Source organism: Neotamlana nanhaiensis (assembly GCF_000943555.1).
GTDB lineage: Bacteria > Bacteroidota > Bacteroidia > Flavobacteriales > Flavobacteriaceae > Neotamlana > Neotamlana nanhaiensis.
Genome location: NZ_JTDV01000002.1, coordinates 288,358 through 346,028, shown reverse-complemented (window position 1 = coordinate 346,028; position 57,671 = coordinate 288,358). Strand labels below are relative to the sequence as shown.

Sequence of the window (57,671 nt, the reverse complement as noted above, 5' to 3'; positions counted from 1 at the left end):
CAAAAATAAAAACATCAAACCAAACCGAAATTAAAATAGATTTACCAAAGCCTATACAACAAGGTTATGTGCTGGCATCACGTATGTTAAAAGATAAACATATAATTACTATAAAAACCAACAACAAAACGTTAAAAGAAACCGGTAATGCTCCTGTAACCTTAGTTTGTAATACACGTGGTATAGCGTATTTTGAGGGTTCTCAGCCATTAAATAGTAACAATACATCTTTTGAATTACCTACCGAGAATTTCCCCGAAGGTATTAGCCAGTTAACGCTTTACGATGCATCGCAAAAACCGCAAAGTGAACGTTTGGTATATATTGAAAAACCGCATGATTTAAATGTGTCTTTAAGCACAAACAAAACATCGTACCAACCCAACGAAGAAGTTGTAATACAAATGACTTCAAAAGATAGCCAAAACCAAACTGTTCCTGCGAGTTTTTCGCTTAGTGTTTCGGACCAAAACGGACGACAAGCAATTAATGATTATACAAGCAATATTTGTTCATATTTTTTAATGGAATCTGATATAAAAGGGCGTGTAAATAATCCTGGATTTTATTTTGATGCTAATAATAGCAAGCGTTTGGTGTTTTTAGATTTGTTATTATTAACTCAAGGATGGCGTGATTTTTTATGGAAACATGCAGCAAAAACACATGATAATTTAATTTTTAAAGCAGAAAAAGGACTTGAAATTTCCGGACATGTAAAACAGCTTTTTGGTAGTAAAAACAAACCCGATAGTAATGTAACCCTGTCGCTTTTAAATGATGATGGAATACAATTGTTTCATACGTTAACCGATTCGTTAGGCGCTTTTAATTTTAACGATTTGGTGTTTACTGGCAAAACTACCATGATGTTAAATACAAGTAACCAAAAAGGTAAAGGCCGAGGCATGTTTATTTTAGATTCGGTTCCAGAATTACCTGTAATGTTTGATTATAAGTTGGACGTTGAAGATACAACAAATCAAAATTCATTAAAAGAAGCCATTTATAAAAAATATATGATGTATGGTGTACCGCCAGAAAATGTTTTGGCGGCCGTAGAAATTACAGCCTCAAAAAAAGATGATGTACCACAAAGCATGTATGGTTTTGCCGATAATACTTTTGTTGTAGATGATAAAACTCTGGTTTACAGCGATATTTTTCAGTTTATTCAATTTAATGTGCCTGGGGTTTCTGTGATGAATAATCAATTAGGTTTTAGTCGATACGGCGGTCAACCCGCGCAAATATTGGTAGATGGTGTACAATGGGATCAAGAAAGTGTGCGTAATATGCAAGCCGTTGACGTTGCCAAAATAGAAGCTTTTAAAGGGCCAAATACCGCTATTTTTGGTGGGCAAGGTGGTAATGGTGTTATTGTAATTTATACTAAACGTGGCGAGGTTAACATACCAACAAAACCGTCATTACATTCTATTACTCAAATAATTGATGGCTATTACAATGCCCGTACTTTTTTTTCGCCTACACCCGATAAATTAAATGTTAGTACCGAAAACGATATTAGAAACACCCTATACTGGAATCCGTATGTATTTCCAGATGAAAACAAACCTACAACCCTAAAGTTTTATAACAGTAAAGTTGAAACCACAGTAAAAGTGGAATTACAAGGGTTAACGGGCTCTGGTATTCCTGTGGTTAAAACGGTTTATTATACGGTTGAGCAGTAGAATTTTATTTTAAAATTCGTCTTATTATCATCAATAGGTATGTTTACCCAAAATACTGTATTTTTGCCACAAAAATTGTATCGTGGTAAAAATAGGTAATATAGAACTTCCAGACTTTCCGCTGCTATTAGCTCCTATGGAAGATGTAAGCGATCCGCCATTTCGTAAATTGTGTAAAGAACAAGGCGCCGATGTGGTTTACACCGAGTTTGTTTCTAGCGAAGGGCTTATTCGTAATGCTGCTAAAAGTGTTATGAAGCTCGATATTTACGAAAAAGAGCGTCCTGTTGGTATTCAAATATTTGGTGCTAATTTAGATAGCATGTTGCAAACCATCGATATTGTATCAGAATCGAAACCAGATATTATCGATATAAATTTTGGTTGTCCGGTAAAAAAAGTAGTAAGTAAAGGCGCTGGCGCGGGTATTTTAAAAGATGTTTGCCTGATGGAAAAACTCACTGCCGAAATGGTTAAGCGCAGCAGTATTCCTATTACCGTAAAAACTCGATTGGGTTGGGATCACGACTCTATAAAAATTGTTGAAGTTGCCGAACGCTTGCAAGATGTAGGCTGTAAAGCCATTGCTATTCATGGGCGTACACGTGCGCAAATGTATAAAGGTAATGCCGATTGGAAACCAATTGCACAAGTAAAAAACAACCCACGCATGCATATTCCAGTATTTGGAAACGGCGATGTAAATACGCCAGAACGAGCCGTGGAAATGCGCGATGAATATGGGTTAGATGGTTGTATGATTGGTCGTGCTAGTATTGGTAATCCATGGTTTTTTAAACAAGTGAAACACTTTTTTACAACAGGTGAGCATTTGGCACCAATAAGTATGCAAGAACGTGTGGATGCTGCTCGCCGACATTTACAAATGAGTATCGATTGGAAAGGCGAAATTCTAGGTGTTCTGGAAACCAGACGACATTACACGAATTATTTTAAAGGCATTCCGCATTTTAAAGAATATCGTACCAAAATGGTAACTAGCGACGATGCAAAGGATGTTTTTGCAGCTTTTGATGAGGTAGAAGAAAAATTTGCCAATTATCAATTTACCGAATAATTAACGAGAAGCTTCTTTTATGATTATTAAAATTGAATAAAGCGTGTTTTGTCATCTTTAGGATAGACGAAAGGTTTTTGTATAGCAATTTTATATATTTCTAACAGGAATAAAAACGATGAAAACAACCGTTAAAATAACATACTGCACCCAATGTAAATGGTTATTACGCGCTACTTGGATGGCTCAAGAATTACTTTCAACGTTTAATGATGAGATTGATGAATTAATACTTGTACCAGGAACTGGTGGAATTTTTGAAGTTTATGCCAACGACGAAAAAATTTGGTCTAGAAAAGAGATGAAAGGTTTTCCTGAAATTACAACTTTAAAAATAAAAGTACGCGACGTCATTGCTCCAACTCGAGATTTAGGACATATTGATAGGAAAAAGTAGGTTTTTGGTGTCGTTGAGGGAAATATTTCTCGGTGAGTCGCTAAGGCGCAAAGAGGATTTTATAAGTAAAGAGTTTGTTAAATAGGTCACTGCGAGGTACGAAGCAGTCTTATAAAATTATCGTTTAAGGTTTGTGTGCTCGCAAAGTCGTTGAGGTACAAAGTTGTTATCAGATGATAGTGTTTAATACGAGTTCGATTTAATCTCACTTTTATTTATTTGAAAATAAGTAAACTAGTATCTTTTGTCAGGTTGAGCGTAGTCGAAACCAAATTGATATAGGATTATTAGGAGACCTTTCGGCTGCGCTCAAGGTGACAAATATCTGTTACATTGATTTTTTGACTATTCTTTTATATATTTAAAATCGAACTCACTTTAGTTTAGGTAGCTATTTTGTTAAGTCCGTTTCGGTTTTTAGTTATTTGTCAACCGTTGGAAAACTAAATATTCCTAACCATAGACTCCGTAATTCGGGTAGAAGCAATTTTACTAGCCACAATACCTAAAACCCAAATGGTAACCAAAACAATTACAACGTTTTCAAACTTTATAGTTACAGGATAAGGTAAGGTTGGTGTAATCATTACCAAATTAAATTGTTGCTGTATCAAGGTAATAATTAAGGCTAAAATAAGCCCGATAATGCCCCCAATAACACTCATTAAACTACCTTGAAGAAAAAATATTCGCTTTATATCTTTTACTGTTGCACCAATATTAAATAAGGTTTTTAAGCTATTTTTTTTGTCAAGAATCATCATTATTAATGAACCAATAATGTTAAAAAAGGCAATTATTAATACCAAAGTAAAAATTAAATACACGGCTAAATTTTCGGTATTAAGCATTTTGTAGAGCGCATCGTTTAATTGTGCGCGGTTTTTTATAGTAATCCGGTCGCCCAGAATGGCTTTTATTTTGTTTTTAACTTCAGCTTCGTTGGCATTTTCACTTAAAACAAATTCTATTGAAGACAGTTGATTGTCTTGGTAATTTAATAAATGCTTCACCAAATCTATTGGAGCAAAAATGTATTCATCATTTAAACTTTCATTTATAAAAAATACGCCAACATTTATGGTTCTTACAGAGTTAAATGCATTTTTAGTTGAGGTTATTTGCCCTGTTCCAGGTTTGGGTACATAAATGTTTATTGGTTTTGTAAAATCTAAAACGCCAAGCGAAAGGCTATTTGAAATACCCCAGCCTACAACTATTTGATTGGATTTTTGGTCAAACCAATCGCCGTAATCTAAAATAGAATCAACGCTGGCAATGTATTTGTAATTTGCATCAACACCTTTTATGGTTGCTAAGGCGTTTTTGTCGTCGGTACGAATGGCTACACGGTCTTCAATGACTTTAGAAAAATGCGTTATTTCCTTTATGTTTTCAAGCTGAGTAAGTTCGCTATTGGTAATTAAAAACGATTTTCCGCTAGCACTTTCGGCTTTTAAGTCGGGATCTAAAATACTAGAAAATTTAAGTGTAAAATCTTTTAAACCTGCAAAACCCGATAATACTATAAACAACGATGCTGCCCCTAAAATAACGCCAATTAGGGCAATATAAGTGATAAAATTTATAGCATTGTTGCTACTTTTAGAGTGTAAATAGCGTTTGGCTATGTAAAGCGAAAAATTCATGCTTTAAAGATAAGAAAGCTAAAACACAGATGGGTTTAGCGACTTACTTTTTTTTGCGTTTATCTAAAATTGAAGGATCTTTAATAGGGTTGTCTTCGCCTTTTAACGACTTGTTTATATTGTCGATATACTCCAAAGAGTCATCAATAAAAAACTCTAAATTAGGCATACGACGTAACTGATTTTTTGTGCGTTGCGCCAACTCATGTCTAATAAGTGGCGTGTTAGAGCGAATACCTTCTAAAAGTGGTTTTGTTTTATCGTTAGGGAAGATGCTTAAATACACTTTGGCAATACTTAAATCGACCGTAACACGTACTTTACTTACCGAAATTATAACCCCACGCATACCGCCATCGGTGGCTGCTCGTTGTAAAACATCTACCAAATCGTGTTGTAAAACCGATGCTATTTTTTTTTGTCTTTGACTTTCTTCCAAAATGTTATATGCTATTAAAGTGCAAAAATAAGATTATTTTTATTACCATAATTTGTATCTTCAGCAAATAACGCCTTTAAAATGAATAAAATTGAACATATTGGTATAGCTGTAAAAAGTTTAAAGGATTCTTGTGTTTTATTTGAAAAGCTTCTTGGTGCACCTCATTACAAAATTGAAGAAGTAGCTTTAGAGGCCGTAAACACTGCTTTTTTTAAAGCTGGCGATAATAAAGTAGAATTACTTGAAGCGACAAACCCTAATAGTGCCATTGCAAAGTTTATTGAAAAAAAGGGCGAAGGCGTACATCATATTGCTTTTGCTGTGAGTAATATTGAAACAGAAATTGAGCGTCTTAAAAATGAAGGCTTTACAGTTTTAAACGAACAGCCTAAACGAGGCGCCGATAACAAATTAGTGGCTTTTTTGCATCCAAAAACAACAAACGGTGTTTTAATTGAATTATGCCAAGATATAAAGGATTAATTTTTCTTGTAGAGTTATAAAATAAGTAGTAATATTGCACTCTCTTTTTAAAAAGAGTATTAGCTTTTGCTAATGGGTCCTATAACTCAGTTGGTTAGAGTATCTGACTCATAATCAGAAAGTCCCTGGTTCGAGCCCAGGTGGGACCACTTAATAGAAATCGCTTCATATATTTTGGAGCGGTTTTTTTATTTCTACATTTTAATAATATTAACGCAGTTATTCTAGTTTGTATTAAAGATTATGTTGTCCTGAAATGGTTTCGGTAAAATTTATAATACATGCTGTAATCTATTATTTTTCAGCTAAAAGCAGCATGATTTTACCAGAAAGCGTATAACAATCTGTTCTCAATTACAGGAAAATGGGAATAGATTTAGAGGTTTTAAAAGAAAGTCAAGACCATATTAAAGTTGAAATTTCTTAAAACAGGTTAATAAAATGGTAAAATCTGCCTTTTATTATTACTTTTAACCATAACCTAAATCAAGATTTAAGAGGCTTATTATAAAATGTTTATGAGATTTTTGTTTTTTTTGACTAAAACCGTAAAATTATGTCAAATTAATTATAATTTAACGTAACATAAATCGTTTATATTTTAGTTTTAACCGAAAAAACATATATTTGTTCCTTAAATAAAAAGCATAAGTTCATTGTAAATATTTTGTTCAAAATTGAAGCGAAAAAATGAATAAAAATGTATTTCGTCGATATTTTTATACAGTTTAAAGATAAAAAAAGATCATTAGATGTATATTTACTTTGCTAGCTCGCTTTTTTTCATACTTTTGTGACCCCATGACAATACAAAATAAAAGAATATTTGCCTCAATCTTATTTGTATTAATAAGTTTGGTGTGTGTTGCACAAAATAATCCTCCGCCACCAGGGCCACCACCACCGTATGGCTTACCTATTGATGGTGGTGTAATTGCGGGTGCAGTGGTTGCCTTATGTTATGGTGTAAAAAAATTGGTATTGGGTAAAAAATAATTAGCGTTTTACTGCTTTAGTTCTACAAGTCGCGCTACATATTTTCCTAAAACATCAAATTCTAAATTTACAATGGTGTCTTTTGTAAAGGTGTTAAAGTTGGTATGCTGGTAAGTATATGGTATAATGGCTACGCTAAAACTATCTTTTTTCGAATTAACAACCGTTAAACTTGTTCCGTTTACTGTAATCGAGCCTTTTTCAATAGTTATGTTATTTAATGCAGGGTTGTAGCTAAATGTAAAAATCCAACTTCCGTTTTCTTCGGTAACACTTTCACAAACTGCGGTTTGGTCTACATGGCCTTGTACAATATGGCCGTCAAGTCTGTCACCAAGTTTCATAGCGCGTTCTAAATTTACTTTATCGTTTACTTTTAAAGAACTTAAATTAGTTTTTACTAAGGTTTCTTTTATGGCTGTAACCGTATAAATATCGTTGTTTATATTAACAACCGTTAAGCAAACACCGTTATGAGCGACACTCTGGTCTATTTTTAATTCGTTTGTAATTGAGCTTTTAATTGAAATATGAAGATTATCTTTTTCGGTTTGTAATGCCGAAACCGTACCAATAGTTTCAATAATACCTGTAAACATTTTATTGTGGGTTTATTTAATTAAATTTGCAACATCAAAATTACAAACAAAAGTTATCATTTTTAAATGAAGGAAGCTGAAAATATAATAGTAGGAATATCAATAGGCGATTTAAATGGCATTGGCGGAGAAATTATTTTAAAAACATTTGATGATGCTCGAATGATGGAGTTTTGCACACCAGTTGTATTTGCATCAGCTAAAACTATAACTTTTTTAAAAAAGCATTTTAATTCCGAAATTAAGTTTCATGCTATAAATAATATTGAACAAATAGCGCTTGGTAAGTTTAATGTATTTAATTGTTGGAACGAACATGTAAAAATTGAATTTGGTAAAGAAGATCAAAAAATTGGAGAATATGCATTAAGATCGTTGCAAAAGGCCACCGAAGCTTTAAAAAACAATACCATTGATGCTTTAGTAACGGCACCAATAAACAAACATAACATACAAAGTAAAGACTTTAATTTTCCAGGGCATACCGATTATTTAGCCAAAGAACTTGGTGGCAAAAGCCTAATGTTTATGATTACAAATACATTACGTGTAGGTTTGTTTACCGATCATGTTCCGGTAAAAGATATTGCCAACCACATTACGCCAAAACTTATTGAAGATAAAATAAATACCTTGTACACATCGCTTAAACAAGATTTTAGAATACAAAAACCTAAAATAGCGGTGTTAGGTATAAATCCACATACTGGCGATAACGGTGTTATAGGTTCTGAAGACGACGAGGTTTTACGCCCAACACTAAAGGCTATTCAAGAAAAAGGTAAACTCGTTTATGGTCCTTATGCTGCCGATAGCTTTTTTGGTTCCAATACCTATAAAAGTTTCGATGCGGTAATTGCATCGTATCACGATCAAGGTTTGGTGCCTTTTAAAACACTATCGTTTGGCCAAGGCGTTAATTTTACAGCAGGTTTAAGTAAAGTACGTACTTCGCCCGATCATGGAACGGCCTATGAGATAGCAGGAAAAGGAATGGCGAACGAAAATTCGTTTAAAGAAGCCGTATTTAGTGCTATATCTATTTATAAAAATCGATCGGATTACGAAGATTTAACAGCAAATCCGTTAAAAAAAGCATCTAAAAAGTAATTATTTTTATCTTTATAAAAGTAATTAACAATGTTAATGCGCTATAAATTAAACGAGTAAACAAAAAAATGTTTATAAATATCGCTACGTAAATAAAAATTTATATATTTGCAGGCTCAAAATAGATACGATTAAAATGAAGCCATTAAAAGAGTTTACAATTCCTTTTGTGGGATTAAAAATTGGGAAGCATCATTTTGATTATGAAGTTGAGAAAGCGTTCTTTGAATATTTTGAGTTTGAAGATTTTAATGATGCTAACATAACTGTAAATGTTGAGTTAGAAAAAAAATCAACCTTATTAGAGTTGCATTTTAAAATCTTGGGATGGGTAAACGTAAATTGTGATTTAACAAACGAACCTTACAACCAAACCATTGAAAATGAGTTTAATTTGGTAGTAAAGTTTGGCGATGAGTATAACGACGATTATATAGATATACTTATAATACCACATGGCACATTCGAAATTAACATACAACAGTATGTGTACGAACTTATTGTGTTAGCGGTACCAGCAAAACGCGTGCATCCAGGAGTTGAAGACGGAAGTCTAGATTCCGAAATACTTAAAAAATTAGAAGAACTAAGCCCTAGCGAGCAAAAAGAACATAAAGACCAAAACGAGGACATTGATCCTCGCTGGAATAAATTAAAAAATCTATTAACGGATAAATAACATATAAAATGGCACATCCTAAACGTAAAATCTCGAAAACTAGAAGAGATAAAAGAAGAACACATTACAAAGCTACTGCGCCACAAATAGCAACTTGTCCTACAACAGGCGAGCCACATTTATATCACAGAGCGCACTGGCATGAAGGTAAACTTTATTACAGAGGTCAAGTATTAATTGACAATTCTGAAGTAGAAAACGTAGCATAAATTTATTATGCAAGCATATAGAAAAACGCTCTTTTTGGGCGTTTTTTTTATGAAAACGTTTTTTATACATCGCAAAAACTAGTAATTTGCATTCTATTACACCAAATTTCTGTAATTTCACTAAAATTTGGGCGTTTTTGTACGATTTGTAATAATTTTTAGTCCTATTTAACTATAAAGTTATGAGTAAAATTTCTGCAGCAATTACAGCTGTAGGCGCTTATGTGCCAGATTATGTATTAACCAACCAAATTTTGGAAACTATGGTTGATACTAATGACGAATGGATTACCACTAGAACTGGTATTAAAGAACGAAGAATACTAAAAGATGAAGACAAAGGCACTTCATTTCTTGCCATAAAAGCCGCACAAGACCTTATTAATAAAAAGGGTATCGACCCTAAAGATATCGAACTGGTTATTGTGGCTACTGCTACACCCGATTTAAAAGCCGCTTCAACAGCATCATATACTGCCTCAGAAATAGGAGCAACAAATGCATTTTCGTTCGATATGGACGCGGCATGTTCTAGCTTTTTATACGGCATGTCGGTAGCTTCAAGTTATATCGAGTCGGGGCGTTATAAAAATGTATTACTTATTGGCGCCGATAAAATGTCTTCTATAATTAATTATAAAGACCGCGCCACTTGTATTATTTTTGGCGATGGCGCAGGTGCCGTTTTATTCGAACCAAACACCGAAGGTTTAGGCTACCAAAACGAATATTTACGTAGCGATGGTACGGGTAGAGACTTTTTACAAGCACCTGCAGGTGGTTCGCTAAACCCAATAACACACGAAGCAATAGATGAAGGTAAACAGTACGCTTTTCAAGAAGGTAGAACTGTTTTTAAAAATGCCGTGTTTAATATGGCCGATGCGACCGTAAAAATATTAGAACGAAACAATTTAACTAAAGATAATGTAAATTGGTTGGCAGCACACCAAGCCAATAAACGTATTATTGATGCTACTGCCGAACGCATTAATTTAGAACCAGAAAAGGTAATGATGAATATTCATAAATATGGAAATACAACATCGGCAACCTTACCTTTATTACTACACGACTACGAGTCGCAACTTAAAAAAGGAGATAATATTATTTTTGCTGCCTTTGGTGGCGGATTTAATTGGGGCTCAATATATTTAAAATGGGCTTATAACGCTTAATACTTAAACCAAAAAACCCACTAATTCAATAAAACTATGGATTTAAAAGAGATTCAAAACTTAATCAAGTTTGTTGCCAAGTCTGGTGCAAGCGAGGTTAAATTAGAAATGGACGATGTAAAAATCACCATTAAAACCGGATCAGAATCAGATACAACTATTGTACATCAAATGCAAGCGCCTCAAATAGCGCAGCCTGCTCCTGTAGCGGCGGCACCTGTGGTTGAAACTCCAGCAACACCAGCGGCTCCAGCAGAAACTAAAGCTGCAGACGACTCAAAATATATTACTATTAAATCGCCAATTATTGGTACATTCTACAGAAAACCAGCTCCAGATAAACCTTTATTTGTTGAAGTAGGGCAAACTATTGCCGAAGGAGATGTGCTTTGTATTATCGAAGCTATGAAACTTTTTAACGAAATCGAATCAGAAGTATCTGGTAAAGTTGTTAAAATTTTAGTTGACGATTCTTCTCCTGTAGAATTCGATCAACCATTATTTTTAGTAGATCCATCATAACCAATTTTAAAATTCCAAAAAACAAATCCCAATTTGTTGGTATTTGGAATTTGAGATTTTAAATATTATTACGTTATGTTTAAAAAAATATTAATAGCAAACCGAGGCGAAATAGCACTACGTGTTATTAGAACTTGTAAAGAAATGGGAATTAAAACCGTTGCGGTTTATTCTAAAGTCGATGAAGAAAGTTTACACGTAAAGTTTGCCGATGAAGCCGTATGTATCGGACCAGCACCAAGTAGCGAGTCTTACTTAAAAATGTCTAACATTATAGCTGCTGCCGAAATAACAAACGCCGATGCTATTCACCCAGGTTACGGGTTTTTATCAGAAAATGCGAAATTTTCTAAAATTTGTGACGAACACGGTATAAAATTTATTGGTGCATCTCCAGAGATGATTGATAAAATGGGCGATAAAGCCAACGCAAAAGCAACCATGAAAGCTGCAGGTGTACCATGTGTACCTGGTAGCGATGGTGTTATCACATCGTACGAAGAATGCGAAAAAATTGCCAAAGAAACCGGTTATCCAGTAATGCTTAAAGCTTCTGCTGGTGGCGGTGGTAAAGGTATGCGTGCCGTTTGGAAACAAGAAGATTTAAAACCTGCTTGGGATTCTGCGCGTCAAGAAAGTAAAGCTGCTTTTGGTAATGACGATATGTATATGGAGAAACTTATTGAAGAGCCTCGCCATATCGAAATACAAATTGTTGGCGATTCTAGCGGTAAAGCTTGTCATTTATCAGAAAGAGATTGTTCTGTTCAAAGAAGACACCAAAAGTTAACTGAAGAAACACCTTCGCCATTCATGACCGATAAGTTGCGCGACGATATGGGTAAAGCCGCTGTTCGTGCTGCCGAATATATTAATTACGAAGGAGCCGGAACGGTTGAGTTCTTGGTAGATAAGCACCGTAATTTCTATTTCATGGAAATGAATACCCGTATTCAAGTAGAGCATCCAATTACAGAGCAAGTTATCGATTTCGATTTAATTCGTGAACAAATACTTGTCGCTGCAGGTGTGCCAATTTCGGGTAAAAATTACTTGCCAAAATTACATTCTATTGAGTGTCGTATCAATGCCGAAGATCCGTTTAATGGTTTCAGACCATCACCAGGTGTTATTACAACTTTACACGCGCCAGGTGGCCATGGTGTACGTTTAGATACGCATGTTTACGCAGGTTACGCTATTCCGCCAAACTACGATTCTATGATTGCTAAGTTAATCACAACAGCGCAAACCAGAGAAGAGGCTATAAATAAAATGAAACGTGCCTTAGACGAGTTCGTTATAGAAGGCATTAAAACAACCATTCCATTCCACAGACAATTAATGGATCATCCAGATTATATCGCAGGTAACTACACCACGAAATTTATGGAAGACTTTGTTATGAAAAAACAGGTTGAAGAATAATAAACTAAGAAACTCCGGAAGTAATTTTCGGAGTTTTTTTATGGTGTTCCTTTTGCCTTTTCGTGGGCAAAAGTCAGGCTATCCGTTATATCTTTTTTCTCATACTTCAAAAAAAGGATGCCACTACTATCCTTAACACAAAGCCAACAACAGTATTAAAAATTAAGTACATTTACATCACTTAAAAAATACTTTTTTTTGAACTTTAGTTACTGGGAAATAAAATCGTGGTTAACCAACATAGATTTCACTATTATTGGAAGTGGTATTGTTGGCTTAAATTGTGCATTGCAATTAAAAAAAATGTATCCCCAAGCCCATATTTTAATTTTTGAAAAAGGAATATTACCACAAGGCGCAAGTACTAAAAATGCAGGATTTGCTTGCTTTGGTAGCTTAAGTGAAATTTTAGACGATTTAAATACGCATACCGAAGCAGAGGTATTTGACTTAGTTGAAAAGCGTATTGAAGGCTTGCAATTACTACGACAAACCTTAGGCGATACAACCATAAATTATCAAGCTTTTGGTGGTTACGAATTATTTACCGAAAATGACAATTTATTTGAAAACTGCCTATCTAAAAAACAGCACATCAACAACCTATTAAAACCACTTTTTAAAGCTGAAGTTTTTAGCGTAAAAGACAATAGTTTCAATTTTAAAAACATAAAAAATCAATATATTTTTAATGCGTTTGAAGGTCAAATAGACACCGGAAAAATGATGTCTGCTTTACTACAAAAAGCACAATCTAAAGGGATAAAAATTTTAAATAATATAACTGTTGAAAGTTTTACTGAAGACCAAAATTCGGTAAAAATAAAGACGAATCAATTCGAGTTTTCAACATCAAAATTAATGATTGCAACAAACGGTTTTTCGTCGCAATTAAACATTCCAAATGTAAAACCAGCACGAGCGCAAGTACTCATTACAAAACCGATAAAAGATTTACATATAAAAGGTACATTTCATTTAGATCAAGGCTATTATTATTTCAGAAATATTGATAATCGCATCCTTTTTGGTGGCGGGCGACATCTTGATTTTAAAACCGAAGAAACTACCGAATTTGCCCAAACCAAGCTCATTCAAAATAAATTAGAAGCACTTTTAAAAACCACGATTTTACCCGAAACAGATTTTGAAATCGAACAGCGTTGGTCTGGTATTATGGGCGTTGGTAAACAAAAAAAGGCTATTGTAAAACAACTATCTAACAATGTATTTTGTGGTGTTAGACTTGGCGGAATGGGTGTAGCAATTGGCAGCTTAATTGGTAAGGAATTAGCAGAAATAACTCTAAATTAAATAATGAAAAGACTGTTTCGTTTTCTATTAAAATGTTGTTTTTGGTTTGTCGTAATTACAGTGTTATGGGTAGCATTGTATCGCTACATGCCTGTATATTATACCCCTTTAATGGCTATTCGTTCTTTTGAAAACACCGAAAAAACGTCAACTTTTAAACATAAATGGGTAAACATGGAAGCAATTTCAATGCATTTACAAAAAGCTGTGATTTGTAGTGAAGACCAGAAGTTTGTAATCCATAATGGTTTTGATATCGAAGCTATTGAAAAGGCTTACCAAAACAATAAAAAATCAAAACGTATTAAAGGCGCAAGTACTATAAGTCAGCAAACCGCAAAAAACGTGTTTTTATGGCCTAATAGAAGTTGGTTACGTAAAGGTTTAGAAACTTATTTTACGTTTTTAATCGAAAAATTATGGTCTAAAGAGCGCATTTTAGAAGTGTACCTTAACAGCATCGAAATGGGTAATGGTATTTACGGCGCAGAAGCAGCAGCTCAACATTGGTTTGGTATATCGGCTAACCGATTAAACATAAATCAAGCAGCTGCAATTGCAGCAATTTTGCCTAATCCAAGACGCTATAAAGCACAACCAGCAACCAGTTATATTTCGGCAAGAAAACAATGGATTATCAAACAAATGGGTTTTTACGGACCATTAAAATTTCCTAAGAAAAACGATGAAAAACCGAAGCATTAAAACCCAATTATTACAGCTTTGTAACCAAAGTTTAGAGACGCGTTTACAAAGTGTTTTGGCGGTTATTGAAGATATAAAACAAAGTCTGCAAAGCGAAACTAAAAGTAGCGCAGGCGATAAGCACGAAACGGGTCGCGCCATGTTGCAATTAGAACGCGAAAAAGCAGGACATCAATTAGCTGAAATTGAAAAAACGAAACAAATTCTGTCTAAAATTAACACCGAATCAACCTCTAAAAATATTGGTTTAGGTAGTGTTGTTTTCACTACAGCTTCCAATTATTTTATTAGTATTAGCGCTGGAGAACTTAAAGTTGAAAATGAAACCTTTTACGCCATTTCTGCAAGTACACCAATTGGTCAATTGCTTCTCGGAAAATTGGTTGGTGATAAAGTAACTTTTAGAAATTTGTCTTTTGAAATTACAGAGATTATATAAACAAAAAAGCAGACCAACATATGTTAGTCCACTTTCTTCCTTTCTAAGATTTATTTTTTCTTCTTTTCTCTCTTTTTACACGCCAAGGTGCATTTTTTTGCCAATCGCCTGCCATAATACAACCATAAGGTAAAACCTCGTCAATAACATTTCCTAAACCGTATTCCTCCATTTGGTTTCTAACGGTTTGAGCGTTTTTATAAGCGCTTGGTAATTCGGTAATATCAATTTCTTTAGAGAAAAACCGAACATCTAATCCGCGTGTTTCTTCCTTAAAAATTTGCATAATGCTTCCCGTTTTGCTCTTTCTATGCTGTGTACGGCTTACGTTTCTTCCAGCACCATGCGGCGCAAAACCTAAATTGGTTTTGGTAGTTACACCGTCAACAATTAAAACAGGTTCGCTCATGTTTAAAGGTATTAACCTTGGACCTGTAATATCTGGCATAAACTTAGTATCTAAAGGTGTTGCGCCTTTAGCGTGGTAAAATAAATCACCATCTTTAAACACAAAGTTATGCTCGTTCCAGTAACGGTTTTCAATAGCTATTTCTAAGCTTTCAGCAACCGAATTATGAATCACCTCATGATTGGTTTTTGTCCATTGTCTTATGGTCTGCAAGGCTTGCCAATAGTCTTTTCCTTCTTCGGTATCAAAAGGAATCCATGCGTTTTGTTTTAACGTTTCTGGTGATAATATTTTTCTAAAACGTTCGGCAATTTTCATCCCTTTAGTAAATAATCTAGCACCAGGACCACGTGATCCGTGATGCGTTACCAACATAGTGTTTCCTGTTTTTTTAGATGTACCAACAAACAAGAAATGGTTACCATCGCCTTGCGTTCCTAAATGTGCTCTTGCCGCTTGAATCATTTGTTGATCTTTTAAGAAATAATTGTTTTCAAAAGCTTCTAATAATTCCTTCGGAAATCTAAATTGCGTATTTCTATCGCGTCCGCCAGGACCAAAATGCGTATTAGCATGTGCTGCATCTAACACGTCTTTTGGGTCTGCTTTTCCAAAGTCTGTTAGCATGACTGAACAACAAATATCTGCACTATGCATACCAGGATGAATGGCATTTTTTGCTACTGCAACGCCACCAACAGGAATGGTTCCGTCTGGTCCCGTTGGGCAAGCATCTGGCATAATGGCACCATTGACTAATGTTGGTGTTTTCATTAAGGTTTGCATCGAGTTAATGACTTTAGAAACGTTATCTTCTTCTAGCTCGTTTTCTGCTTTTATGTTAATTGAAAAATCTACTGGTGTTTTATGCAATGGTAATGGATCTGGTAACTTGTATTGCTCTAAATAACTTTGTAAAGCATCGCCTTGTAATTGGTTTTCGTTGATGTAAACCAATGCTTCTTGCATCCATTTGCCTTGTCTGTAACCTAAATTGATTAAGTCTTTTCCGGTTATTTTTGTGTTTGTTTCCATTGTTTTATTTCCCACGTTAGTGGTAATGTTTTTTTCTTTTATCTTTCTCGTTAATGAGATTCTTCGCTTACGCTCTGAATGACATTACAAATATTATAGTGTATTGCGCAATGTTTTTGCGTATTATAAATTTTGGTCATTGCTGACTTCAAAAACACTTGTGGTTAGTCTCGTTCTTAACGGACTGCCCGCGTAAGCGATTGAAGTGGCATCCTTTTGCTTGCAAAAGATATAACGTAAAGCGCGACCACGCCACTAAAAGCGTGGTTACGCCCAAAAAATTACTTGTTTACTGAAAAAATATCTTTTAATTGCTCGATGACGTTTCCGGCTACGGTGATTTCGCCAATTTTATCGGCTATTTTTTCTACGTATTCCATTTCTTTTAATTTGAACAACATGCTGTTGTCTTCCATTAATTTTGCGGTATTTAACAAGCTACGTGTCGATGCGGTTTCTTCGCGTCTTGTAATTACGTTGGCTTGCGCTTTTTTCTGTGCAATTAATACTTGGTTCATGATGTCTTTCATGTCGCCTGGTAAAATTACATCGCGCATACCGGCATGTAATACGTTTACGCCTAACTTGCTGGCTTGCGCTTTTACGTCTTCTAGAACTGCTTTTGCTATTTGGTCTTTTTGCTCTAACAATTCGTCTAAGGTGTAAGCGCCAACGTATGCTCTTAAGGCTAATTGCAAGCTTGTGTACAATTGTTTTTCGTAATCTTTATTTTGCATTAATGCTGTTTCGATATCGATTACGTTGTACTGTGCGTAAAAGTTAATACGCACTGCTGCTTTGTCTTTGGTTAACAACTCTTGACCTGACACTTCTAATTGTAACTGACGTAAATCTGCTTTTGCGATTTTTATAGTTTGATTGTTTTTCCAGAAGTGGTATGTACCGTGATCTAGGATTTTATCGAACTTATCGTCTACAATCATAATGGCTTTTTCGTAAGCTGCTACTTCGAAAGCGCGTATGTACTGTCTTAATTGCATATTGGTGTATAACGACTTGCTAATGTTTTCTGTGATTTCGATTTTACTTAAATCTACAGTAACAAATTTATAGTCTACCAACGTGTTCCAAAAGGTGTATTGACCAGCGGTTAGCACTTGCTTAAAGTTGTTATATGTGTACACTAAAACAATTTGGTTGTCTTCTACATTTACAACGTGTAACATGTTGGCTAAAGCTTGGTCTTCTAGTAAGATTTCCAATGCTTTAGGCGCATTAAAAGCTGTAGTTAAGCTGTACTTTGCAACGGTTTCGTTAAAGCCTAACCAATGTGTACCACTTGTAATTACGCGTTTGTAATCACCGTTTTTAAATACTAAACCTACGTTTCCTGCATGAATTCTTACTCTCTTCATGATTTCTAATTATTATGTTCTGATTGCATTATTTTTTAAATATCAGAACGGTTATACATTTATAATAGGGTTTTCAAGCTTATGCTGAAAATGATCTATTCTTTGTTAAAGCAAAATAAAAGTTAACCATCTTTCTAACTACGGAAATACTATGGTTTTATAGCGCTTTACATAATGTTTAGTAGATGATTTTTAAATGTTTACACCGAAATAATTTCAATGATTTAATTTAAAAATGAATCTTTAAAAGATTACCCAAAGTGACTTTAAATACACTAGTATTTCAAGGTGTTGTCTAGACTGCTTTTTGTAAAAATTACATAAGCTTGCCAACTTATACTTTGCTTTTGTTTTTAGAGCCATTTTTTACGTGATGGCAACACCGGTGGTCGATTTTTACAAGTGACCTTCTTGATCAAAAAAGATGGATTAAAGTCCATTTTCAAAACTGTAACCTAAATATAGCGCGTTTGCCAATTTCGCCACAAGACCGTTAGATCTTGGTAGGATTCGAACCTACAATTTGAATCTATTGCTTAACCGCTAAGCTACTTCCCGTTAGAGAAGACAGGATTCGAACCTGTGTACATAGATGGATTATTTATTTGGTTAAATAACCGAAAACCTTCAAGTCAAGTTGAACATAAAAACCTAATGCGAAACCGCAAGGATTTATACAATAGTGCTATACAGAAACACACAACAAGACTTGCTTGATATTTTACACCTAAGTTTGATTACTGTTTTTATGGATACAATTGATTTCTTTTAATTTTTGAATTAACGAACAAAGAGAAATTCGATTGTTTGAGATTCTTCAGTCGTACCTCCTTCTGAACGACAAAATTCGCTTTATTACATTCCAAGAAATTTTGATTATCCATTATATGCAAATCAAACTATGGTTGTTTTTTAAATGTTTAAGAACTTTTAATAAGCTTCACCAGTTCCTGCGACTGGTGAAGCGCTGCTGTTACATTAAGCTTGATTCCACAAAGCTTATTGTTAATGACTCTGCAAATATTTTACGCTATTGCGCAATGTTTTTGCGTAGTTTGAAAAATTATTTTTTATTCTTCTTTTTCTTGTCTTTTTTGCTCTTTTTCTTCTTAGAGGCTTTTTTCTTTTTGGGTTTTATCTTGTCTTTTATTCTGGATATTTCGTTATCAATATGACTGATAAAACCATTGTTGTAACCAAATGCTTTTGCTGTTTTTAATGCTTTTATGGCTTTTTTATAGTCTTGCTGATTTTCAAAAAGCAATCCTTGACATTGCCAAATAACACCTTTGTCTATGCCTTTTACGGTTAACGCAAAGTCTATTAAGTTTTGCGCTGCTTCGTAATCGTCGTTCCAGATTAATACTAAAATGTATTTCTCATAAACCTTGTGAAACTCCATTTTACTTGCCAACGCTTCTGCATAAAATTGTTTGGCTTTTTCGTAATCGCCTAATTGTTCTGCTTGTAATCGTCCCATTAAATACAAAGCGTAAGCGTTGTTACTTTCGTAAGACAAGGCGTAGTTTAGGTTTTCTACGGTTTCTTCTAAATCGTATGGATAGGCATCTATAGCTTTAAGCACGTAGTTGTTTAACAAATTCGTGTCCATTGTTTTGTGTTTTTAATTCTGAATTTTATCCAGAATTTGATTTAATATTTTCGTTCTTGAAACACTTCGACTGCGCTCAGTGTGACATCGCGATTTTAAAATTCTTTAGTTTCGGGAAATGTTTAGCAGACTTGCTAATAGCTGAAAAAAAAAAATCCGAAACAGTTTAAAATTTGCTTCGGATTTTTCATTTTGTATGAGTTTACAAAAGTTTATCTACAATAATCACGAAGCGTCACAAAAGGCCATTTTCCTTTTGGCTTTGGTTGATATGTTATAAATAAACGCATTGTTCTTGTTTTTAATTTTACTTGTTTTGGCTGTTGTTAGTAAGCCAATTGCGCTGCAAAGATTTAGATTTATTTTTCAATTTTCAAAATTTATTTTTTGAATTTCAGGAAATTACAACCCTTAATACGTAGTATTAACTTTTTTTGAAAAAAGCAAGAATTTTTTGTTTTAAACCTAAAATTGCTCAAAAAATTGAAGTACGCAAATTAATTGCGCAGAAATTATTTACCTTTATTTCATTCGAAAAAATTGAGAAAAATGGCTGTAAATAAAAATGCATTAATTAGATATAAAACCATTGATAAATGTCTTCAAAACAATTATCGGGAATGGACACTTGACGACTTAATTACCGTTTGTTCTGATGCGCTTTATGAGTACGAAGGTAAAGACATTGATGTGAGCAAACGTACAGTGCAGTTAGATATACAAATGATGCGTAGTGATAAGCTTGGATATAATGCTCCAATAGTGGTTTATAACCGTAAATTTTATAAATATGACGATCCTGAATACAGCATTGTAAACATACCAGTAACCGATAAAGATATTAAGGTAATGAACGAAGCTATACAAGTGCTAAGGCAATTTAAAGACTTCTCGTTGTTTAAAGAAATGGATGGCGTTTTACAGCGTTTAGAAGATTCGGTTTATGCGTCGCAAAAGGACAATCGCGCTATTATTCATTTAGACAAAAACGAACAGCTAAAAGGTTTAGAGTTTATTGATGTTATTTATAACGCGATACAAAATAAAAAAGTGATTAAAGTATCATATCAATCGTTCTCTGCAAGAACTTCTAGCGTTATGCAAGTGCATCCTCAGTTGTTAAAAGAATTTAATAACCGTTGGTTTTTGCTGGCGTCTCACAAACAAAAAATGATGACTTTAGCTTTAGATAGAATATTAAACATCGATGTTGAAAACGGCGTAGATTATGTTGATTTACAAATTGATGGTGATACATACTACAAGGAAGTCATTGGCGTTACGGTAGCAAATTATAGAGCGCAACGCGTACAGTTTTGGGTTGATAAAAAAAACGCACCTTATGTAATTACAAAACCGTTTCACTCATCGCAACGAACCATTGAAATTAGAGATGACGGTACAATTTTCAATATTTTCGTTCAGCATAATTTTGAGTTAGAACGACTTATTTTAGGCTTTGGTGATAGTATTGAAGTTTTAAAACCAAAAAAATTAAGAGATCGCATTTTGAAGAAACTAAAGCAATCGGTTAAGAATTATTCCGAAATTGACAAGAAAACCTCTTGACCTTTTTCTATTGAAGTATCATGCTCAAAAAATACTTTTTCTTCTTTTAAATCAGCTTCAATTAAATAATGATAGCCTTTAAAATAACAGGTAATTACAGTTGCCTTTAGATTAGATTTATCAATGACTTTCAACTGATTTGCGTAAACAATTTGGTCATCAATCACATTAAATTCACTAAAAAACGAAGCAATTAATGGTGTTTTGGGATTGTTGTACAACGCTTCTGGTTTGCCTTGTTCTAAAATTTGTTGGTTTTCTAGTACAATCATCGTGTCGGCAAACCCTAAAACATCTTCTTTATCGTGAGTCGCCACAATACACGTAATATTTTTGTCTTTTAAATACTTAAACACATTACGTCGTAAGCTTTGTTTTTTAAAATTATCAATATGGCTAAAAGGCTCATCCAACAAGATAATTTCAGGTTGTTTTGCTAATGCTCTAGCTAAAGCGACGCGTTGTTTTTGTCCACCAGATAGCGTTTTTACTTTCACGTTTGCAAAAGCCTCTAATTCTACAACTTTTAGTAGTTCGTTGGTGCGTTTTTCGCTTTCTTCAGGATAAAATCGAGAGAGGTATTTCGAAATGTTTTCGGAAACACTTATGTATGGCATCAAATCGAATTCTTGGTGTACATATTTCATAAAATCGTAACCAATAACCAAGTTGTATTTAGGACCGAGAATTTCGGTGTCTTTCCAAAAGATTTGTCCTTGGTTTAAATCAAATTCACCATAAATAAGATTAAGCAACGTACTTTTTCCTGAGCCACTTTCACCAATAACAGCAAGATTTTCGCCTATATCAACCTTAAAAGAAATGTCTTTTAAAATAGGTGATTTTTGATATGAAAATGTTAGATTTTGTACGTTAAGCATAGTTGCAAAAATAAAAAGACCTCACAGGTTTTTAAAGCTTGTGAGGTCTAAATTTATATTAAGACGTTTTAATTTTTAAACTTTCAATTTTTTCTGGTAGTATATCAAAACCCATATTGAATAAGGTGAATCCATAAATATCTGCATATTGCTCTATGGTTTTGCTAACTGGTGTACCAGCACCGTGACCAGCATCGGTTTCTATTCTAATTAATACAGGATTGTCTCCAGATTGTTTTTCTTGTAATTCTGCTGCAAATTTAAAACTATGTGCAGGTACAACTCTATCATCATGATCACCAGTAGTTACCATAGTTGCAGGATATTTTACACCTTCTTTTACATTGTGTACTGGCGAATATCCTTTTAAATACTCAAACATATCTTTGCTGTCTTCTGCAGTACCATAATCGTATGCCCAACCTGCACCAGCAGTAAATGTATGATAACGTAACATATCTAAAACGCCAACAGCTGGAAGCGCTACTTTGGCGAGGTCTGGGCGCTGCGTCATTACAGCACCAACCAATAAACCACCATTTGAACCTCCACGTAAGGCTAAATTTTGAGACGTTGTATAGTTTGAAATAATAAGGTATTCCGCGGCAGCGATAAAATCATCAAACACATTTTGTTTTTGCATTTTAGTTCCTGCATCGTGCCATGCTTTACCATACTCGCCACCACCACGCAAATTCGGCACCGCCAAAACACCACCTTGCTCTAACCAAACCGCATTGGTAATGCTAAATGCTGGCGTTAAACTAATATTGAAACCGCCGTAACCATATAAAATGGTTGGGTTCTCACCATTTAATTGCAGATCCTTTTTGTGCGTGATTATCATTGGTATTTTAGTTCCATCTTTTGAAGTGTAAAACACCTGCTTACTTGTGTAATTTTTTGGGTTAAAATCGATTTTTGGTTGCCAATACAGTGTGTAACTTCCGGTTTCTAAATCTAATTTGTAAGTACTGGTTGGCGTGTAATAATTTGAAAACGAAAAATAGCACGTGGTGTCCTCTTTTTTACTGCTAAAACCATGGGCAGTACCCAAACCCGGTAAATTTATGTCGCGCACAAAACCGCCATTACAGGTGTATTGTTTTACCGCCGAAATCGCATCAACCATATAATGTGCAAACAAATAGCCGCCACTTTTTGCAATGGTTAAAACTTGATTAGTTTCTGGGATGAGATCTTCCCAATTTTCAGACTCAGGATTATTAAAACTAACCGAAACGACTTTTTTATTTGGTGCATTTAGGTTGGTTACTAAAAGAAGTTTATCGCCTTTATTATCTAGTAAATAAGTGTCCGAATCGGTATGATTTATAATTGGTTTTAATGTGCTGCTATCATCATTTAAATCTTTTATAAATAACTTATTTCCGGAGGTTGAAACCCTTGGCGTAAGAACTAAAAACCGATTATCTTCGGTAACATTAGCGTAAATATAGCGGTGTTTTTCTCCTGGCTTTCCGCCGTAAATTAAAGTATCTTTTTGTTGCGATGTGTTTAATTTATGATAAAATACCAAATGCTGATCGGTTTTTGCCGAAAGTTCGCTGCCATCTGGCTTTTGGTAACTTGAATAGTAAAAACCTTCGTCTTTGTACCACGATAATTGCGAAAATTTTACGTTTACCAAAGCATCTTCAACAATGGCTTTTGTGGTAACATTCATAATGTATACTTTACGCCAATCGCTACCACCTTCTGAAATGGTATAAGCTAAAAACTTTCCGCTTTTAGAAAAACTCAACGCGCCTAACGAAATGGTTCCATCTTGTGAAAATGTATTAGGATCTAGAAAAACCTCAGCTTTATCACTATCTTTTGACTTTCTATAAATAACATCTTGGTTTTGTAACCCGTTGTTTTTGCTAAAATATATGTAATCGCCTTCTTTAAATGGAGCACTTATTTTTTCGTAATTCCAAAGAGTTTCTAAACGGTTTTTTAACCGATTTCTATAGGGAATTTGATTTAAGTAATTATTTGTAACCAAGTTTTGAGCTTTTACCCAAGCTTTGGTTTCGTCGCTTCTATCGTCTTCTAACCATCTGTAAGGGTCTTTTACTTTGGTGTTAAAATAGGTGTCTACAACATTATATTTTTTAGTAAAAGGATATTTCACGTTACTGTTTTGAGGGGTTTTATTAGATAAATAAACTAAGAAGGGAGAAGTGCTATTTTTTATGCTAAGGTAAATAAAAAAGCTCCTTCGAACTAGGTTGAAGGAGCTTTAGTTTAAATGTTTAGTAGGTAAAAGTATTATACCAAATTATTAGTAACCAAATATTCAGCTATTTGAATAGTGTTTGTTGCAGCACCTTTACGAAGGTTATCGGCAACAATCCACATATTTAAAGAGTTTGGTTGCGTTTCGTCTCTACGAATGCGTCCTACAAAAACCTCATCTTTTTCATGTGCAAAAATTGGCATAGGATAAGAATTATTGGCTGTATCGTCTTGAACAACAACACCTGGTGTTTCACTTAAAAGTTGGCGTACTTCAGCTAAATCGAAATCATTTTCAAACTCAACGTTTACAGACTCACTGTGTCCGCCCGCAGTAGGAATTCTAACTGCTGTAGCCGAAACAGAAAACGTTTTATCGTCCATAATTTTTTGTGGCTCGCGCGCTAACTTCATTTCTTCTTTAGTGTATCCGTTTTCTAAAAACACATCACAATGCGGTAATGCATTTCTACCAATTGGGTAAGGATACGCCATTTCACCTTCTACACCTGCAATTTCGTTTTCTAATTGGCGAACAGCTTTTACACCAGTTCCTGAAACCGATTGGTAGGTTGAAACCACCACACGTTTCATTTTATATTTCTTATGTAACGGATTTAAAGCCATTACTAACTGAATAGTAGAACAGTTTGGGTTGGCAATAATTTTATCGTCTTTAGTTAAAACAGAAGCGTTAATTTCTGGAACAACTAATTTTTTTGAAGGATCCATTCTCCAAGCGGAAGAATTATCGACAACGGTTGTACCTGCTTCGGCAAATTTTGGAGCCCATTCTAAAGAGGTATCTCCACCAGCAGAAAATAAAGCGATATCTGGTTTCATTGAAACAGCTGTTTCTAAACCAACAACCGTATAATCTTCACCTTTATAATTTATTCTTTTTCCTACTGATCGCTCTGAAGCTACAGGAATTAATTCTGAAACTGGAAAATTGCGTTCTGCAAGAACTTTTAGCATCACCTCGCCAACCATACCAGTGGCGCCTACAACAGCTACTTTCATTTTTATAAATTTTAGTTTAAATGTGCTGGCAAAATTACATAAAAAAAGACCTTATTTGTATATAAATAAGGTCTTTTAACAACTTATAACAAGCTGTTTAATATTTAACTTTTTGTTATTTTTTTAACAAATCACGAATTTCAGCAAGTAAGTCTTCTTGACTTGGTCCTTTTGGAGCTTCTTCAGCTGGTTCTTCTTTCTTTTTCATTTTATTAATGCCTTTTACAATCATAAACATTACGAATGCTACAATAATAAAATCTATTACATTGGTTAAAAATTCACCCCAAAGTAACGCTACCTCACCTACTTTTTCACCTGCGTCGTTAAGCGTACCTTCGGTAAGAATAAGTTTTTGGTCTTTAAAATCTGATTTGAAAATTAACCCAATTAATGGAGATACAATGCCTCCTGTAAAAGATGTTACTACTTGTTTAAAAGCAGCACCCATTACAAAACCAACTGCAATGTCTACAAGGTTGCCCTTCATTGCAAATTCTTTAAACTCTTTTAACATGATAAAATATTTATAGTTAGTGAACACTAAGGTAAATAAAAAAATCAATAAAATATTAAAGTTTACTTTAAATACCTACGTTTAACGCGTTGTGAAATAGCTGTAATAATTTCGTACGAAATGGTTTTAGCACCTTCAGCAAGAGCTTCAGCAGTATGTGTTTGATCGAAAATTATAGCTTCATCTCCTTCGTTACAAGTAATATTTGTAACATCAACCATAATCATATCCATACAAACATTGCCAACAATTGGGGCTTTTTGGTTATTAATAACAACAAAACCCTTGCCTTTTCCGTATTGTCGACCAATACCATCGGCATGACCAATAGGTAAAGTTGCTGTTTTCATATCGGTAGCTGCAATATGCGCTCTATTATAACCCACCGACGCGCCTTTTTTAATGGTATGAATTTGAGAAATAACCGTTTTTAAAGTACCAATTGGTGTAAAATTTTGGTTTTCTTTTGCAGAATTTCCAAAGCCATACAACCCAATACCACTGCGAACCATATCGAAATGCGCTTCAGGATAATTTAAAATACCCGATGTATTACACAAATGAAATATTGGCTTATAACCCAATGCATCTATTACATTATGGGAAATACTTGTAAATTTTTTAATTTGATTTTGAGTAAATACCTTTTCGTTTAAATCTTCGCTGGCAACCAAATGCGAAAATGCCGATTTTACAACAACAGCATCATTATTTTCTAAAATTTTAGCAATGGCATTAATAGCTTCATCTGTAAAACCCAAACGGTTTAATCCCGTATTAAATTTAAGATGAATAGGATAATTTTGCATATTTTCGGCGGAAGTCAATGCTATAAACTCCTCTAAAATTTTAAGACTATATAAACTAGGTTCTAACCTGTATTCTAATAATGTTTTAAAATTTACCGCTTGTGGATGTAACACTAAAATAGGCGTTTTTATGCCAGCCTTTCTTAGCGCAATACCTTCGCTGGTGTAGGCTACGGCAAAATAATCGGCGCCAAGTGTTTCCAGGTGTTTGGCAATGGCTTCGGCATCGTTACCATATGCAAAAGCTTTTACAACCGCTAAAAATTTAGTGTTTGGTTGTAGTTTCGATTTTAGGTAATTATAGTTTTGTTGTAGTGCAGTTAAGTTTATTTCCAGCACCGTTTCATTGGCTTTCGGCATCGGGCTTGTTGGGTTTAGGTATTTCCTCTGGGTTATTTACCTTTATGTTATGCACTTTATCGCGCATCATAGCTTTGTAATATGCAGCTCTACTAAGCGGTTCGTATTCTTCAGTTTCACCTAAAAGCACCAATTTATCGTTTTGCGCTTTGCGGTAACTGTATTGCGCCAAATTTCCAGTTCTGGTACAAACGGCGTGTACTTTGGTAACGTATTCGGCCGTGGCCATTAAATTGGGCATTGGGCCAAAAGGATTGCCTTTAAAATCCATATCTAAACCAGCCACAATTACACGAATCCCTTTATTTGCTAGGTCGTTACAAATGCGTACAATTTCATCGTCGAAAAACTGGGCTTCATCAATACCAACAACATCGCAACCATCGGCCAAAATAGGAATATTGGCAGCGGCAGGCACGGGCGTCGATCGAATTTCGTTAGCATCATGCGACACCACCATTTCTTCGTCGTAACGCACATCTATCGCAGGTTTAAAAATTTCAACTTTCTGCTTTGCAAATTGGGCGCGTTTTAATCGGCGAATAAGCTCTTCGGTTTTACCAGAGAACATGGAGCCACAAATAACTTCAATCCAACCAAATTGTTCTTTATGATTTACTGTATTTTCAAGAAACATTTTGTAAATTTAACACTAAAACAAATCGAATTTTCGTTTGTATAAAGGTGGCGCAAATTTATTAAAAAACAAACGCCTGTTAATAACAATTAAAAAATAAAATAATGAAGAAGAAGTTAGAATCTGAACTCATTAGTATTGCACATAGAATTCTGAAACTTAAAGGAAAAGAAGATATTTTTAAAATGCACGCCGAAGTTGCCTTGTTGTTCGAGAAACTTTCTGTTTTAAAATTTGCCGAAGAAAACGCCGAAGCAGGCATGCCAAGTATTGGTAGCAACTCGTCTTTTTTTGGCATGCTCGACAGTGCTTTTAACAATAAAATTAGCGATAGTATTGAGGTAGAAGACAAGGTTTATATAAAACTTGAAGACGACAACGAAGAGGAAATCATGGAGCACGCCATACATAAAATTAAAGATATGGTAACGCTTATGCCCGAAAAAGTGGAGCAAGCGACGCCAGTAAAAACGCAGCAAAAACCCGATTTCGACGATATTACTGCCGGTTTTAAAGAAACACCAATTTTCGAACCAGTCACTAAAGTAAATCCGGTAGCAACCGAAAAAAAATCGCTTAACGACAAACTCAATATCAATAAGTTAAACATTGGCTTAAACGATAAAATTGCATTTATAAAGAACCTTTTTAATGGTAAAAGTGAAGATTACGACCGTGTTATTTCGCAATTAAACACCACGGAAACCTTTAGCGAAGCCCAACAATTTATAGGTAACATGATTAAGCCCGATTACAACAATTGGTTAGGAAAAGAAGAGTTTGAAGAACGCTTTTTAGAAATTATAGAAGCTAAATTCAATTAAGTTTTTGGGTGTTACCGCGCTAAAATAGCTATCGCAAGCGCGGTCGTGCTTTTCGTTATATCTTTTTTTATTATTTGTAATACATTTGCAATGTTAAAGCACTTCAACATGTAATAGGTTTTTTAAATTATTTTAAAGCCCGTTCAATAAAAAAAGGATGCCACTGCAATCACTAACACATGAGTAAACTCTACATTGTACCAACACCAATAGGCAATTTAAAAGACATAACCTTTCGTGCCATTGAGGTACTAAAGGAAGCGGATTTAATACTAGCCGAAGACACGCGAACATCGGGCAAGCTCCTCAAACACTTCGAAATTGCAACACCAATGCAGTCGCACCATATGCATAACGAGCACAAAACGGTTAACAGTATCATACAAAAATTAAAAGCAGGAACAACCATTGCTTTGGTAAGCGATGCTGGTACACCTGCTATTTCCGATCCAGGTTTTTTACTCTCAAGAGCTTGTATAGAAAACGAAATTGATATTGAATGTTTACCAGGTGCTACGGCATTTGTGCCTGCATTGGTAAACAGCGGTTTACCAAACGATAAGTTTATATTCGAAGGTTTTTTACCTGTAAAAAAAGGGCGTCAAACCCGATTAACATTACTCGCCGAAGAAACCCGCACCATGATTTTTTACGAAAGCCCACATAAATTAGTAAAAACCCTTGGGCATTTTTGCGAGTATTTTGGTGAAGACAGAGAGGTATCGGTTTCTCGTGAATTAACTAAAATGTTTGAAGAAACCATTCGAGGTACAGCCAAAGAGGTGTTAGATTATTACACCAACAAGCTGCCTAAAGGAGAAATTGTTATTATTGTAGGCGGAAAAAAATAAACTAACGCGTAAATAAAACATAAAATGACTATTGATACCTTCACAACCAAACTAAAAAACAACTCAAAAGCCATCGCGTTTTCAGAAACTATGGAAACCATTGAGGCGAACTACAATTTTACGCCAACAGCATTTACAAATGGCGATTTACATAATGAGGCGGGGCAAAATTCGGGTTCATGTAAATTGTTTGCCTTTGCTAAAAAGCAAAATTTTAGTAAAGCAGAAACGTTAGCTTGTTTTGGTCAGTTTTATTTCGATGAGGTTTTAAACGATCCTGATGGAACTGGACACCAAAACATAAGAAATTTTATGAAAACGGGCTTTGAAGGTTTAACCTTTGAAGGCGAGGTTTTAGTGGAGAAATAGCATTTTATTATCATTCAAAAAGCCAAACGACTGAAGAATCTTGTTTTTTAAATGAAACTCTTCGGTTTTTATACTGATAATATACTTTAAACGATATGTCATTCTGAACTTGATTCAGAATCTTTTTCAAAACTAAATCAATTTTTTTTAATGAAAAGCATTTGTGAATTTGTGGCAATAAAATGCGTTAAAACCTCAAAATCAATAGCGATTTATCTCTTATTTTAGTACCTTCACTACACACTAAAACCCAATGTTTATGGAGGTTATTTTAAAGCCTTATCAACTAAAACTAAAACATACATTTACCATTTCGCGCGAGTCGCACGATGTACAACCCTCATTAATTGTTCAATTGAATGATGATGGTTTTTTGGGTTTAGGTGAAGCCACTTCTAATCCGTATTACAATATCACGGTTGAAAAAATGCGAGATGCTATTTCGGCATTAATTCCAGAGATACAAGCACATAAAAACAAAACACCCGAAGCCTTTTGGGACGTATTTTATCCCAAACTTAAAAATAACATGTTTGCTCTTTGCGCATTAGATTTAGCTTTTACCGATTTATATTCCCAAAAACAAGGCAAAAAACTTTACGAACTTTGGGGTTACAAAACCGAGAACAATCCGTTAACCGATTATACTATTGGTATTGATACCGTTGAAAAAATGGTAGCCAAAATGAAAGAATTGCCATGGCCCATTTATAAAATTAAGTTAGGCACTAAAGAAGATATTAAAATTGTAACCGAACTTCGTAAACATACCGATGCCGTTTTTAGAATTGATGCCAATTGCGGTTGGACTGTAGATGAAACTATTAAAAATGCTATTGAATTAAAAAAACTGGGTGTTGAATTTTTAGAACAACCCTTAAAAGCCGATGATTGGGACGGCCATAAAAAAGTGTTTGAAACATCGGTTTTACCAATTATTGCCGACGAAAGCTGCCAAGTAGAAGGCGATATTAAACAATGCCACAACCACTTTCATGGCGTAAACGTTAAGCTGGTAAAATGTGGCGGATTAACACCGGCGCGTCGCATGCTTAATGAAGCTAAAAGCTTAGGCATGAAAACCATGGTGGGTTGTATGACGGAATCCTCGGTTGGTATTTCGGCCATTGCACATTTACTACCGCTACTCGATTATGTAGATATGGATGGGGCGCTTTTACTTTCCGAAGATATCGCAAACGGCGTAACCATAACAAACGGCGTTATAAACTACAGTACTAAAAATGGCGTTGGCGTTACTTTAATTTAAGAAAATGATTGTAAACCAATTTCCAGACAGAATAATTCAAATTGAAGGTGAAGATTATCTATATTTTGGAGGCACCGCCTATTTGGGCTTACCAACACACCTAACTTTTTTAGAACATTTATCCGAAGGTTTAAAAATTTGGGGTTCGTTTTACGGAAGCTCAAGAAACTCAAACATAAAACTATCTATTTTTGAGGAAGCCGAAGCGCTTTTTGCAGAACAAATTGGTGCTGAAGCTGTTGTTACTACCTCATCGGGAACTTTAGCAGGGAAATTGGTATTGGAACATTTTTCGAAAAAGAATTGTTCTTTTTATCATTACCCCAAAACGCATCCTGCTATTTTACAAAACAACAGTTTGCCCTTGTTTATTGATGGAAATTTACACCCAAAATTATTAAATAACACTGCAGAGGATGTTGTAATAACCGCCGATGCTATTTTAGGTTTAGAGGTTGAAGCGACTGATTTTAATTTACTTGAAACTATTTCAAAAGCTAAAAAAATCACTTTAATTGTTGATGAATCGCATAGTTTAGGCATTATGGGTAAACATGGGAATGGTGTTTTTAATAGTATACCCAACACCTGTTTACATCGAAAAATAATGGTGTCGTCGTTAGGGAAAGCTTTAGGGTTATCAGGAGGTATTATTGCTTCTGATGCCGATTTTATTGAAGATTTAAAAAGCGAAGCATTATTTGTATCATCGTCGTGCACAAATTCGGCGTATTTGTATGCCTATTTAAAATCTCAAGCAATTATTAAAACACAACAAGAGCAGCTTAAAGAAAACTTACAGTTTTTGTTTGATGATTTTAAACCTTCCGAAGCCTTAAAATTTCACAAGGATTATCCTGTTATTTATTCTGAAGACGAAACCTTGTACCCCAAACTACTCAAAGAACAAATTGTAATTACCAATTTTAAATACCCAACTTACAAAAACTTTATGAGTCGTATTGTTATTACAGCAAACCACACCAAAGACGATTTATTAAAACTGAAGAAAACCTTGAGTTGATAACAAAAAAAACCTCAGCATTTCTGCTAAGGTTTTTTACTCGCTATCAAAAAAATCAACTATTATTCAAAAAGCCAAATATTGGTAATTGAAGTAGTTTCGTCGTAGGTAATATTTTCGTTTGAATTTGTTTCTGTTGAAGGATAAATTGAGCGTCTAAACCATTGCCCTACATATTCACTTTCAGAATCTTCTTCCAATCGAAGCGCTAAATCTTTAAAAACATCCGACGAAAAATCGTAACGGCGCATATCGTTGTAAGTTTCAACATTATGAAAATTTGCTATGTATTTTTCTTTCATAATATGGTTAAGCATAAGTCCTGCTTCTCCAACTGCAACAGCTGTATCGGCGAGGTAATCTGTACCGCTAACTCCAATTTCATCCATGCTTGCTTCAATTCCTGCTAAGTAAGCATTGTAACCGGCGGTTGAGATTCCAGAGCTTGTAGTGGTACCGCCATTGGCTAAAAATTCGGCTTCAGCTTTAATAAACATGGCTTCAGCATAAGTCATTAAAATTAATGGAGCAGTGGCGCTGGTGTGATAACCACCATCTTTATAAAATGTATTTCCGTCTTCACCATCAGACGATTCACCAGTTCCGCCATTCATAAAACCTCTCCAAGGATCACCAGGTTCGCCTTCGTTTTCGAAAAATTCCGGAAGTCTTGGGTCAATTTCAACTACACCACTTTCAAAAGGGTACGTGGTACCATTCATCATGCTCACAATTTGGTCGTTTGGAGCGCGATAGAAATTCGAGGTGTTTCGAGCTAAAATATTGGTAGAGTAAAATGGATTTATTTCTCCTTCGGGAAACTCGAGCATAATATTGTCGCTATTTGATGTAAAACCATTATTTATTGAAGCTAAAACATCGCTAGCCGTTGCGCCACCTGTATTTATTAATTTTAATTGCATACGCGCTTTAAATGTGTATGCGGCTCGCAACCATTGGTCGAAATCGCCATCGTAAAATAAATCTTCGGCACCCATTAAAATTTGAGAGTTGTCCGCGCCTTCTAAATCTGAAATTGCTTCGTTAAGTATACTTAAGGCTTGTGCATAAACAGTTTCGCCATCATCTAATTTTGGGTAAGGAAAGGTGAAGGCATCTCCGGCTTCAGAATAGGGTACATCGCCCCAACATTCTACAGCTAAGCTTAAATTTACAGCTTCAAGTATTTTTACTACCGCTTTATAATGGACAGCACCTTGCTCGTCGGCTTTGGTTTTTAAAACTTCAATATTTGGTAAAGCTTCAGTGTAAATATTGGACCATGTAGATGAGGTACTGGTTAATCCGGCAGCGCCATAACCATACGATCCAAAATATTGCGTATAATTTCCATACGATAATTCGGCATAGTAAAAGGCGTATACGGTGTTAAACATTACTGGGCCAATAATGTCTTTCATATCTAAAGCTTCTTCGGTTTGTGCACTCGAAGGGGTGTTTACGTCTAAATAGTCTTCGCAACTATAAATTCCTGTAGTTAGTAAAACTAAAAGGAGTATGTTTTTTATTTTATTTTTCATAATGCTTTTTTTAAAATCCTACAGTTAAACCAAATGAGTAATTTTCGGTTAAAGGAATACCTCTACCTGTAAACCCGTATTTATTACTGCCTGCAGAGTAATCACTTCCTTCCGGATCGAACCCATCAAAAGGTGTCCACAGTAAAATGTTGTTTAGGTTTGCACTAAACTCGAAACGACTAAGGTGTAGTTTTTCTAAGATAGAAGGATTAATGCTATAACTAAAACCTAGACTTCTTATTTTTACCCAAGAGGCGTCTTGTAATAAATATTCGGCATTTCTTCGTCCATAAGCCGTCCAGTTAAACATTCTATAACCAGTAACCGATTCTGGAGAAAAATCGGCAACGGTGGTATTAGGTATATAGGTTCCAGGGTTATCTGGGTCTTCCATAACACCATCAAAGAGGTATTGGCCATCGCCTTCTCTAAACTGCATGGTAAATTGTGATTGTCCCATACGGTTTAAAATATAACGTTGCCAAGAGTATTTATCGCCACCTTTTTTCCATTCGAACATAAAATTAAAGGCAAAATTTTTCCATTTAATGTTACTTCCTAAACTCATAATGAAATCGGGAGTGGCATCGCCTACTATTTTAAGCGCATCATCGGTTACTGTTGTTGTTGGTAAACCAATGCTAGAATCTATAATAAGTTCGCCGTCTTCAGTTCTATCAAACTCATAACCATAAATAGCACCAATATTATCACCTTCTCTTGGTTGTAAATAAAGGTATGCTCCAGTAAGATCGGTAGAGAAGTTAATGTATGGTACTTCTTCGGGTAAGTCTACAATCTTTCCTTGGTTTTTCGCAAAATTATAAGTTAAAGAAACATTTAAATCTTTCGATTTTACAATATCTCCACTTATTAAAAGTTCGTGTCCGCTTGTTTCATACAATCCTGAATTTCTTTTTATTGAGGTAACCGATGTTGAAGGTGCTGTATTTGTTGAAAAAATAGCATCATGAACGTTGCTTTTAAAGTAAGCGTAATCTACCCTAAATCGGTTTTTAAAGAAACGTAAATCAGCACCATATTCCCAACCTTTGGTCATTTCTGCCTTAAGATTTGGGTCAGCAATGGTTTTGTCGGCAATATAACCGCCTGTGCCACCCCATGGGAAATTACCATCTGGGTAGAAGAAGTATCCGGTTTGACCAAAAGTAGTGTCGTTACCCACTTGCGCATAAGAAACTCTAAGTTTTCCAAAACTAAAAATATCGTTAGTTCCAAATAAACTTTGAATGTTGTATGCTAAACTAACCGATGGATAAAAATAGGAGTTGTTTTCTATTGGAAGTGTTGACGACCAGTCGTTTCTTCCTGTAACCGAAAGGAATAATTTATCGTCGTAATCGAGTTTTAATTCTCCAAAAACACCAATAGTTCTTGTTTGAGCCACATAATTTGAAACTGTAAAGTTTTCTTGGGCATTACTCATATGATTAAAATGAGGAATATTTAAATTTTGCCCATACATTCTATAAGATGTTCTTTTAAAATCTCTAACCGAGTTACCAACAAGTAGAGACGCCGAAAGTTTTTCGGAAATGTCTTTTGTGAAGGTTGCTAATAAGTTAGATTCTAGTCCCATAAAATCGTAAACTTGATCTATAATAAAGCCATTTACTTGAGAACCAGTATCTAATTCTGGTGGTACAAAACGATTAAGAAGCGTTGTATAATTATCAACCTGTGCGGTGTAATTAATATTAACCCATTCTTTAGGTGTCCAGTTTAAATTTAAGTTTCCTAACCAGCGGTTAGTATCTTCGGTTAAACCGCTAATGTAGGCGTTATATTTTGGGTTGTCTATCCATCCTGGGTATGGGTTTCTAGACGATCCGTCGGCGTTAAGAAAATCGTTAATTGGGAAGGTTGGCGACCAATATCCTAAGGCACTAATAATAGATTTATCACCACCAGTTGGTTTTCTAGAATCAGATTTGGTATACATTACCGAGGTATTTATTTTAAAACTTTCGGTAGCCTGAAAACCAGCTTTAAATCGTAAGGCTGTTTTAGCAAAATCGGTATAAGGAATTATACCATCGGTTTTCGAGTTTGCTGCCGAAAAGTAATAGTCTATTTTTTCGGTTGCTCCAGAAATATCAAAATTAATATTTTTATTTATGCCGGTATCGAACAGCTCGTCGTATGGGTCGTAAAACTTATCATTCGATAAATCGTAAGTTTCTCCATCTTGTAAAATGGAATTATCAGAATATCTTACTCCCCAATTATAAGGTCCCGAGCTTGATGTTCCAGAAATGTATTGGTATCCCGACTGTGTTTCGGGGAAGTACAAGGTGTTTGTTTCGCCGTAAAAACCTTGTCTAAATTCTTTTTGTAATTCGGGAGCTTTTGTAACATTACTAAGCGTTGTAGAAACACTTAAATTAATTTTTGGCTTCCCTTGTTTTCCCTTTTTAGTGGTAATTACAATTACGCCATTTGCGCCTGCGCTACCATAAAGCGCTGTTGCGGCGGCACCTTTAAGTACGTTAAAGCTATCAATATCTTCTGGATTTAAATCGCCAATTCTACTAGCAAACGAAAATTGCTCGTTACTACCAGAAGCATTACTACCTGCTGCCGGTAGAATACTACCAGTAAATGTATCGTTGTTTAAAGTAACACCGTCCATAATAATAAGCGGTTGGTTGTTTTGTGTGGGATCCATAGAAGACATCCCTCTAACCAAAATATCTACACCGCCACCAGCAGTACCAGAAGGGTTGCTAATTTGCAAACCTGCAACCTGACCTTGCAAAGCCAAAATAGGGTTGGTATTACCAGTTAAATTTAAATCTTCGGCTTTTACTTGCGTTACAGAATAACCAAGCGATTTTTCTTTCTTTTCAATACCAAAAGCGGTAACAACAACTTCATCGAGTGCATCGGTGCTTTCGGTTAAGCTTACATTTAAGGTTGAGCCTTCAACGCTAACTTCTTTGGTTTCAAAACCAATAAACGAAAAGGTTAGCACATCGCCAGTTTTTGCCGAAATGCTGTATACACCATCAAAATCGGTTGAGGTTCCTTGGTTTGTGTCTTTAATTTGAATATTCACACCAGGTAAAGGCACGCCAGAAGCGTCGGTTACCTTACCGCTTACAGTAATGTTTTGGGCAAACAATAAACTACAAGTGGTTGTGAAAAAAACAAGAAGAGCGAGGGTAGTTTTTTTCTTCATACGAATTAATTTTGAGTTAATAGTCACTCAAATATAAAAAAAGTAATGCGTTTTTTTGCGTGTTTGTGCATTTTTTTTGCAAAATAAATTTGAAAATTGCATATTTATAAAAAAATTCTCAACAAATATGTTAAAACAGGAGCGTCATAAATTAATTTTAGATATGCTTAAAACAAGTAAAAAAGTGTTGTCTAAAAATTTGAGTGACGAACTGCAAGTTTCCGAAGACACCATTCGACGTGATTTAAAAGAACTTGAATTACAAGATTTAATTTATAGAGTGCACGGTGGTGCCTTGCTTAAAGAAATACGAGTGCGTTCGTACGACGAGCGTAGTACTGCCGATATTGATGAAAAAAAGAAAATTGCTTTAAAAGCCGTGAAACTATTAAAAAGCGGACAAGTAATTATTATGAGTGGTAGTTCTACAAATTTAGAACTTGCCAAAATTATTCCGTCAGAAATTAACGCTACTATTTACACGTACAGTCTGCCAATTGCGGTAGAGTTATCGCATCACCCAGCCATCGAAGTTATTTTTATTGGCGGAAAATTAAATAAAGAAGCGCAAGTTACCGTAGGTATAGATGTAGTAAACCCCATTTATAATATAAGTGCCGATATTTGTTTTATGGGAACCGATGGTATTGATATCTCTCGCGGCTTAACAGAACCCAACTGGGAAGTGTCACGCATAAAAAACAGTATGATTCGCGCCTCAAATTACGTGGTGGTAATGTGTGTAAGTAGTCGCGTAAACTCGGTAAAACGACATTCTGTTGTGCCTATTACAGAAATTGATGCTATAGTTTCCGATATTAATCCGGACCACAGTATGTTTAGCGATTTTAAAGCCTTAGATTTAACCATCATCTAAAAAACTAAAAACATGATTAAAAGGATTGTTGTGTTAGTGCTTATTGTTTGTGCTTCGGCTTGCAAATCTGGTCGCATTACAAAACATATTTCTAGGCAGCTTGAAACGCCTTTTTACGACAATCAGTTTACGGGTTTTTTAGTGTATAATCCTAAAACAAACGATACTGTTTTTAGCTACAACGCCAACTGTTATTTTACACCAGCAAGCAACACTAAAATTTTCACATTATACAGCGCACTGGAATTGTTACCAAACAATATTCCTGCTTTTAAATATAAAACCGATGGAGACACCGTTACTATAAAAGGCACAGGAAACCCAACATTTTTACACCCATTTTTTAACGATAGTACAGCACTCAATCTGTGTAAAAATTACAGTCATGTAAAAGTAATTTGCAATAATTTAGAAGATGAAAAATTTGGCCCTGGTTGGGCTTGGGAAGATTACGACACTTACTTCAGTCCCGAGCGTAGCAGTTTCCCTATGTATGGCAATGTTGCAACCATTGGCAAAACAGATAGCTTACAAGTAATTCCTGAAGCTTTAGCGCAAAATGTAACCGAAGTTTTAACACGAAAACGCCGCAAATACAATCAAAATATTTTCTATTACAACAAAAAACAGCAAGATACCATTGAAGTGCCTTTGGTAATCGATTCGACTTTAATTAAACAACTTTGGCAAGCTATTTTACCTAATAAAGTGTCTTTTCAAAACACCAATAACGAATCCTTTGAGCAAGTTGCCTATGGCATCTCCTCAGATTCGTTATACAAACACATGATGGCCGTAAGCGATAACTTTCTTGCAGAACAAATGCTTATTATGGCATCGTCAACCTTGTCGGATACATTAAGTTCTCAACGTGTACGCACGCATATTTTAAAACATCAGTTAAATGATTTAAAGCAGCAACCACGCTGGGTAGATGGTTCTGGATTAAGCCGTTATAATTTATTTACACCAACATCGTTTGTGCAAGTATTAACCAAATTATACGGCGAAATTCCGCGAAAGCGACTTTTCAATTTATTTCCCGTTGGCGGAAAAACAGGCACACTAAAACGCTATTATCATGGTAACGATGCGCCGTACATTTATGCAAAATCGGGCACCGTTGGAAACAACTATTCGTTAAGTGGTTATTTAATAACTAATTCTGGCGACACCTTAATTTTTAGTTTTATGAACAACCATTACCGACAATCTACCATTGCAGTAAAACATCACATGGAAACCGTTTTCGAATGGCTTCGCGACAATTATTAAATTCGGTTTATATGTAGTATTTTTGATATTTATTGAAATTCTACAAAACATGACAAACAAGATAACAACAACCTGGTTGGGCGATATGAAATTTGAAAGCACCAACCCATCAGGACACAATTTATTTATAGATGCTGGCGAAGAAAATGGCGGTAAAAGTGAAGGCTACCGTCCAAAAGCACTAATGCTTTCTGGTTTAGCAGGCTGTTCGGGATTAGATGTGGCTTCTTTAATTAAAAAAATGAAGCTTGAAGTTGAAGATTTTAAAATTGAAATTGAAGCAAACCTAACCGAAGAACACCCAAAATACTACGATAAAGTTGGCATGCATTTTCATTTTACAGGCGCTAATTTAAATGAAAAGAAACTAAAAAAAGCAGTCGATTTATCGGTTGAAAAATACTGCGGTGTTATGGAAATGTTTCGTCAGTTTGCCGAATTAGATATTCAAACGCATTTTCATAATAATTAATTTGTTAGTTGGCACTTCGAGTAATTTTGAAGAAAACAACGAAGCTAATTTGTATCAAGAAGTAAAACTTAAAAACTTCAGACCTTAAAATGCGTTGGACGCTAAAACCCAAACCCGAAACACATACCGTTGAAGCTTTACAAAAAGCATTACATGTAGATGAAACCACGGCAACATTACTAGTGCAGCGTGGTATTACTACCTACGACGAAGCGAAGCGGTTTTTTCGCCCAAGTCTTGACGATTTACACGATCCGTTTTTAATGAAAGACATGGATAAAGCCGTAAATCGTATAGAGCAGGCTTTAGCAAATAACGAAAATATTTTGGTTTATGGCGATTACGATGTCGATGGCACAACATCGGTGGCACTAATGGCGTCGTATTTAAAGACGCGAACGCCTAATGTGGCGACTTACATTCCCGATCGTTACACCGAAGGTTATGGCGTTTCCATTCAAGGCATCGATTTTGCCCACGATAACGATTTTACACTCATTGTAGCGCTCGATTGTGGCATCAAAGCCATCGATAAAATTAGTTATGCCAAACAAAAAGGCATCGATTTTATAATTTGCGATCATCACCGCCCAGGAAACGACATTCCAGACGCAGCAGCTGTTTTAGATGCGAAACAAGCTGATTGTAATTATCCGTACAAAGAACTTTGTGGTTGCGGCGTTGGTTTTAAATTAATCCAAGCATTAGCCTCCAAAGAAGGCAAAACAATTACCGATTTATTACCGTATTTAGATTTGGTGGCCACTGCCATTGGTGCCGATATTGTTCCTATTGATGGCGAAAACAGAGTGCTGGCGTATCATGGTTTAGAAGTTATCAATACAAACCCAAGACCAGGTATAAAAGCCATCATTTCTCAGGTTAAAAAAGAGCAATTAACCATTACAGATGTGGTGTTCATCGTCGCTCCTAGAATTAATGCCGCTGGCCGAATGAAACATGGTGATTATGCTGTTTCGCTATTAACTGAAATGGATGTCGCTGAAGCGGAAAAAAACGCAGCCGAGATTGAAACTTTCAATTTAGATCGACGGGAAACCGACAAACAAATTACAGAAGAAGCCTTACAACAAATTGAAACCTTAAAGGAGCAAGAACGTTTCACAACCGTTGTTTTTAACGAAAGTTGGCACAAAGGGGTTATAGGTATTGTGGCGTCTAGATTAACCGAAACCTATTATCGCCCAACACTGGTATTCACTAAAAGCGGTGATAAACTGGCAGCATCGGCACGCTCTGTTTCTGGTTTTGATGTTTACAATGCCTTGGAAGCGTGCAGCGAACACATCGAACAATTTGGCGGACACAAATACGCTGCAGGATTAACGTTGCACGAAGCTAATTATGAAGCGTTTAAACAAGCCTTTGAAGATGTCGTTTCAAAAACCATAGATACCAAATTATTAACGCCGGAAATTAAAGTCGATCTTAAAATCGATTTGGAAGATATTACGCCCAAATTCTACCGCATTTTAAAACAGTTTGCGCCTTTTGGACCAAGTAATATGACACCCGTTTTTATGAGCGATAATTTAACCGATACAGGTTTTGCAAAATGCGTTGGCGAAGATAAAACGCATTTAAGACTCACGGTAAAACAGCGCAAATCTCTCAATCAGTTTGTGTGTATTGGTTTTGGTTTAGGTGATAAGCTTAACGTAGTTGCCAACAAAACACCATTTCAAGCGGTGTACACCATTGATGAAAACCACTGGCAAGGACAAACGAGCTTGCAATTAAAGCTTCGAGATGTGAAATAATCACTCTATTTAGATTTATTCTAAATAATTATTATATTTGTTGTATAAACAAGTATTATGCAGCAGGATATTTATAAAGTTTACCACAATGGTTTTGGCATTGCCTTTAAATGGAAAGACCCAATTACCAACCAAGTACAAGAGAAAATTCAAATTATTTTTAGAGATATGGGGTTTTATTTTACCCATAACGAAGTGAAGGATTTTTTTAACTGCGTAAATGCTGCAAAATGGAATTTACCTTGTAATCAATGCGATTTAGATTGCGATTCCAGAAATATTCTTCTAAAAACCCCTTGCAAACAAATTGATGTTGCATTAAACAGAAGCGAATTACATGCTGTAGAAGACTTAATAAAAGGCACTTTATTTCAACTAGAACTCGACGATTACGTTGAAGATTTGTGTAAAAATTAACTTTTTTAAAATATCCATTAGGGTGCTATTTTATACTTTAGTTGTTTTTTAGCTATGGCAAAAAACGACCCTTACGCCGCTTTAAAATACAAGGAATTTAATATTTTCTTGTTAATGCGTTTTCTTTTAATTTTTGGTTGGTCTATGCAATTTATTGTTATAGAATGGGAAGTGTACAGCCTTACCAAAGACCCATTAGCACTTGGTATTATTGGTTTAATGGAAATTATTCCTGCTTTTACCATGGCACTGTTTGCAGGACATATTGTAGACCAAAGCGAAAAACGAAATTTACTCGCACTTTGCATTGCCTTATTTTCATTTATTAGCTTAGGTTTATTTTGCCTGACTTGGGATGCCGTAGTTGCCAACTGGTCTACAAAAACGATTTTGTATGGCATTTACACTTTGGTATTTTTTGGTGGGTTTTTACGTTCGTTTTTTGGACCAACTATATTCTCACTAATTGCCTTAATTGTTCCTAAAAAGGTATATCCAAACGCAGCCACATGGAGCACTAGCACATGGAAAGCTGCTAATGTTTTAGGGGCGCTTTTTGGTGGGTTTTTTATTCATTGGATTGGTGTGGATAAAACTCTGTGCATCATTTTTGTGCTTGTGGTTTTATCCTTAATTTTTACATTTAGAATTAAAAAGAAACCTATTTTAAACCCTAAACGAGGTGAATCGGTAAAAGATAGTTTAGCTGTTGGTGTAAAATTTGTGTTTACAAATAAAGCCATTTTAGGTGCTTTAACTTTAGATATGATTGCGGTACTTTTTGGAGGCACCGTAGCTTTATTATCGGTTTTTGCACAAGATATCTTAAAGGTAGGCTCGCAAGGTTTTGGGGTACTTAATGCTTCTATTTCTTTAGGAAGTATTGCCAGTATGTTTTTAACAACCTATTTGCCAATTTCTAAAAATGCAGGTAAAAAGCTGTTAGTTTCCATCTTTATTTTTGGATTGTGTATTATAGCCTTCGGGCTATCATCTGTATTTTGGGTAAGCGTTGTGGCCTTGTTTTTAAGTGGTGCTGCCGATGGTATTTCGATGGTGATTAGGCAAACTATTTTACAATTAAAAACGCCTGATGAAATGCGTGGTCGTGTATCGTCGGTTAACTCGATGTTTGTAGGTTCTTCAAACGAGTTAGGCGCTTTCGAGAGTGGTTTGGCTGCTAAATTATTAGGTCCCGCAAAAGCTGTGGTTTTTGGTGGTACCATGACATTGCTTACTGTTGTTGGTTTGGGCTATAAAAACAAAGTACTTCGTGAGTTAGATTTAACTGAAGATTACGAGGCGCATGATAAAGACGATTAAGTTTTATACAGACCTGTTAGGTTTTTAAAACCTGATAGGTCTTAACTACTCATAGGTTTTTAACTCAAACGAATTTCCATCAAAAACACCATAGGTGAAATAAATAATCCAATCGCCGAGGTTAATGTATTTTGCGTTGGTTTCAATAGGAATTTCTAATGGCAAATGACGATGACCAAACACGTAATAATCGCGATGTTTTTGGCTTTCTTTACGCTTGCAATAGTGTACCAGCCATTCGTTGTCTTCGCCTAAAAATTTAGCATCCTCGTCGCCCGAAATCATTTTATTTTCAACCGAAAGGTATTGTGCTAGTTTTACGCCAATATCGGGATGCAACCAACGGAACAGCCATTTACAAAATTTGTTCGTGAATACCTTTTTCATGCGTTTATAGCCTTTGTCGCCAGGACCTAAACCATCACCATGACCAATAAAAAAAGAGGTGTTATTGAAGGTGAATTCTTGTGGTTTGTGGTACACAGGAATATTGAGTTCTTCCTCAAAATACCCATTCATCCATAAATCGTGGTTGCCAACAAAGTAATAAATAGGAATTCCGGAATCTGATATTTCGGCTAATTTACCTAAGGTTCGGGTAAAGCCTTTTGGCACAACTGTTTTATACTCGAACCAAAAATCGAATAAATCGCCAACCAGAAAAATGGCTGCTGCATCGTGCTTAATCTCGTCTAACCAAGCTACAAACTTTTTTTCGCGCGGGCGAGAGGCTTCTTTTGTTGGTGCGCCTAAGTGATTATCGGAAGCGAAATATATTTTTTTTCCTTCTGGAATTTGCATGTTGTAAATATAATAATTCCTGCTAAGGCAGTTTTCTCTTTTTTTACGGATTCGGTTTTTGCTTGTACAGGTGCAAATAAGCGGTAATTAAATTTTAAACACTTAACTACCAAATAGGTTTGCGTTAGGGATTGAGCGGCATGTTTGAGCTCTCGTGCCCAAAGCACGAAGCGAGTAGCGAAAGCCCGACCCTTGTGGTAACGCCCTAAATATTATCGTAAGCAAACCATTCGGCATACGAGGTGTCGGTTTCTTGTAGCTTTAGCGAGTGTAAGTTGATGTGTTTGGGTAAGCGCTTTTTTATTTTTTTGGCAAAATCGATAACCATCATTTCGCTGGTGGGTTGGTAATCTACCAACAGCACGTTGTGTCCACGATCTTTTAACTCTTTGGCGAGCTCGACGTGTGGGGTGTTTTTGTTAAAAACGGTGGCATGATCGAACACGTCAACAATTTCTTCTTTTACAATTTTTTTTAGGTCGCCAAAATCGATTACCATGCCATATTTTACATTATTAACATCGGAAATTGGCGTGCCAATAACCGTTACCGAGAGTTTATAACTGTGGCCGTGTACGTTTTTACACTTGCCGTCGTAGCCGTAAAGGGCGTGTCCTGTCTCGAAAGAAAACTGTTTTGTAATGCGAATATGGTTGCTCATAATTGCTGCTGAAAAAATTTTGCTACAAAGATATTCATTTTGTTTTACGAATTGATTTTTAGATTACATTTGCGCACTTTTATCCGCGGTGGATAGATTTTTATTTCTATTTGCTTATGAGCCATTTGTTTGAGGCCATTGATTTTGTTGAAAACGCGCTTTATGAAAAAATTATTGATGATTTAGCGCAACAACAATACAGTATTGTTGAGAATTTTTTCTCGGACAAGGAAGTTGAATTACTTAGAGATTCGCTTTTAAAACGAAAAGCTGATGACGATTTTAAAAAAGCTGCCATTGGAAACCGAACCAACGAAAACATTATAAAATCGATTCGTGGCGATTTAATTTTTTGGATTGATGAGCTGAGAGCTAATGCTGCCGAAAGCTTGTTTTTTACTAAAATTAATGATCTTGTTGGCTATTTAAACCGCACTTGTTTTTTAGGTGTATTGTTTAAAGAGTTCCATTACGCTATTTACCCGAAAGGCACGTTTTATAAACGCCATATTGATACGTTTCAAAATGATGACCGTAGAAAATTATCGTTTGTTTGTTACTTAAACGAAGATGGTTGGTTGCCTGAAAATGGTGGCGAATTGGTGCTTTACCTAAAAAATGAGGAAAAAGTTATTTATCCGTTTCCTGGTCGTGTTGTTATTTTTGAAAGTCAAATTATAGAACACGAGGTTAAGCCCGTAAATACGCAACGTTTTAGTATTACCGGTTGGTTAAAAACGCGATAGTTAGCGCTTACGAACGCGATTTACAATGTAAACTACAATTAAAATTAAGGCTAGAAGTAAGAATAAGCCACTACCGCTTAAAAAAGACATGATATCCATAGGTTTGGTGTTTTTTTGAGGTGTTAATTTGTGATTTTAAACGGCTAATTTACAGATTAAATTCTGTTATAGATTCATCGGTGTCAAAAATATGTGGGTAATGTTCTTTTATGTTTGCTTTCATAAAATCGAGGGGCACATCAGCGAAATGTCCGTAATCGTCTAAATATTCCATAAACAAATTGCCTTTGCTGTTGTATTGTTGCAGAAAAGAGTGGTTTTCACCATCAAAATCTAAAGGCGGTACGTTAAATTTTTTGCAAAGCGATTTGTTAAAAGCAGGCGATAGTTTTAGCCATTTGTCGTTTAAATATACATTTACCATGCCGTGCGGTGTGAGCTCGTTACTTCCAAATTTTTCGGTGAGTTTATCTACGGCAATATGATTTTTTACTTTACCAAGATGCAAACGCGCTGGAATATGTAATCCGCGTAAGCAAGCCACAAGCAGTACCGATTTTTCTATGCAATTACCCGATGGTTTTTCGGCAATAAAGCTCGCTTTGTAATGATCTTTTAACAAGGTAATATCATAGGGATTGTACAACCAATTATCGCGAACAAAGGTGTATAGTTTAATGGCTTTTTCTTTATCGGATAAACCACCATCATTAAATTTTGATGTGATTTTTTTAATGTTTTTATGATTAAAATCGAGGTAATACGAGGCTTGTAGATAATCCATAAATACAACGTTTAGTGGTAACGTAAATTTAGTGGTTTTTAGCAAGCGGTAAAAATAGTTGCCTGAATTTAACTATTAACGGTAGGCCGCGAGCGATAATCCAAATGGTTAAAGCGATAAAAATAGCATTGAGTTTATACCCAAAATAATCTAATGCTAGCAGTAACGGTACAAATACTACGAAGGTTGAAAATAGGAGGACGTTTCTAAGGTATTTCATTTTGCCTAAGCCTTTAAACATACCATCGAAAATAAAGGCGAGAGCACACAAGGGTTGCATGAGTAACACAACAAAGAAAATGGAATAAAAGGCTTCTAAAACTTCGGTTTCGTTGGTAAAAATTCTTCCGATAGGATAATAAAAAATAGTGCCAATAAGGGCTGTAGAAATGCCTAAAACCACGCCATATTTTATCAGTTTGTTGCTTAATTGAATGAGTAAATTGTACTGTTTTGCACCGTAAAGTTTTCCCGATAAAATATTTCCTGCACTGGCGTAACCATCAATTATAAAAGCGCCCAAAAACCATAAGTTTATAGCAATGGTATAAGCCGCAATATAATTTGCACCGTAACTGGTGGCATACGAACTCGCAAAATATAGGGTGACGTTTAATGCCAGCGTGCGCACAAAGAGATTTAAAATCATTAAAATGAATTTTTTAATTTCTTTATTAAACGGAAAACTCAACTTTAAAGGAATCGGTGTTTTTTTAAGTAAATAAAATGCCGACAATAAAGCCATAATAATTTGGGCAATGACGCTGGCGTACGCGGCACCTTTTATGTTCATTGCCGGTAATATGTCGGTGATGCCGTAAACCAAAATAAAGTCTAAAACAATATTTAAAGCAGCGCCAATTAAAGCTATTATCATGGGGTAAAAGGTGTTTTGTAAACCTCTAAATGCGCCAAAAACGGCTATGGTGAATAACGTAAACGGGAAACCAAAAACACGAATGCGGTAATAATCTACGCAGTAATCTAAAATTAAATGACTCGCGTTATATAGTTTAAAAATAGGTCGTGCAAACGGATAAGTGCCGAAAATAATAAGCAAGCTTAATGATGTTATTATAAAAATAGCTTGTGCTGGTAAGTTGGTGATTTCGTCTAACTTGTTCGCACCTACATATTGCGACACAATGGATGAAATGGCGCTACGTGTTTGCCCTAATACCCAAATAAGCATCGATAAAAAGGTGGTTACAATACCCACTGCTGCCAACGATTCGGTGGCATTTTGTGAGATGTTGCCAACCACAGCGGCATCGGTGAGTGATAAAATGGGCTCGGAAACACCGGCAATTAAAGCGGGAATGGCTAATTTGTTGATATGTTTAAAACTTATATCTGCGCTCAAAATACAAGTTCGTAACAGTGAAACGGGAATTCACTTTGTTTAGGAAAAAAGATATCACCCAAGCGCTTATAACCGCGAGTTTCATAAAATTTTACATTTCTTGGATTTTGCGAAAAGGTATCTAAACGCACGGAAGTAAACTGATTGGTTTTAGCGTAATTCTCAGCAAATGTCATTAATTGTTGCGCATAGCCTTTACCTTGAAGCTCTGGATGAACCGCCAAACGATGAATATAAATATTGTTTTCGCTTTTAGTAAGCCATTTTATAGGGATGTATTCTTCATCCATAAACGTGGAAATGGTAATGCAGCCCATAACGTTATTATCAACTTCTAACACATAAAGTTCGTCACGATTAAAATCGTTTAAAAAGGGTGTTTTGTTGGGATAGAACTCGTTCCACTGAAAAATATTTTGCGCAATCATGCTAGCGGCGCAGGCTTTGGTAATTTCTAATAGCCTATCAATATCTGAAACTTTTGCTTTTCTAATCATTAAAAATGTTTACATTTACGGCAAAGTTATTTTAATTTTCTTGTTGTTCAATTTGAATAAGAGAAAAATAACTTAAATATGGGGATGTAGCTCAGTTGGCTAGAGTGCTTGACTGGCAGTCAAGAGGTCACGGGTTCGAATCCCGTCTTCTCCACTAGCAATAACAAGCCTTGCAGAGATGTGAGGCTTTTTTATTTTTTGTTGGGTCAAACATAGGTCAAACATTTTACTTCTTGGATATTTAAAATTTATATATTTTTGGATATGCCTGAAACTAAAGATAATCCATTATACTATTTTATTAAATTAATTGAGTCAGATACTTTAAAAACTCAAAGAGATAAAGCTTTAAATGATTTTAAAGATTATGTAGGTGGTTATTTCAAGTCTATTGATTATGACAAAGGAATTATAGAATATTGGCAATTTGATAACTTCAATTCAATAGATGATAAAAAGATGGATTTAGGTACATATAGTTTCAAAGAAAGTTTCCCAAAAATCATTGATAAAGAATCTAAGTTAGCTAAAAAAAAGATTGATGATATAGTCCTTGAAATCAATAAGAATGGGAACAATGCTAACCAATTTCTTATAACTCAATTGAAGCATTTAAATATACTGGCTGAGAAATCTAAATTTGTATACCCTAAACTGAAGTTTATTGAAAGTGCTCTAGAATCCATAATATCCTATTTAGTAGACAGGTATTCTTTAAGAGAATCTTACAAAAAACGTAGTTCAGATTTTCCTACTAAATTTTCTTTTTTTGACATTAAACCATCTATTAAAAGTGTTTTAGTAGAAAGTCTTTATGATAGTTCTGTTGATTTAGAAATAATAGATGATGAAATAGTCTCAGAAGAAACTTTTATCAATGTACTCACAGGTAACCCAACAGCTTCTGATGAAGCTATTATTTTTAAATGTAACAACGAACTAGCAGCACATTTCATTAATTGCATTCAACCTTTATTTAATAACCTTTCAGTTGCTCAAATTGATAAAAGCAAATCTTTTATCAATAAAAATATGAAAGTCTTAAATCAGGCTGATTTGGATAATGCCAATAAAAGATTAAGAAAAAAAACTTCTCCTAAATTGGAAAGAATAACTTACCACATCACCAGAATGTTAGATTCTTAAATCTGGTCTAATACTTTATCTATCACTTTACCTAATACCTTGCTAACATTATTGTTAACAAGGATTTTTAATACTATTTCTTTGTGTTATTAATAATCTGAATGTGCGCACATTCCTTAATCATTCAGATAATGGAAATGACACAAAACAATGTATTTACTAATGAGCAGATACAACAAATTAGACAAGAATGGGCTGAACTATTAAAGCCTTTAAAAGAGTTTATGACAGTAGATGAAATAGCTGATTATTTAGGGCTATCAAAATCTGCTGTATACAAAATAACAAGTAATAAAGAAATCCCATTTTATAATCCTGGTGGAAAGAAGATTTACTTTAAAAGAGTAGAAGTAGATACTTGGATTGAGACTAGTAGGGTTGCTCCTGACTCTGAAATTATAAAGCAATTAGAACAGTCTTCCATTAACTTTAATTCTAATGGGTTATGGTAGATTTTATTAGGTTGTTTTACAGAGATAAAGACAAGTTTGAACACTTTGTATGTCAGCAAGAAAACTTTGAGGAGGTAGATACCATATTTGGATTGCATACAGGAGAAATCAAATATCCCTACAGAACTAGTTTTAATGGAATTGAAGTAAAAGTTACATCTAAACATGGCTATGTTTATAATTCTATCCATAAAGCTTATAATGACAGGTTTAGTCAAGAAGCACACAACCATGATGACTTTGGATATTGTAAACTCTGTTATATGGTGGATTACATTTCAAGTAAGTTAATAGATGTAGATAAAGTTAACCTTACCCAATTCGAGTTTGGATTTAATATAGAAACACCAGTTTCAGCACAACAAATCATAAGAAATAATGTGTTAATGCATAAACAAAATGGGGCTAACCATAATAGGGTTTTTAATGGTAAAGGTGAGTTAAAGCAATTTGATTATCACAACTTTGTAATTAAGATATATGATAAGGCTAGACAATATGGTTTACCTCGAAATATTTTAAGGTTTGAAATTAGATTTCTAAAGGCTAAGGAGTTTCAAAAATATGGTATATATAAAATCACAGACCTGAAGGATAAGCAAAAACTTAGAAAGCTGTTTGTAAACCTTAAACAAAGGTTTGATGAAATGACAATTGTAGATAGCTATGATGAGTCTATAATTCCAGAAAAAGACCTATGTAAGCTAATAAGATATAATAACTCCTCATACTGGGAAAGAGTTATCTCTAAAAAGTCAAATCAGACCAAAATGAGGCATATTAGAGCCTATCAAGAGTTACTTAACAAATATAATTTACTTCAAGTTAAATCCTTTCTAAAAGGTCTTTTACAAAAGAAGTATTTACAACTAATTAATTTTTAACCTAGAGTGATGTTTTCTCCACTTTTTATATAGGGAATACATCACTCTTACAATAAATACAAACAATGGCAAGTATTAATATACTACTTAGGAAGAAAGCCAATGCGCGAGGAGAGTATCCCATTGTTATGCGTATTGTAAAAGAAAGGAAATCTAAAACTATAACACTTGGTATTAGTTGCTATGAAAAAGATTGGGACTTTAATAATAAGAGATTCAAGAAATCACACCCTAATTGGAATCAAAGAAATAGAATATTACTAAAACTAGAACAAAGAGCATTAAAAATAGTAGATGACTTTTTAGCACAAAAATTAGATTTTACCCTAGCTCAATTTGAAGAAAAGTTCAGAGGTACTAAACTAACTAAAACCAGTAATGTGCTAGAGTTTTTTGATATGATAATAAAAGAAATGGTTGATGCAGATAGAATTAGTAATGCTAATGCATATAAAAGCACTAAAGATTCATTGTTAAAGTTCAAGGGCAATCATATTCCTTTTCAGAGTGTAACTCCAGAATTTTTAGAAAAATATGAAGCTTTCCTTAGAATAAATGGAAATCAGAATGGAGGTATTGCCTTTAAAATGAGAGAGCTGAGGTCTATTATTAATAAGGCTATCACAAGGAAGTTAATACCTCAAGAGATTTATCCCTTTAGAGATTATAAAATATCTAAGCTAAAATCTAAACCAACTAAGAGAGCACTAACTATTGATGAGTTTAGAAGTATAAGAGATATAGATTTAAGTGAACATCCTCATCTTATAGAAACCCACAATTACTTTATGTTCTCCATTTATACAAGAGGTATGAACTTTCAAGATATGATGCTTTTAAAGTGGTCTAATATTCAAAATGGTAGAATACATTATACAAGGTCTAAAACTAAAGGGAAGTTTAATCTTGAAGTAATTGATAAAGCACAAGAGATTTTAGACTACTATAAAACTCAAAATAGGTTTACTCAATATGTTTTTCCAATACTTTTAAAAGAAGATTTAACTGCGCAGCAAATACATTACAGGAAATGTAAAGTGCTTAGTATGTATAATAAAAGACTTAAAGAGCTTGGGCGGTTGGCTAACATAGAAAAGCCTTTAACTTCATATGTAGCTAGACATAGTTTTGCCACTATCCTAAAAATGAGTGGAACACCAATTGAAAAAATATCAGAAATGATGGGTCATGCAGATGTAAATATTACAATGTCATATTTAAAGGAGTTTGACAATGAAACTTTAGACAAAGAGAATAGGAAATTAATGGATTTATAGACAAACTAATAGGGTTTCTTTTTAAATCTTCCCATCCTAGAAAATGTTATTATTTTCAACGCAGGAACTCTGGACGAGGACTACTTTTAGTAGTAGTTTTTGTAGCTGTAAAGATGCACAAAGCTACTATTTTTTCTTTACATAGAAGTTCTAAAACCCAACAAATTTAAGGCTTAAAAGCATTTTATAGCTAATAGCCATTTCTTAAAAATCACATTATACAAAAGCATTTTACTAGTTCAGTAAGATGCTTTTTTCAGTTTAATCTGAATACTAATTAAGATACATATTAACCTTTAAAAAATTAAATTATGAACTTAAAACAGAGTCAAAGACAAAATGTAAAACTCAGATTAGGAATATCTGGAGCTAGTGGGTTTGGAAAAACTCATTCAGCTTTATTGTTAGCTTATGGCATGACAAATGATTGGAGCAAAGTAGCTGTAATAGATACAGAAAATAGCAGTGCTTCTTTATATTCAGACTTGGGGAACTTTAATGTATTAGACCTTAAAGCACCTTATAGTCCAGAAAGGTATGTTGAAGCCATAAAGGTGTGTGAGGAAGCAGATATTGAAGTAATTGTAATTGACAGTATTACCCATGAGTGGAATAGTACAGGAGGTTGCTTACAAATACACGAACAGCTTGGAGGAAGGTTTCAGGATTGGGGTCCAGTTAAAAAAAGACATCAAACTTTTATAGATAAGCTTTTGCAATCTAACTGCCATATTATCACTACTACAAGAAGAAAGATAGATTATTCTTTAGATGTTGGCACTAATGGTAAATCAAGAGTAGTTAAACATGGAACTAAAGAAGTGACATCTGAAGGTTTTGAATATGAGTTGACAGTAAACTTTGAATTAGTAAATGACCAACATTTATGTAAAGCTTCTAAAGATAGAACTGGACTGTTCATGAATAAGCCTGAATTTGTGATTACTTCTAAAACGGGAGAAAGACTCTTGAAATGGTGCTGTGCCAAACCTGTTGTAGCTCAAGATGTAATAGATAAGATAAACAGTGCATTATCTGTTTCAGAGTTATCCGAAATTTATAGAGAACATAAATCCTTTCAGCAAAGTCTCCAGACTCAATTTATTAACAAAAAGGAGCAACTTGAAAAATTGATTAACCCTAAAAATTTCAGTCAAAATGGACACACAAATCATGCCTAAGCCAAGGTTGGAACTTTTGCCAGTTACACCTGTAATTCAGCTAGAAAGTAGCTTAAACAAGCCTGTAACACTTGCATACAAGCATAACCCATTCATAGAGGCTAACACCAAAACTGTTAGCCTCTCTCATTTACAAAAGGATTGCATCATACCAGTCTTTTCAAAAGATAATGAGAAAACCATTGCACATCAAGAGTTTATTGAAGTGGTACTTAACTGTACTAGAAAATTGTTTTCACACCACAGTATAAGTACACCTGAAATAAGAATATCACATCAGATTAAAGGTAGAACACCAAGTGCCATACATAAGTCAGCTAAAGACTTATTAGAACATGAGAAAACTATCTATTATGAAAGAATGGCATTTATAATTCGTGTACCCAGTATAACTGAAAATATCAATGGAAATGAATTAGCCTTGACCATAGGAGGAGTACGTGCTTACAATAAAGAGAACCTTTATAGTAAAAAGTCTGTAGAGAAGTTTCAAGTATTTATAGGTTTTCAAAATATGGTTTGTTGCAATCTGTGTATTAGTACAGATGGTTTTTCTTCTGAAATGCGTGTAGGTAGCACCCATGAATTGGCTAGTAAAATAATGGAGCTTATAGAAAGTTATGACGCAGAGAAACACCTTTTGGAAATGAAACAACTAACAGAGTACAGCCTTACAGAACAGCAGTTTGCTCAATTGGTAGGTAAATCTAGGCTTTATGGGTTTTTACCCAAGGAACAGAAACTTGAAATCCCTAATTTACTTCTTAATGATGGGCAAATATCCACTATAGCAAAGGACTACTATCAAGATGAAAGGTTTTGTAAAAATCTAGATGGTACTATAAACCTGTGGAATGTATATAATCTCTTTACATCAGCAAATAAGAGCAGTTATATTGATACATTCTCAGATAGGAATGTAAATGCTTTTGAATTTACAAATGGACTTAAAAATACCCTGAATGGTGATTCTAATTATTCTTGGTTTTTGAGTTGATGATTACTGCCCCAATTAAATTGGGGCAGTTTTTTTATATTTGAATAAATAGAAAAATTATGGAGAACACCTACTATCACATATGTGCTTATGAAAATTCTAAAAATATTTTAAATGATGGTTTAATATTTTTTTGGATACAATAGAAGTGGCAGATATGGTAAATATTAATCAATTAGGTCATGATAAATATTCATTGATAGAGATAGACTCAAAAGGTATATATAATGAAATACAAAATGATAATGTTGCCGAATTTACAGCTAATAGTCAATTTTATATTCAACAGGATTTTATTCAGTCAAAATTTTTGAAAAGGCACTCAGATAAAGAAGCGAATGTGTATGAATTATCTCTTAGAGAGAACTTAAAAATGTTTAATGGACTTGATAAAGAGTTTAAAAATAAGTCCGAAAAGGAAAAATTAGAAGAGATTTATAATTTCATCTCAGAAATTAACCCAAAATTTAGTGCGTATATTTTGCAAAAAATAAATGAAACTAAATAGAAGGTGATTTTAACTTTCTAGTTTCAATAACTTAAGAACCCCGTATTTGTTATTTTCAGGCTAGCGTTGTATTGTAAAAGTCTGATAATACCAGAAGTTTATTTAAATCAGAACCGTAGTTTTTAGATATATTTTCTAAAGAGTAGCTTACGTCTTCCTCTAGATTAATTAACCACTTCCTGTATTTTTTTATAAAGAAAGCATAATTAGAGATGGCATCTATTTGTAATTGAATTATAAATATTTCAGATTTTAATAGCTCATTATTCTCATTATTTTCAAAGAAGGATTTAATTGTTTTAAGATTAAATTTATCTAGGTCAAAAGCTTGTTTTGAGAAAAGCTTACTTAAAAAATCTTTTACTTTAGAAACATTATCATTGATATTCTCCTCTAAATTGATAATTAACACATCAATATTTTTGTTATCAACCAAGTTGGTATAAATAAATTGTTTTATTTCATCTAAGTTGTTCTTAATATAATTTTTTAAGGAAGAGTTATTTTCATTTAAAATTTTAAAAAAAGAGACAACTTCAACAAGAGTAGGGAAAGTATAGTTTTGTTTGGCTAATATTTTTTTTAGCTGTACCAATGGATTATCAAGTTCATAAAAGAATTTTAGAAGAAATCTTATGTCCGTTAATAAATCATAAGAATTTAGTTTGTCACTTTCAAGACCGTTTAGTTCTCCATGCATAAATCTATTTCTCATTTCAGGGATGTGATATTGGTAATAATCTAAATAATTCAAAATATCAGATTTCCTAACCACATTTATTTTATCATAAATTCTTCTTTTAACTTTCCCATCCATAATCATGGACATATCAGCAAAAAGCCCTTCTATCTGAGTTAAGGTAATTCCATAAAAACTAACCCATTTTTGTTTATTAAATAAAAATTCAAGTTCTTGTATTACTTTTTTTCTTTGCTCAGTTATTGGCAGTACCTCTAGGTAATATTTGATGTCTTTAAAATATTGTTTAGTAGAATAGTTTTTAAAAAGTTTTGAGTAAAAAGAGCGTTTGTTATTGAAGTAAAGTTTTCTATAATTTTCATCTTCTTCATATATAGTTGTATCTATTAAGCGGTGATATACTTTTTCAATTAATTCATGATTAAAGTACCCTTCAGAATAAGCTCTTGCAGAGTAGTATGGGAAATCTAAAATTCCACCAAAATTCCAATCTGGAAAATTGAAAGGTAGTTTTGTAACTTTGGTAATAGCTCTCTCTTTAATTTTCTCCCCATATCTATAAGCCAGAATATCTTGTTGTTCACTTATGCATCTTTTGTAATAATCCAAAAGCATTCTTTCTATTTGGTTAGATGGTGGCTTTTCTTCTTTCAAATAATACTTGGAAATGTATGGGGTACTAGAGTATTTAGTTACCAACTTTGTAATTTCTAATAAATGATGCTCAGATTCTTCTTTTAAATAATTAAAATGTGCTTTCGGTAAATCTTTAAATCTAATAATCTCATTTAAATACTTTTCTTTTGAACTTAAGTTAGGTTCTTTTTTTGTTATATCTATATGCTCTCCATTATCTCCTATTTTGTGGATACGAGCCTTTAACCTACTATTAAATCCAAAGTGTTCTAAAACTTGAAAGGTTTTTTTTTGAATAGATGATTCATCATTTTTAAGGTTTCGATTTATTGGATATATAATTTTTAATGAGTTAAAAATAATTTCATCTAATGTTTTATACTTAAAAATACTATCACCAAGAGTAGATATTATGTCATTTCGAAAATCATCTAAATTACCAGTGCTTTTGTTTCTTTTTCTGAAAGTGTACTTATCTATATAAATATATTTGTTTTTATTCTTTAATGGCATAGTTCAGGGTATAGATGAATAAAGAGTTGAGCAAAATTTTTATCATTTTCTTGTTGAACATTTTGTTGATTGTTTAGTTTATTTTGGAATGTCCCTTTTTTATCTAATAAAATTACTGTTTCAAATAATTCCGTAGATTTTAGGGCGGTTTCTATATAGCTCCAGTATTCTGGATAATTATGGATAGCATAATTAAACAAGGCTATCCATCCTTTAAATTTGAAGCCTATTATTTTATTTTCTAGACAGCTTTTTACAATACAAAAAACTCTTTGAGATTTATATTCAAACAAAGTATCAATTAACCATTTAGGAGTATGATTTGCAAGTTGACAAACTAGAACTATTCTTTGTTGCTCATCAATAGAGCTGTAATGATTCTTTAATAATACTTCATCTTCTTTTAGAAATTTAAAGCCATTTTTAAAAAAGAGCTGTAAGTATTGTTCTTTTGAAGGAATTAGTTCATTATTAAATAGAGACCATAAAATACTATTACCGTTCTCATCTTTTTTATTAATGTTTTTATCAATTCTTGATGAAGACAGTAAAAACTCAAAAAACTCAAAGTCAGTATATTTCCCTTCTTTTAACCAATTGAATAATCTGCCTTTTTTGTCTATTGCTAATCTATCATTTAGCTCATCAAGTTCTTTTTCATTAAAAGAGTTTAGCTCTTTGATTAAAGCACTGAAATTAGAAAGGTATTTTTCTTTTTCAGTAGCTATACATTGAAAAAAATCATAAACTTTAGATGTTATTCTATCTCTCTCTCTTTCAAGTTTTCTTTCTTGTTTTTGTTGGTCTATTTTTGCTTGATTTCTTTTTTGTATTGAGAGTTTATCTTCTCTGTTTTTTAAAAAGTTATAAAAATAAACCTCATTGTTTTCTTCGTCAAAATTCAACTTATCTAAAGTTATATTGACTTCATTCCATTCATCATAAAATTGATTAATGGAGTTAAGATGGGTTTGTTTAAACTTACAATTCAATTCGAAAGAACTAGAAGTGTCTTTAAATCTAAAGTAATTCTGGTGCTGTGATAAATACTTGATGTCTAACTCCGTAGTTGTATTTCCCTCTAGTTCAAAGTTATCAAGAATCCACATCAAATAAATGCCTCTCTCCTTATAGAAATCATATCTTCCTAAAATATATTTTTGGGATAAGTTTGATAACTGTATTTCAAATACAATTTCTTTGTCTAAGTATTTACAATAAACATCTGGTCTTCTTTTTTTACCCTCTTTGTTGAAAACCCAATAATCATCTATTCTAACATTCGAAACATTTTTGGTCTCCTTTAAAAACTCTCCAATTTTATTTTTTAGGAAAATGTGTCTTGGGGATTCCTTTGCAATTAATATTTGACTGTAAACTTCTTGTTCTTCACTTGATAATGATTCTTCTTTTAATTCGCAGTATTCTGAATTGGGAAAATGTTTTAAATAAAAGGTACGTTTATTGCTTTTAGAAAGACTTAATTTTTGTTTACAACCTAAACAAAGAAAAGTGATGTTACCTCTATTATATTCAGTTCTTATTTCATCTCCTTTTTGTCTATTATTGAAATAATCATCAGATTGAATAATTTCCCCTGTTTCTTCAATTATGGCTGATTTTATACTTCTCTCAAAAGTCATCTTAAATATATCGCCTAAAAATCTTTTGTTCAAACTCAGATAAGTTTGAGATAATATTTGGGTTGTATAAGTATTTTAGTTTTACTTCTTCTAATGAATTGCAATCAGAAAACTTATTAGAAACTTTTCTAATAATATCATTAGGTAACCCAGCTTCTTTTAAAGCTATTTCATTTTCTTTAACAAATCCAAACTCAAGTAGGGTTATTAAATACTTGAGACTAATACCCCCATCGGGTTTATCATGATATTCTCTATA

At 34.1% G+C, this 57,671-nt stretch carries 56 protein-coding genes and 2 tRNA genes (2 of these 58 only partly in view); 36 read left to right on the top strand and 22 right to left on the bottom strand.

The genetic code is table 11. The features are described 5' to 3' along the window. The 3 genes from PK35_RS04695 to PK35_RS04685 form a co-directional block, all read left to right on the top strand. Positions 1 to 1,697: the 3' portion of a Plug domain-containing protein gene (locus tag PK35_RS04695; protein WP_044625526.1), read on the top strand. The gene continues 724 nt to the left of window position 1, outside the view; 1,697 of the gene's 2,421 nt are visible here — the last part of the coding sequence; its start codon lies off the left edge, out of view; it ends in the stop codon at positions 1,695 to 1,697. Between the two features lie 82 nt (positions 1,698 to 1,779). Continuing rightward, a complete protein-coding gene (gene dusB / locus PK35_RS04690; protein WP_044625525.1) occupies positions 1,780 to 2,775 on the top strand; it encodes a tRNA dihydrouridine synthase DusB in 996 nt (331 codons plus the stop codon). A gap of 118 nt (positions 2,776 to 2,893) precedes the next feature. Then, positions 2,894 to 3,172 carry an Rdx family protein gene (locus PK35_RS04685; RefSeq protein ID WP_044625524.1) on the top strand — a complete coding sequence of 93 codons (279 nt, stop codon included), beginning with the start codon at positions 2,894 to 2,896 and terminating at the stop codon, positions 3,170 to 3,172. A gap of 443 nt (positions 3,173 to 3,615) precedes the next feature. On the opposite strand, the gene PK35_RS04680 is transcribed toward PK35_RS04685, so the two are convergent. Together PK35_RS04680 and rbfA are read right to left on the bottom strand one after the other, a co-directional pair. Next, entirely contained in the window at positions 3,616 to 4,821 is a 1,206-nt protein-coding gene (locus PK35_RS04680; RefSeq protein ID WP_044625523.1) for an ABC transporter permease, read from the bottom strand. Between the two features lie 43 nt (positions 4,822 to 4,864). After that, on the bottom strand, positions 4,865 to 5,260 hold the full coding sequence (rbfA, locus tag PK35_RS04675; protein ID WP_044625522.1) for a 30S ribosome-binding factor RbfA: 396 nt from the start codon (positions 5,258 to 5,260) through the stop codon (positions 4,865 to 4,867). An 81-nt stretch (positions 5,261 to 5,341) separates the two neighbouring features. On the opposite strand from rbfA, the gene mce reads away from it, so the two are divergent. The 3 genes from mce to PK35_RS04660 all read left to right on the top strand — a co-directional run bounded on the left by mce (position 5,342) and on the right by PK35_RS04660 (position 6,742). Further along, a complete protein-coding gene (mce, locus tag PK35_RS04670) occupies positions 5,342 to 5,746 on the top strand; it encodes a methylmalonyl-CoA epimerase (RefSeq protein ID WP_044625521.1) in 405 nt (134 codons plus the stop codon). A 75-nt stretch (positions 5,747 to 5,821) separates the two neighbouring features. After that, a tRNA-Ile gene (locus PK35_RS04665) sits at positions 5,822 to 5,895 on the top strand. Between the two features lie 652 nt (positions 5,896 to 6,547). Further along, positions 6,548 to 6,742 carry a hypothetical protein gene (locus PK35_RS04660; protein WP_044625520.1) on the top strand — a complete coding sequence of 65 codons (195 nt, stop codon included), beginning with the start codon at positions 6,548 to 6,550 and terminating at the stop codon, positions 6,740 to 6,742. Positions 6,743 to 6,750: 8 nt separating this feature from the next. On the opposite strand, the gene PK35_RS04655 is transcribed toward PK35_RS04660, so the two are convergent. Beyond that, positions 6,751 to 7,341 (bottom strand): riboflavin synthase, encoded by a 591-nt coding sequence (locus PK35_RS04655; RefSeq protein ID WP_044625519.1) that lies wholly within the window; start codon positions 7,339 to 7,341, stop codon positions 6,751 to 6,753. A gap of 66 nt (positions 7,342 to 7,407) precedes the next feature. Between PK35_RS04655 and pdxA the strand changes: the two genes are divergently transcribed. The 9 genes from pdxA to PK35_RS04610 all read left to right on the top strand — a co-directional run bounded on the left by pdxA (position 7,408) and on the right by PK35_RS04610 (position 14,925). After that, complete coding sequence (gene pdxA / locus PK35_RS04650; RefSeq protein ID WP_044625518.1) at positions 7,408 to 8,451, top strand: 4-hydroxythreonine-4-phosphate dehydrogenase PdxA; 1,044 nt, start codon at positions 7,408 to 7,410, stop codon at positions 8,449 to 8,451. 136 nt (positions 8,452 to 8,587) lie between these two features. Next, entirely contained in the window at positions 8,588 to 9,130 is a 543-nt protein-coding gene (locus PK35_RS04645; RefSeq protein WP_044625517.1) for a YceD family protein, read from the top strand. A gap of 8 nt (positions 9,131 to 9,138) precedes the next feature. Beyond that, positions 9,139 to 9,339: a 50S ribosomal protein L32 gene (gene rpmF, locus PK35_RS04640; protein WP_042496062.1), complete on the top strand. Its 201-nt coding sequence runs from the start codon at positions 9,139 to 9,141 to the stop codon at positions 9,337 to 9,339. A 182-nt stretch (positions 9,340 to 9,521) separates the two neighbouring features. Then, positions 9,522 to 10,517: a beta-ketoacyl-ACP synthase III gene (locus PK35_RS04635; protein WP_044625516.1), complete on the top strand. Its 996-nt coding sequence runs from the start codon at positions 9,522 to 9,524 to the stop codon at positions 10,515 to 10,517. A gap of 36 nt (positions 10,518 to 10,553) precedes the next feature. Then, on the top strand, positions 10,554 to 11,039 hold the full coding sequence (gene accB, locus PK35_RS04630) for an acetyl-CoA carboxylase biotin carboxyl carrier protein (RefSeq protein ID WP_044625515.1): 486 nt from the start codon (positions 10,554 to 10,556) through the stop codon (positions 11,037 to 11,039). Positions 11,040 to 11,114: 75 nt separating this feature from the next. Then, positions 11,115 to 12,467 (top strand): acetyl-CoA carboxylase biotin carboxylase subunit, encoded by a 1,353-nt coding sequence (gene accC / locus PK35_RS04625; protein ID WP_044625514.1) that lies wholly within the window; start codon positions 11,115 to 11,117, stop codon positions 12,465 to 12,467. Positions 12,468 to 12,665: 198 nt separating this feature from the next. After that, on the top strand, positions 12,666 to 13,781 hold the full coding sequence (locus PK35_RS04620) for an NAD(P)/FAD-dependent oxidoreductase (protein ID WP_044625513.1): 1,116 nt from the start codon (positions 12,666 to 12,668) through the stop codon (positions 13,779 to 13,781). Positions 13,782 to 13,784: 3 nt separating this feature from the next. Continuing rightward, positions 13,785 to 14,486, top strand: coding sequence for a monofunctional biosynthetic peptidoglycan transglycosylase (gene mtgA, locus PK35_RS04615; protein WP_082048522.1), 702 nt, complete (start codon positions 13,785 to 13,787; stop codon positions 14,484 to 14,486). Beyond that, positions 14,467 to 14,925: a 3-oxoacyl-ACP synthase gene (locus PK35_RS04610; protein ID WP_044625511.1), complete on the top strand. Its 459-nt coding sequence runs from the start codon at positions 14,467 to 14,469 to the stop codon at positions 14,923 to 14,925. Before mtgA ends, PK35_RS04610 begins: the two co-directional genes overlap by 20 nt. Positions 14,926 to 14,968: 43 nt before the next feature. Here PK35_RS04610 and PK35_RS04605 read toward each other — a convergent pair whose 3' ends face one another. From PK35_RS04605 to PK35_RS04595, 3 genes are all read right to left on the bottom strand, one after another. After that, positions 14,969 to 16,369, bottom strand: coding sequence for an RtcB family protein (locus PK35_RS04605; protein ID WP_044625510.1), 1,401 nt, complete (start codon positions 16,367 to 16,369; stop codon positions 14,969 to 14,971). 281 nt (positions 16,370 to 16,650) lie between these two features. Further along, entirely contained in the window at positions 16,651 to 17,745 is a 1,095-nt protein-coding gene (locus PK35_RS04600; RefSeq protein ID WP_044625509.1) for a slipin family protein, read from the bottom strand. Between the two features lie 1,063 nt (positions 17,746 to 18,808). After that, positions 18,809 to 19,357 carry a tetratricopeptide repeat protein gene (locus PK35_RS04595; protein WP_044625508.1) on the bottom strand — a complete coding sequence of 183 codons (549 nt, stop codon included), beginning with the start codon at positions 19,355 to 19,357 and terminating at the stop codon, positions 18,809 to 18,811. A gap of 549 nt (positions 19,358 to 19,906) precedes the next feature. On the opposite strand from PK35_RS04595, the gene PK35_RS04590 reads away from it, so the two are divergent. Beyond that, positions 19,907 to 20,926, top strand: coding sequence for a helix-turn-helix transcriptional regulator (locus PK35_RS04590; RefSeq protein WP_044625507.1), 1,020 nt, complete (start codon positions 19,907 to 19,909; stop codon positions 20,924 to 20,926). Here PK35_RS04590 and PK35_RS04585 read toward each other — a convergent pair. From PK35_RS04585 to PK35_RS04560, 6 genes are all read right to left on the bottom strand, one after another. Beyond that, a complete protein-coding gene (locus PK35_RS04585) occupies positions 20,896 to 21,807 on the bottom strand; it encodes an ABC transporter ATP-binding protein (RefSeq protein WP_044625506.1) in 912 nt (303 codons plus the stop codon). The two genes, PK35_RS04590 and PK35_RS04585, sit on opposite strands and share 31 nt — an antisense overlap. A 58-nt stretch (positions 21,808 to 21,865) precedes the next feature. Continuing rightward, positions 21,866 to 24,010 carry a prolyl oligopeptidase family serine peptidase gene (locus PK35_RS04580; RefSeq protein WP_044625505.1) on the bottom strand — a complete coding sequence of 715 codons (2,145 nt, stop codon included), beginning with the start codon at positions 24,008 to 24,010 and terminating at the stop codon, positions 21,866 to 21,868. Positions 24,011 to 24,084: 74 nt separating this feature from the next. Further along, positions 24,085 to 25,074: an aspartate-semialdehyde dehydrogenase gene (locus PK35_RS04575; RefSeq protein ID WP_044625504.1), complete on the bottom strand. Its 990-nt coding sequence runs from the start codon at positions 25,072 to 25,074 to the stop codon at positions 24,085 to 24,087. A gap of 115 nt (positions 25,075 to 25,189) precedes the next feature. Beyond that, complete coding sequence (mscL, locus tag PK35_RS04570) at positions 25,190 to 25,591, bottom strand: large-conductance mechanosensitive channel protein MscL (RefSeq protein ID WP_044625503.1); 402 nt, start codon at positions 25,589 to 25,591, stop codon at positions 25,190 to 25,192. A gap of 62 nt (positions 25,592 to 25,653) precedes the next feature. Further along, positions 25,654 to 26,760, bottom strand: a complete 1,107-nt coding sequence (alr, locus tag PK35_RS04565; RefSeq protein WP_044625502.1) for an alanine racemase — start codon at positions 26,758 to 26,760, stop codon at positions 25,654 to 25,656. Continuing rightward, the gene (locus PK35_RS04560) at positions 26,744 to 27,397 is read right to left on the bottom strand and encodes a thymidine kinase (protein ID WP_044625501.1); all 654 of its coding nucleotides are present in this window, start codon (positions 27,395 to 27,397) and stop codon (positions 26,744 to 26,746) included. The genes alr and PK35_RS04560 overlap by 17 nt, the downstream gene beginning before the upstream one ends. A 104-nt stretch (positions 27,398 to 27,501) precedes the next feature. On the opposite strand from PK35_RS04560, the gene PK35_RS04555 reads away from it, so the two are divergent. From PK35_RS04555 to PK35_RS04535, 5 genes are all read left to right on the top strand, one after another. Beyond that, the gene (locus PK35_RS04555) at positions 27,502 to 28,221 is read left to right on the top strand and encodes a hypothetical protein (RefSeq protein ID WP_044625500.1); all 720 of its coding nucleotides are present in this window, start codon (positions 27,502 to 27,504) and stop codon (positions 28,219 to 28,221) included. Positions 28,222 to 28,400: 179 nt separating this feature from the next. Continuing rightward, a complete protein-coding gene (rsmI, locus tag PK35_RS04550) occupies positions 28,401 to 29,072 on the top strand; it encodes a 16S rRNA (cytidine(1402)-2'-O)-methyltransferase (RefSeq protein WP_044625499.1) in 672 nt (223 codons plus the stop codon). A gap of 24 nt (positions 29,073 to 29,096) precedes the next feature. Continuing rightward, positions 29,097 to 29,441 carry a HopJ type III effector protein gene (locus tag PK35_RS04545; protein WP_044625498.1) on the top strand — a complete coding sequence of 115 codons (345 nt, stop codon included), beginning with the start codon at positions 29,097 to 29,099 and terminating at the stop codon, positions 29,439 to 29,441. A 259-nt stretch (positions 29,442 to 29,700) separates the two neighbouring features. Beyond that, entirely contained in the window at positions 29,701 to 30,711 is a 1,011-nt protein-coding gene (locus PK35_RS04540; protein ID WP_044625497.1) for a dipeptide epimerase, read from the top strand. Between the two features lie 4 nt (positions 30,712 to 30,715). Then, a complete protein-coding gene (locus PK35_RS04535; RefSeq protein ID WP_044625496.1) occupies positions 30,716 to 31,735 on the top strand; it encodes an aminotransferase class I/II-fold pyridoxal phosphate-dependent enzyme in 1,020 nt (339 codons plus the stop codon). Between the two features lie 62 nt (positions 31,736 to 31,797). On the opposite strand, the gene PK35_RS04530 is transcribed toward PK35_RS04535, so the two are convergent. Both PK35_RS04530 and PK35_RS04525 read right to left on the bottom strand, forming a co-directional pair. After that, positions 31,798 to 33,276: a SusD/RagB family nutrient-binding outer membrane lipoprotein gene (locus PK35_RS04530; RefSeq protein ID WP_044625495.1), complete on the bottom strand. Its 1,479-nt coding sequence runs from the start codon at positions 33,274 to 33,276 to the stop codon at positions 31,798 to 31,800. A gap of 10 nt (positions 33,277 to 33,286) precedes the next feature. Beyond that, entirely contained in the window at positions 33,287 to 36,478 is a 3,192-nt protein-coding gene (locus PK35_RS04525; protein WP_044625494.1) for a SusC/RagA family TonB-linked outer membrane protein, read from the bottom strand. Between the two features lie 127 nt (positions 36,479 to 36,605). Here PK35_RS04525 and PK35_RS04520 point away from each other — a divergent pair, with 127 nt between their 5' ends. The 6 genes from PK35_RS04520 (at position 36,606) to PK35_RS04495 (ending at position 42,623) form a co-directional block, all read left to right on the top strand. After that, positions 36,606 to 37,355, top strand: coding sequence for a DeoR/GlpR family DNA-binding transcription regulator (locus PK35_RS04520; RefSeq protein ID WP_044625671.1), 750 nt, complete (start codon positions 36,606 to 36,608; stop codon positions 37,353 to 37,355). Between the two features lie 12 nt (positions 37,356 to 37,367). Further along, positions 37,368 to 38,630: a D-alanyl-D-alanine carboxypeptidase/D-alanyl-D-alanine-endopeptidase gene (locus tag PK35_RS04515; RefSeq protein ID WP_117624649.1), complete on the top strand. Its 1,263-nt coding sequence runs from the start codon at positions 37,368 to 37,370 to the stop codon at positions 38,628 to 38,630. Positions 38,631 to 38,679: 49 nt separating this feature from the next. Further along, entirely contained in the window at positions 38,680 to 39,102 is a 423-nt protein-coding gene (locus PK35_RS04510) for an OsmC family protein (RefSeq protein ID WP_044625493.1), read from the top strand. A gap of 89 nt (positions 39,103 to 39,191) precedes the next feature. Next, positions 39,192 to 40,883: a single-stranded-DNA-specific exonuclease RecJ gene (gene recJ, locus PK35_RS04505; protein ID WP_044625492.1), complete on the top strand. Its 1,692-nt coding sequence runs from the start codon at positions 39,192 to 39,194 to the stop codon at positions 40,881 to 40,883. Positions 40,884 to 40,940: 57 nt separating this feature from the next. After that, complete coding sequence (locus PK35_RS04500; RefSeq protein WP_044625491.1) at positions 40,941 to 41,300, top strand: DUF6686 family protein; 360 nt, start codon at positions 40,941 to 40,943, stop codon at positions 41,298 to 41,300. Between the two features lie 54 nt (positions 41,301 to 41,354). Further along, entirely contained in the window at positions 41,355 to 42,623 is a 1,269-nt protein-coding gene (locus tag PK35_RS04495) for an MFS transporter (protein WP_044625490.1), read from the top strand. A gap of 45 nt (positions 42,624 to 42,668) precedes the next feature. Here PK35_RS04495 and PK35_RS04490 read toward each other — a convergent pair whose 3' ends face one another. Both PK35_RS04490 and PK35_RS04485 read right to left on the bottom strand, forming a co-directional pair. Next, complete coding sequence (locus PK35_RS04490; RefSeq protein ID WP_044625489.1) at positions 42,669 to 43,424, bottom strand: UDP-2,3-diacylglucosamine diphosphatase; 756 nt, start codon at positions 43,422 to 43,424, stop codon at positions 42,669 to 42,671. A gap of 205 nt (positions 43,425 to 43,629) precedes the next feature. Further along, positions 43,630 to 44,085, bottom strand: a complete 456-nt coding sequence (locus PK35_RS04485; RefSeq protein ID WP_044625488.1) for a 6-pyruvoyl trahydropterin synthase family protein — start codon at positions 44,083 to 44,085, stop codon at positions 43,630 to 43,632. Positions 44,086 to 44,201: 116 nt separating this feature from the next. On the opposite strand from PK35_RS04485, the gene PK35_RS04480 reads away from it, so the two are divergent. Further along, positions 44,202 to 44,831: a 2OG-Fe(II) oxygenase gene (locus tag PK35_RS04480; RefSeq protein ID WP_044625487.1), complete on the top strand. Its 630-nt coding sequence runs from the start codon at positions 44,202 to 44,204 to the stop codon at positions 44,829 to 44,831. Positions 44,832 to 44,979: 148 nt separating this feature from the next. On the opposite strand, the gene PK35_RS04475 is transcribed toward PK35_RS04480, so the two are convergent. From PK35_RS04475 to PK35_RS04465, 3 genes are read right to left on the bottom strand one after another with little or no spacing between them, the layout of a single operon-like run. After that, positions 44,980 to 45,615: a transglutaminase-like domain-containing protein gene (locus PK35_RS04475; protein WP_044625669.1), complete on the bottom strand. Its 636-nt coding sequence runs from the start codon at positions 45,613 to 45,615 to the stop codon at positions 44,980 to 44,982. A gap of 28 nt (positions 45,616 to 45,643) precedes the next feature. Beyond that, positions 45,644 to 46,978, bottom strand: a complete 1,335-nt coding sequence (locus PK35_RS04470; protein ID WP_044625486.1) for an MATE family efflux transporter — start codon at positions 46,976 to 46,978, stop codon at positions 45,644 to 45,646. Continuing rightward, positions 46,975 to 47,475 carry a GNAT family N-acetyltransferase gene (locus PK35_RS04465; RefSeq protein WP_044625485.1) on the bottom strand — a complete coding sequence of 167 codons (501 nt, stop codon included), beginning with the start codon at positions 47,473 to 47,475 and terminating at the stop codon, positions 46,975 to 46,977. The genes PK35_RS04470 and PK35_RS04465 overlap by 4 nt, the downstream gene beginning before the upstream one ends. A gap of 80 nt (positions 47,476 to 47,555) precedes the next feature. Between PK35_RS04465 and PK35_RS04460 the strand changes: the two genes are divergently transcribed. From PK35_RS04460 to PK35_RS04425, 8 genes are all read left to right on the top strand, one after another. Continuing rightward, a tRNA-Ala gene (locus tag PK35_RS04460) sits at positions 47,556 to 47,629 on the top strand. A 110-nt stretch (positions 47,630 to 47,739) separates the two neighbouring features. Continuing rightward, complete coding sequence (locus tag PK35_RS04455) at positions 47,740 to 48,621, top strand: hypothetical protein (protein ID WP_044625484.1); 882 nt, start codon at positions 47,740 to 47,742, stop codon at positions 48,619 to 48,621. A 131-nt stretch (positions 48,622 to 48,752) separates the two neighbouring features. Beyond that, positions 48,753 to 49,073: a helix-turn-helix domain-containing protein gene (locus tag PK35_RS04450; RefSeq protein WP_202903811.1), complete on the top strand. Its 321-nt coding sequence runs from the start codon at positions 48,753 to 48,755 to the stop codon at positions 49,071 to 49,073. After that, positions 49,067 to 49,957, top strand: a complete 891-nt coding sequence (locus PK35_RS04445) for a hypothetical protein (RefSeq protein ID WP_044625483.1) — start codon at positions 49,067 to 49,069, stop codon at positions 49,955 to 49,957. Before PK35_RS04450 ends, PK35_RS04445 begins: the two co-directional genes overlap by 7 nt. Before the next feature lie 65 nt (positions 49,958 to 50,022). Further along, positions 50,023 to 51,234: a site-specific integrase gene (locus PK35_RS04440; RefSeq protein WP_044625482.1), complete on the top strand. Its 1,212-nt coding sequence runs from the start codon at positions 50,023 to 50,025 to the stop codon at positions 51,232 to 51,234. A gap of 311 nt (positions 51,235 to 51,545) precedes the next feature. Beyond that, a complete protein-coding gene (locus PK35_RS04435; RefSeq protein WP_044625481.1) occupies positions 51,546 to 52,415 on the top strand; it encodes an AAA family ATPase in 870 nt (289 codons plus the stop codon). After that, positions 52,393 to 53,412, top strand: coding sequence for a DUF3871 family protein (locus PK35_RS04430; RefSeq protein WP_044625480.1), 1,020 nt, complete (start codon positions 52,393 to 52,395; stop codon positions 53,410 to 53,412). Before PK35_RS04435 ends, PK35_RS04430 begins: the two co-directional genes overlap by 23 nt. A 133-nt stretch (positions 53,413 to 53,545) precedes the next feature. Continuing rightward, positions 53,546 to 53,920, top strand: a complete 375-nt coding sequence (locus PK35_RS04425) for a hypothetical protein (protein ID WP_044625479.1) — start codon at positions 53,546 to 53,548, stop codon at positions 53,918 to 53,920. Positions 53,921 to 53,975: 55 nt separating this feature from the next. On the opposite strand, the gene PK35_RS04420 is transcribed toward PK35_RS04425, so the two are convergent. The 3 genes in view from PK35_RS04420 to PK35_RS04410 are tightly spaced (each overlapping or abutting the next) and all read right to left on the bottom strand, a layout consistent with a single transcriptional unit that may run on beyond the window. Further along, positions 53,976 to 55,769, bottom strand: a complete 1,794-nt coding sequence (locus tag PK35_RS04420; RefSeq protein ID WP_044625478.1) for a hypothetical protein — start codon at positions 55,767 to 55,769, stop codon at positions 53,976 to 53,978. After that, positions 55,760 to 57,445 carry a DUF6035 family protein gene (locus tag PK35_RS04415; RefSeq protein ID WP_131474393.1) on the bottom strand — a complete coding sequence of 562 codons (1,686 nt, stop codon included), beginning with the start codon at positions 57,443 to 57,445 and terminating at the stop codon, positions 55,760 to 55,762. Before PK35_RS04415 ends, PK35_RS04420 begins: the two co-directional genes overlap by 10 nt. Continuing rightward, on the bottom strand, positions 57,414 to 57,671 hold the final stretch of the coding sequence (locus PK35_RS04410; RefSeq protein ID WP_044625476.1) for a DEAD/DEAH box helicase. 2,001 nt of this gene lie beyond the right edge of the window; only the last 258 of its 2,259 coding nucleotides appear in the window; its start codon lies beyond the right edge, outside the window; it ends in the stop codon at positions 57,414 to 57,416. The genes PK35_RS04415 and PK35_RS04410 overlap by 32 nt, the downstream gene beginning before the upstream one ends.

What these genes read in the sequence shown, in the direction of transcription:
- PK35_RS04645 (WP_044625517.1), top strand. Translation starts at nt 8,588, where the DNA reads ATGAAGCCATTAAAAGAGTTTACAATTCCTTTTGTGGGATTAAAAATT.
- accC (WP_044625514.1), top strand. Translation starts at nt 11,115, where the DNA reads ATGTTTAAAAAAATATTAATAGCAAACCGAGGCGAAATAGCACTACGT.
- PK35_RS04440 (WP_044625482.1), top strand. Translation starts at nt 50,023, where the DNA reads ATGGCAAGTATTAATATACTACTTAGGAAGAAAGCCAATGCGCGAGGA.
- PK35_RS04500 (WP_044625491.1), top strand. Translation starts at nt 40,941, where the DNA reads ATGCAGCAGGATATTTATAAAGTTTACCACAATGGTTTTGGCATTGCC.
- PK35_RS04545 (WP_044625498.1), top strand. Translation starts at nt 29,097, where the DNA reads ATGACTATTGATACCTTCACAACCAAACTAAAAAACAACTCAAAAGCC.
- mscL (WP_044625503.1), bottom strand. Translation starts at nt 25,591, where the DNA reads ATGTTAAAAGAGTTTAAAGAATTTGCAATGAAGGGCAACCTTGTAGAC.
- PK35_RS04660 (WP_044625520.1), top strand. Translation starts at nt 6,548, where the DNA reads ATGACAATACAAAATAAAAGAATATTTGCCTCAATCTTATTTGTATTA.
- alr (WP_044625502.1), bottom strand. Translation starts at nt 26,760, where the DNA reads ATGCCGAAAGCCAATGAAACGGTGCTGGAAATAAACTTAACTGCACTA.
- PK35_RS04510 (WP_044625493.1), top strand. Translation starts at nt 38,680, where the DNA reads ATGACAAACAAGATAACAACAACCTGGTTGGGCGATATGAAATTTGAA.
- PK35_RS04605 (WP_044625510.1), bottom strand. Translation starts at nt 16,369, where the DNA reads ATGGAAACAAACACAAAAATAACCGGAAAAGACTTAATCAATTTAGGT.
- PK35_RS04535 (WP_044625496.1), top strand. Translation starts at nt 30,716, where the DNA reads ATGATTGTAAACCAATTTCCAGACAGAATAATTCAAATTGAAGGTGAA.
- PK35_RS04475 (WP_044625669.1), bottom strand. Translation starts at nt 45,615, where the DNA reads ATGGATTATCTACAAGCCTCGTATTACCTCGATTTTAATCATAAAAAC.
- PK35_RS04485 (WP_044625488.1), bottom strand. Translation starts at nt 44,085, where the DNA reads ATGAGCAACCATATTCGCATTACAAAACAGTTTTCTTTCGAGACAGGA.
- PK35_RS04420 (WP_044625478.1), bottom strand. Translation starts at nt 55,769, where the DNA reads ATGCCATTAAAGAATAAAAACAAATATATTTATATAGATAAGTACACT.
- PK35_RS04680 (WP_044625523.1), bottom strand. Translation starts at nt 4,821, where the DNA reads ATGAATTTTTCGCTTTACATAGCCAAACGCTATTTACACTCTAAAAGT.
- PK35_RS04515 (WP_117624649.1), top strand. Translation starts at nt 37,368, where the DNA reads ATGATTAAAAGGATTGTTGTGTTAGTGCTTATTGTTTGTGCTTCGGCT.
- PK35_RS04455 (WP_044625484.1), top strand. Translation starts at nt 47,740, where the DNA reads ATGCCTGAAACTAAAGATAATCCATTATACTATTTTATTAAATTAATT.
- PK35_RS04445 (WP_044625483.1), top strand. Translation starts at nt 49,067, where the DNA reads ATGGTAGATTTTATTAGGTTGTTTTACAGAGATAAAGACAAGTTTGAA.
- PK35_RS04610 (WP_044625511.1), top strand. Translation starts at nt 14,467, where the DNA reads ATGAAAAACCGAAGCATTAAAACCCAATTATTACAGCTTTGTAACCAA.
- PK35_RS04655 (WP_044625519.1), bottom strand. Translation starts at nt 7,341, where the DNA reads ATGTTTACAGGTATTATTGAAACTATTGGTACGGTTTCGGCATTACAA.
- PK35_RS04585 (WP_044625506.1), bottom strand. Translation starts at nt 21,807, where the DNA reads ATGCTTAACGTACAAAATCTAACATTTTCATATCAAAAATCACCTATT.
- PK35_RS04590 (WP_044625507.1), top strand. Translation starts at nt 19,907, where the DNA reads ATGGCTGTAAATAAAAATGCATTAATTAGATATAAAACCATTGATAAA.
- rpmF (WP_042496062.1), top strand. Translation starts at nt 9,139, where the DNA reads ATGGCACATCCTAAACGTAAAATCTCGAAAACTAGAAGAGATAAAAGA.
- mtgA (WP_082048522.1), top strand. Translation starts at nt 13,785, where the DNA reads ATGAAAAGACTGTTTCGTTTTCTATTAAAATGTTGTTTTTGGTTTGTC.
- PK35_RS04490 (WP_044625489.1), bottom strand. Translation starts at nt 43,424, where the DNA reads ATGCAAATTCCAGAAGGAAAAAAAATATATTTCGCTTCCGATAATCAC.
- PK35_RS04495 (WP_044625490.1), top strand. Translation starts at nt 41,355, where the DNA reads ATGGCAAAAAACGACCCTTACGCCGCTTTAAAATACAAGGAATTTAAT.
- PK35_RS04525 (WP_044625494.1), bottom strand. Translation starts at nt 36,478, where the DNA reads ATGAAGAAAAAAACTACCCTCGCTCTTCTTGTTTTTTTCACAACCACT.
- recJ (WP_044625492.1), top strand. Translation starts at nt 39,192, where the DNA reads ATGCGTTGGACGCTAAAACCCAAACCCGAAACACATACCGTTGAAGCT.
- PK35_RS04450 (WP_202903811.1), top strand. Translation starts at nt 48,753, where the DNA reads ATGGAAATGACACAAAACAATGTATTTACTAATGAGCAGATACAACAA.
- mce (WP_044625521.1), top strand. Translation starts at nt 5,342, where the DNA reads ATGAATAAAATTGAACATATTGGTATAGCTGTAAAAAGTTTAAAGGAT.
- PK35_RS04635 (WP_044625516.1), top strand. Translation starts at nt 9,522, where the DNA reads ATGAGTAAAATTTCTGCAGCAATTACAGCTGTAGGCGCTTATGTGCCA.
- PK35_RS04465 (WP_044625485.1), bottom strand. Translation starts at nt 47,475, where the DNA reads ATGATTAGAAAAGCAAAAGTTTCAGATATTGATAGGCTATTAGAAATT.
- accB (WP_044625515.1), top strand. Translation starts at nt 10,554, where the DNA reads ATGGATTTAAAAGAGATTCAAAACTTAATCAAGTTTGTTGCCAAGTCT.
- PK35_RS04595 (WP_044625508.1), bottom strand. Translation starts at nt 19,357, where the DNA reads ATGGACACGAATTTGTTAAACAACTACGTGCTTAAAGCTATAGATGCC.
- PK35_RS04560 (WP_044625501.1), bottom strand. Translation starts at nt 27,397, where the DNA reads ATGTTTCTTGAAAATACAGTAAATCATAAAGAACAATTTGGTTGGATT.
- PK35_RS04530 (WP_044625495.1), bottom strand. Translation starts at nt 33,276, where the DNA reads ATGAAAAATAAAATAAAAAACATACTCCTTTTAGTTTTACTAACTACA.
- PK35_RS04600 (WP_044625509.1), bottom strand. Translation starts at nt 17,745, where the DNA reads ATGAAGAGAGTAAGAATTCATGCAGGAAACGTAGGTTTAGTATTTAAA.
- pdxA (WP_044625518.1), top strand. Translation starts at nt 7,408, where the DNA reads ATGAAGGAAGCTGAAAATATAATAGTAGGAATATCAATAGGCGATTTA.
- PK35_RS04555 (WP_044625500.1), top strand. Translation starts at nt 27,502, where the DNA reads ATGAAGAAGAAGTTAGAATCTGAACTCATTAGTATTGCACATAGAATT.
- PK35_RS04575 (WP_044625504.1), bottom strand. Translation starts at nt 25,074, where the DNA reads ATGAAAGTAGCTGTTGTAGGCGCCACTGGTATGGTTGGCGAGGTGATG.
- PK35_RS04430 (WP_044625480.1), top strand. Translation starts at nt 52,393, where the DNA reads ATGGACACACAAATCATGCCTAAGCCAAGGTTGGAACTTTTGCCAGTT.
- PK35_RS04685 (WP_044625524.1), top strand. Translation starts at nt 2,894, where the DNA reads ATGAAAACAACCGTTAAAATAACATACTGCACCCAATGTAAATGGTTA.
- PK35_RS04540 (WP_044625497.1), top strand. Translation starts at nt 29,701, where the DNA reads ATGGAGGTTATTTTAAAGCCTTATCAACTAAAACTAAAACATACATTT.
- PK35_RS04480 (WP_044625487.1), top strand. Translation starts at nt 44,202, where the DNA reads ATGAGCCATTTGTTTGAGGCCATTGATTTTGTTGAAAACGCGCTTTAT.
- rsmI (WP_044625499.1), top strand. Translation starts at nt 28,401, where the DNA reads ATGAGTAAACTCTACATTGTACCAACACCAATAGGCAATTTAAAAGAC.
- PK35_RS04435 (WP_044625481.1), top strand. Translation starts at nt 51,546, where the DNA reads ATGAACTTAAAACAGAGTCAAAGACAAAATGTAAAACTCAGATTAGGA.
- PK35_RS04520 (WP_044625671.1), top strand. Translation starts at nt 36,606, where the DNA reads ATGTTAAAACAGGAGCGTCATAAATTAATTTTAGATATGCTTAAAACA.